The organism is Micromonospora sp. BQ32 (genome assembly GCF_059358895.1).
In genome coordinates this window covers 1-57,671 of the sequence record NZ_JCADBI010000007.1, presented here as the reverse complement: position 1 = coordinate 57,671, position 57,671 = coordinate 1, and the positions used below count along the sequence as shown (strand labels likewise).

Sequence of the window (57,671 nt, the reverse complement as noted above, 5' to 3'; positions counted from 1 at the left end):
GCAATGCTGACCATCCGTCGGGAGGAGCCGGACGACGCCGAGGCGGTCGCCCGGGTACACGTGCACGGCTGGCAGGCGGGTTACGCCGGCTTCATGCCGGAGGAGGTGCTCGGGCGGCTCAACGTGGTGGCCTGGGCACAGCGTCGTCGCGACGTCGGCACCGCCGATCCGGAGCACCCGTTCACCACCCTGCTCGGCGAGGTGGACGGTTCGGTCGTCGGCTTCACCACCTTCGGGCCGTACCGCCGCAACCAGGACCGGGACGACCTGGACCCGACGGTCGGCGAGGTGGTGGCGCTCTACGTGGAGCCGTCCCGCTGGGGTGACGGGACCGCCGCCGCGCTGCTGGACGCCGCCCGGAGCGGGCTCACCGAGCGGGGCTGGGCCGGGTACCGGGCGTGGGTGCTGGCGGACAACCGGCGGGCCCGCCGGTTCTGCGAGCGGGCCGGCCTGTCACCGGACGGTGAGCGGTCGACCTACCAGGTGCCGCTGGCCGGCGGGGGCCCGCCGGTCGGGCTGGTCGAGCTGCGGTACGCCGGACGCCTCGACCGCTGACCCGTCCGGGGTCAGCCACCGGCGGATCGGCAGGAAGGCCAGCAGCGCCAGACTGACCCACACGTAGGCGTTGCTGCCCAGGAAGCCGTCGACGCCGGTGAAGTCCTTCTCCCAGAACCAGACGGTCCGGCTGATCAGCAGCGCGTACCCGATGGTCGCGGCGACCAGCAGGACCCGCCGTCGGCGGCCGGCCGGCGCGGCCATCGCGTTGTCGACCAGCAGGATCAACGCGGGCAGCAGCCAGACCAGGTGGTGCACCCAGGTGACCGGGCTGACCAGGCACATCACCGCGCCGGTCAGCGCCAGGCCGGTCGCCTCGTCGCCGGCCGCCACGGCGGCCCGGGACCGCCAGGCCCAGAGCGCCAGGGTGCCGAGCACCAGCAGTAGCCACAGCAGGGTGCTCGGGTGCTCCGGGTCGAGCCGGGCGACCACCCCGCGCAGCGACTGGTTGGAGACGAAGGCCAGCTCGCCCACCCGCCCGGTGTTCCACAGCGCCTCGGTCCAGAACTCCCGGGACGCGTCCGGGAAGAGCGCCGCGGCCAGCAGCGACACCCCGGCGGCCGTGCCGCTGGCGGTGAGCGCCGCCCGCCACCGCCCGGTCACCAGCAGGTAGACGATGAACACGCCCGGGGTCAGTTTGATCGCCGTGGCGAGGCCGATGCCCACCCCGGTCCACCGGTTGCCGGCTGGCAGCAGCCGCAGCAGGTCCACCGCCACCAGGAAGAGCAGCAGCGTGTTGACCTGGCCGAAGTTGACCGTCTCCCGCATCGGCTCGAAGGCGGCGGCCAGGCAGAGCGCCACGGCGAGGGCGAACCACCGGGTCCAGCCGGCGCGGCGGGCGATCGGGTCGACCAGCCACCAGATCAGCACCGTGGTGGTGGCCACGCTGGCGAGCACGCTCACCACGATCGCGGCCGACCACGGCAGGTACGCCATCGGCAGCATGACCAGCGCGGCGAACGGCGGGTAGGTGAAGCCGTACTGGGTGCCCGGCTTGAGGTAGTCGTAGATCTCCCCGCCGTCGTGCACCCACCAGGTCAACGCGCCGTAGTAGACCTTCAGGTCGAAGAACCCGTGCCGGACGGCGGCGACGGCGAGGAACCCGGTGACCGCCGCGGCGAGCACCACCACCCCGACGACCTGCGCGGTCGTCCTGTTGGCACCCTGCGCCACCGTCGTCTCCCTCGCCCTGCGTAGGCTTCCGTCCCATGGCTCTCGGGTACGTCCGCCCGGCGCGTCCCGAGGACGCCGGCGAGATCGCACGCATCCAGCTCGCGACCTGGCGGGTCGCGTACCGCCGGATCCTGCCTCGGCATGTGCTCGACAACCTGGACGAGGCGTTCCTCGCCCGGCGGTGGAGCGCCGCGGTGCTGGAGCCGCCCTCGGGCGCGCACCGGGTGCTGGTCGCCGTCGAACAGGCCGAGCAATCGTATCTGGTGGGGTTCGCCGCCTCCGGCCCGGCCGACGCCGAGGCGTTGGCCCCGGGTGAGCCGGCCGACGCGCTCGGCCCGGACGTGGCGGCGGTGACCGACCTGCTGGTCGAGCCGCGCTGGGGCCGGCGCGGGCACGGCAGTCGGCTGCTCGCCGCCACTGTCGACCTGTGGCGGGAGGACGGGATGAGCCGGGCGGTGGCCTGGGCGTTCGACGCTGACGAGGCGACCCGCAAGTTCCTCACCAGCACCGGGTGGGAGCTCGACGGCGCGGCCCGGGCGCTTGACGTCGACGACATGCTGGTGCCCCAGGTGCGCCTGCACGTGGGCGTGCCGACCGAGAAGGTACCGGCCGAGTGACCTGGTGTGGCGGCCCCAGCCGGGCCGCCACACCGGGCCGGTCAGCCCTTGTCCGAGCCGTCGTTGGCGTCGCGGACGAAGTACCGCTGGAACACCACGAAGATGATCGCCACCGGGATGGTGGCCAGCAGCGCGGCGCCCAGCTTGAGCGGGTACTGGGTGCCCTTGCCGAGCGAGCCGCTGACCAGGTCGGCCAACCCGCGCGGCAGAGTGAACAGGTCCGGGTCCTGCACCGACACCAGGCTGTGCGGGAACTCGTTCCACGAGCCCTGGAACGACAGAATGGTGAGGGTGATCAGCGCCGGTTTCGCCATCGGCAGCACCACCGACCAGAAGGTGCGGAAGATGCTCGCCCCGTCGATCCGGGCGGCCTCCTCGACACTCACCGGGATCGACTCGAAGAACTGCTTCATGATGAACACGCCCGCCGCGTCGGCCAGCAGCGGCACCACCAGACCGGCGTAGCTGTTGTAGAGGCCGAGCTGGTTGAGCACCAGGAACTTCGGGATCAGCAGCACCACCCCGGGCACCGCCATCACCGCGATGACGGCGGCGAACAGCCCGCCGCGGCCCCGGAACCGCAGCCGGGCCAGCGCGTAGCCGGCGAGCGAGTCGAAGAAGACCCGACCGATGGTGACCAGCACCGTCACCAGCAGCGAGTTGCCCAGCCACAGGGGAAAGTTGGTGCCGGCGAAGATCCGTTCGAAGCCGGCCAGCGTGAGCGGGTCCGGGAACGGTGACAGCGGGTTCGCCGCCGCGTCGGGCTCGGTCTTGAGCGCGTTGCCGATCTGGATGACGAACGGGTAGAGGAACACCAGCCCGAAGAAGACCAGCGTGGCGTACCCCAGGAAGCGGGTGGCCAGGGCGCGGGCCGCGCGCTGGTGACGCCGCGCGGGCGGCGCCGCCGGGCGGTCGGTGAGCACGGCCATCTCAGGGCCTTTCCGGTACGCGCCGACGCCGCCAACCGCGACGCGGCCGGTCGGTGTCCCGCTCGGCCAGCGCCCGGCGCTGGATCAGGGTGAGCACGATGATGATCAGGAACAGCACGAACGAGATCGCCGCGCCGGAGCCGTAGTCGAAGTCCCGGAAGGCGGTCCGGTACGACAGGTACGCCGGGGTGAGCGTGGTCTTGGCCGGGTCGCCCTGGCTCATCACGTACACCTGGTCGAAGACCTGCCAGGAGCCGATCATGCCCAGGGTGAGCACCAGGAAGGTGGTGGGTCTGATCATCGGCACGGTGACGTACCGGAAGCGCTGCCATCGGGACGCGCCGTCGAGGGTGCTCGCCTCGTCCAGGGTGACCGGCACGTTCTGGAGCCCGGCCAGGAACATCAGCATGAAGGTGCCGGAGGTGGTCCAGACGACCAACGTGATGATCGAGATCATCGCCACGCTCGGGCCGGCCAACCAGTCCCACCAGGTCAGCCCGAACGGGCCGCCGTCGGCCAGTGCCGCCGGTGGCGAGTCGACGCCGACCGCGCCGAACAGCAGGTGCAGCACGCCCCGGGAGTCGGCGAACCACTCCGGGCCGTCGACCCCGACGAAGCCGAGCAGCGCGTTCACCGCGCCGGAGTTGGCGAAGAGGAAGAGGAACACCACGCTGATCGCTACCGAGCTGGTCACCGAGGGAAAGTAGAAGGCGCTGCGGAAGAAGCTCTTGCCCTTGAGCATCCGGTTGTTGACGACCAACGCCAGTCCGAGTGCGAGCACGGTCTGCGCCGGCACCACGATCGCCACGTAGTAGATGTTGTTGCGGAGGCTGGTCATGAAGTCGCGGCGGGCCAGCCCGTCCTCGGTGAACAACTGGGTGTAGTTGTGCCCGCCGACGAACGGGACGTCGCCAGTCGACTCGCTGACCAGCAACATCGGCCACCTGCTCGGCACCGGCCTGCTCGACCGCGACGAGGAGGCTCAGGTCGCGCACCTGCTCACCACCGACACGATGGCCACCGGGTTCGGGCTCCGCACGATGTCCAGCGATGACGCCGGCTTCAGCCCGCTGTCGTACCACTGTGGCTTGATCTGGACCCACGACACCGCGATCGTGCTCGGTGGGCTGGCCCGCGCCGGGCACCGCGAGGCCGCGCTCGGCCTGGCCGACGGGCTGCTCAGCGCGGCCGAGGCGTTCGACTACCGGATGCCGGAGCTGTACGGCGGCGACGACCGGGCACTGGTGAGCCGCCCGGTGCCGTACCCGGCGGCGTGCCGACCGCAGGCGTGGGCCGCGGCCGGCGCGGTGCTGCTGCTCCAGGCCGCCACGGGGCTCTACCCGGACGTACCGGGCGGCACGGTTCGTCTGGCACCCCTGGCGGGAGCAGAGCTCGGTGCAGTCGCGGTCGACGGTCTCCGCGTGGCCGACACCCCCGTGCACGTCACGGTCGACCGCACCGGCGAAGCCACCGTCACCGGTCTCCCCACCTCGCTGGCCCCAACCCCAACCCTGCCCACCCAACGCCACCCCACCACCCCGTCCCTCCCCCGCTAGACCAAGCCGGACGGTCCCGCGATCTTGCGGTTTCGGTTGTCGGGATGGGTGCGATGTCGCTCATGTCGCGGCAGAAAGTGCAAGATCGCGGGGCTCAGGGGGTTAGTTCGGCGATCAGCTCGTCGTCGTCGACCGCGCCGGTGGGGTGGAAACCCAGGGAGGTGTAGAGGGTCGCTGCCGGGGTGTTGTCGGGGTGGTACGAGAGGCGGACCGGGGGGTTGCCGTCGCGGGCCGCCAGCCAGGGGGCCAGCGTCCGCACGGTGGCCCGGCCGACGCCCTGGGCCTGCTCGGCGGCGTCGATGAGCATGCCGCCGATCCAGTGCGAGCCGTCGTCGTCCACACCCCACATGACGTGGCCGACGACACGCTCGTCGGCGTAGACCGCGAGCGAGTTCCACACCTCGGAGCGCATGCTGAGCAGCAGGTAACGGGCCCCCAGCGCGGCCACGAACCGGCGCTGGTCGTCGCGCGGGGCGACGTCGGCCACCGCCCGCCAGTTGTCGTCGTCGACCGGCCGCAACGTGACTCGCCGCCCGGCCCGGTCCGCATGTCCACCATCGATCATCGGGGCAGCCTAGGGGCGGCCGGACCCGCGCCGCGACCAGGTTTCGCCCCGGAAGGAGCCGGATCGGTCAGCCGAGCAGGGCGTCCAGGCCGACGGTGAGGCCGGGGCGGTTGCGCACCGCGCGGACGGCCAGCAGCACACCCGGCATGAACGACACCCGGTCGTACGAGTCGTGCCGAATGGTCAGCGTCTCGCCGGTGCCGCCGAAGAGCACCTCCTGATGGGCGACCAGGCCGGTGGCGCGCACCGCGTGGACGCGTACTCCGTCGATGTCGGCGCCGCGCGCACCCGGCACCTCGTCCTTGGTGGCGTCCGGGACCGGGCCGAGGCCGGCCTCGGCGCGGGCCAGGGCGATCTGCCGGGCGGTGTGGGTGGCGGTGCCGCTCGGGGCGTCCAGCTTGCGCGGGTGGTGCTGCTCGATGATCTCGACGGACTCGAAGTGTCGGGCGCCACGCGCGGCGAACTGCATCATCAGCACCGCGCCGATGCCGAAGTTCGGGGCGATGACCACGCCCACCCCGGGCTGGTCGGCGAGCCAGCCGCGCACCTGCTCCAGCCGCTGCTCGGTGAAGCCGGTCGTGCCGACCACCGCGCTGATGCCCTGCTCGATGCACCACCGGAGGTTGCCCATGACGACGTCCGGCGTGGTGAAGTCGACGACCACCTCGGCGGCGGAGACGGCGGAGCGGCTGTCGCCCTGGTCGATCGCCGCGGCGAGGGCGAGATCGTCGGCGGCGTCAACCGCCTTGCAGACCTCGATGCCCATCCGGCCGCGCGCACCAAACACGCCGACCCGCAGCTGCTGGGCCGGGGGCTTCTCCTGCTCGTCAGTCACGGGCACAACCTATCCCAATCAGGACGTGCCCCTTCGGCCGGATCCGCTGCGCTCCACCGGCCGGATGCCTCGACCAGGCCGGGCGGCAGACCTCAGACCGCGAAGTCGCCAGCGCCGAACGGACCCACCACGGCCAGCGACATCGGGCGGCTGAGCAGCTCGGCGGCGAGGACGTTCACGTCCTCCACGGTGACCTCGTCGACCCGGCGGAGCAGCTCGTCGACCGGCATCAGGTCGCCGTAGAGCAGCTCACCCTTGGCCAGCCGGCTCATCCGCGAACCGGTGTCCTCCAGGCCGAGCACGAAGGAGCCCTTGCTCATCCCCTTGCCCCGGGCCACCTCGGCCTCGGTCAACCCGTCGGCGGCCACCCGGGCCAGCTCCGCGCGGGTCAGGGCCAGCACCTCGTCCACCTTGCCGGGAGCACAGCCGGCATAGACGGCGAACAGGCCGCTGTCGGCGTACTGGCTGGCGTAGGAGTAGACCGAGTACGCGAGACCGCGCTGCTCGCGGATCTCCTGGAACAGGCGGCTGGACATGCCGCCGCCGAGCACGTTGTTGAGCACCCCGAGGGCGAACCGTCGATCGTCGAGCCGGTCGATGCCGGGGCAACCGAGGATGACGTGGGCCTGCTCGGTCTCCTTCGGCTCCACCAGGGTGGTCGCCGGCTTGGTGCGTACCGCCGGGGTCGCCGCGCGGTGCGGCGCCGGGCTGGCCGGGTCGCTGTCCAGCGGGGTGCCGCGCACGGCCTGACGGACCAGCTTGACCACCGCGGCGTGGTCGAGGTTGCCGGCGGCGGCGATGACGATCTGCGGCGCGGTGTAGCGACCCCGGTAGAAACTCTGGATCTGCCGGCGGGTCATCGGGGTGACGGTCTCCGCGGTGCCGGAGATCAGCCGACCCAGCGGGTGATCGCCGTAGACGGCCTGGACGAAGAGGTCGTGCACCTCGTCACCCGGCTCGTCGTCGTGCATGGCGATCTCCTCCAGGATCACGCCGCGCTCGGTCTCGACGTCGGCCGGCTCCAACAGCGAGTCGGCCACCAGGTCGCACATCACGTCGATCGCCAGCGGCAGGTCCTCGTCCAGCACGCGGGCGTAGTAGCAGGTGTATTCCTTCGTGGTGAAGGCGTTGGTCTCACCACCCACCGCCTCGATCTGCGAGGAGATCTCCAGCGCAGTGCGCTTGTGGGTGCCCTTGAAGAGCAGGTGTTCGAGGAAGTGCGCGGCACCGGCCTGCGGGCCGGTCTCGTCGCGCGAGCCGACCGCCACCCAGATGCCGAACGAGACGCTGCGCATCGCCGGGATCGCCTCGGTGAGGACACGCAGGCCGCTGGGCAGCACGGTACGTCGTACCGTGCCGCCCAGCGGGTCGTCGCTGAGCGTCCGGGTCACCGCGCGGGCGGTGCCGCCGGAGCGGCCCGCCCCGGTGTCCCGAGACGCAGCCACCCCCCGTCGATCCGGTGGAAACGGCGCGCTGATGGCCCGACTCACGTCTTGCTCCCGGTTCGACGAGGGGTGGGTGATGCGTTGTACGACGGTCAGCTGTGCCGGGTCCGACGGCGCGGACGCTCGCCGCCCTCGCCACCCTCGCCGCCGCCGCCGTTGCCGCCCTCGCCGCCGCGCTCCGGGCCACGCCCGCCACGGTCGCCGCCACGCTCACGGTCGCCGCGGTCACGCGGAGCCCGGTCGCCCCGGTCCCGACCAGCCGGCCGGTCGCCAGCGGCGGCCTCACCGGCGGCCGGAGCCTCGGTGCCCTCCGGGCGGACCTTGTCGAGGTAGATCTTGCCGCGGGCGTCGATGTCCGCGATCTCGACCTCGACCCGGTCACCGACGTTGAGGAAGTCCTCAACGCGCTCGACCCGCTTGCCGTCGCCCACCTTGGAGATGTGCAGCAGACCGTCACGGCCCGGCAGGAGCGAGATGAACGCGCCGAACGCGGCGGTCTTGACCACCGTGCCGAGGAACCGCTCGCCCTGCTTCGGCAGCGTCGGGTTGGCGATGCCGTTGATCCGGTCGACGGCCGCCTGGGCCGACGGGCCGTTGGTGGCGCCGACGTAGATCGTGCCGTCGTCCTCGATGGAGATCTCGGCGCCGGTCTCGTCCTGGATCGCGTTGATGGTCTGCCCCTTCGGGCCGATCACCATGCCGATCTTGTCGACCGGGATCTTGACGGTGGTGACCCGCGGCGCGTAGTCGGACATCTCGGCCGGAGCCTCGATCGCCGCCTTCATGACCCCGAGGATGACCTGCCGGGCCTCGTTCGCCTGCTGCAACGCGGCGGCCAGCACGTCCGACGGGATGCCGTTGAGCTTGGTGTCGAGCTGGAGCGCGGTGACGAACTCCGGGGTGCCGGCGACCTTGAAGTCCATGTCACCGAACGCGTCCTCGGCACCGAGGATGTCGGTCAGCGTCACGTACTGGGTCTTGCCGTCCACCTCGTCGGAGATGAGGCCCATCGCGATGCCGGCGACCGGCGCCTTCAGCGGGACACCCGCGGAGAGCAGGCCCAGCGTCGAGGCGCAGACCGAACCCATCGAGGTGGAGCCGTTGGAGCCGAGCGCCTCCGACACCTGCCGGATGGCGTACGGGAACTCCTCGCGCGACGGCAGCACCGGGATCAGCGCGCGCTCGGCGAGGGCGCCGTGGCCGATCTCGCGACGCTTCGGCGAGCCGACCCGGCCGGTCTCACCGGTCGAGTACGGCGGGAAGTTGTAGTTGTGCATGTAGCGCTTGCGGTTCTCGGGGGACAGCGTGTCCACCATCTGCTCCATGCGGAGCATGTTCAGCGTGGTGACACCCAGGATCTGGGTCTCGCCCCGCTCGAACAGCGCCGAACCGTGCACCCGGGGCAGCACGCCGACCTCGGCGGTCAGCGCCCGGATGTCGCGCGGGCCACGCCCGTCCATGCGGACCTGCTCGCGCAGCACGCGGTTGCGCACCTCGGACTTGGTCAGCGACCGGAAGGCGGCGCTGAGCTCCTTCTCCCGACCCTCGAACCGAGCGCCCAGTTCCTCGGCGACCCGGGCCTTGACCCGGTCCAGGGCCTCCTCGCGGTCGGCCTTGCCGGCGATGGTGATCGCCTCGGCCACGTCGGCGCGGGCCAGCTCGGAGACGGCGTCGTACACGTCGTCCTGGTAGTCCAGGAAGACCGGGAACTCGGTGACCGGCTTGGCGGCGACCTCGGCCAGCTCGCTCTGCGCGCGGCACAGCTCACGGATCGCCGGCTTGGCGGCCTCCAGGCCGCTGGCGACGACCTCCTCGGTCGGGGCGGTGGCACCGGCCGAGATGAGGGCGACGGCGTTCGGGGTGGCCTCGGCCTCGACCATCATGATCGCGACGTCGCCGTCTTCGAGCGTGCGGCCGGCCACGACCATGTCGAAGGTGGCGCGAGCCAGCTCCTCCAGGGTCGGGAAGGCGACCCACTGGCCGTCGATGTGAGCGACGCGGGTCGCCCCGATCGGGCCGGAGAACGGCAGGCCGGAGAGCTTGGTCGACATCGAGGCGGCGTTGATCGCCACGACGTCGTACGGGTGCTGCGGGTCGAGCGCGAGGATGGTCTCGACGACCTGGACCTCGTTGCGCAGGCCCTTGACGAAGGACGGGCGCAGCGGCCGGTCGATCAGCCGGCAGGTGAGGATCGCGTCCTCGCTGGGCCGACCCTCGCGGCGGAAGAACGAGCCGGGGATGCGGCCCGCGGCGTACATCCGCTCCTCGACGTCGACGGTCAGCGGGAAGAAGTCGAACTGCTCCTTCGGGTGCTTACCGGCGGTCGTGGCGGAGAGAACCACCGTCTCGCCCAGCTGGGCGATGACGGAACCGGCGGCCTGGCGAGCCAGCCGGCCGGTGGAGAAGGTGATCTCGCGGGTGCCGAAGGACCCGTTGTCGATCACGGCGGTGCGGGATTCGGTGCCGAGTTTGGTCTCGGTCATGTGCTGTCGTGCTCCTTCGCGTCGTGGGCCCACGACATCGGGGAGCTGCTCAGCCGGCCGGTCTTCGATCGAAGCGCCCGGGTGGCCGGCATGATGCCGGGTTCCCGGGGGCCACTACCGGAGACCGGTACGCTGACCGGCTCCCTCTCGGGTGGTCGCGCGGCCCGTGTTTCCTCAGGTGGGACGCGGTACGGGGGAGCGGCCGTCCGGCCACTCCCCCGTCACGTCACCGGCGCAGACCGAGCCGCTCGATGAGCGACCGGTAGCGGGCAATGTCCTTCTTCTGGACGTAGTTGAGCAACCGACGGCGCCGGCCGACCAGCAGCAGCAGCCCACGGCGGCTGTGGTGGTCGTGCTTGTGCACCTTCAGGTGCTCGGTCAGCTCGGCGATCCGCTTGGTGAGGACCGCGACCTGGACCTCCGGCGAACCGGTGTCGCCCTCGGCGGTCGCGTACTCCGCGCGGATGCTGGCCTTGGCTTCCTGATCGAGCGCCATGTTCTCCCTGTTTCGATGGGTTGATCAAGTGGGTGTCCGTCGTCCCGATGGACCGGGAACGGACCGGTACCTCGCACCCGCGGCGTCGAGCAGGCACGCGAGGCCCCACGCCGGTCACCCGACGTCCCGGCAAGACTACCAGCACTCGCCGGTAACACCCGGCGAAGGGCCTCGATGGCGACCCGTCACCCCACCACGATCAGGCCAGAGCGCGCCGGGTGCGCTCGACGTCCTGATTCATCTGGGCGATCAACGGCTCGATCGAGTCGTACCGGATCTGACCACGCAGGTGCGCCACGAAGTCCAGGGCCAGCCGCTCGCCGTACAGGTCGCCGGAGAAGTCCAGCGCGTACGCCTCCACCCGCCGCTCCCGGCCGGAGAAGGTCGGGTTGGTGCCCACGGAGACCGCCGCCAGCAGCGGCTCACGCTGGCCACGGCGGATCAGCCGGGCCGCGTACACCCCGTCGGCGGGCACCGCCGCGTACCGGTGGCAGAGCAGGTTGGCGGTGGGGAAGCCCAGCTCCCGGCCCCGCTGGTCGCCGCGGACCACGACGCCCTCCACCCGGTGTGGGCGGCCCAGCGCGGCGGCCGCCGCGCCCACGTCGCCCGCGTCGACGCAGGACCGGATGTACGTGGAGGAGAAGACGGTGCCGTCCTCGGCGACCAGCGGGCCGCCCTCCACGCCGAAGCCGAACGTCTGACCCAGCCGCTCCAGCAACGCCACGTCGCCGGCCGCCCGGTGCCCGAAGCGGAAGTTGCTGCCGACCACCACCAACGCCGCGTGCAGGTGCTCGACCAGGACGTCGTGCACGAACTGTTCGGCCGGCACCCGGGAGAACTCCGGGGTGAAGGGCACCACGCAGAGCACGTCCACGCCGAGCGCCTCGATCAGCTCGGCCTTACGCGCCGGCTCGGTGAGCACCGCCGGGTGCGAACCGGGGCGGACCACCTCGGCCGGGTGCGGGTCGAAGGTCACCACCACCGACTGCACGCCCAGCTCACGGGCCCGGGCCACGGCGTGCCCGATCGTCGCCTGGTGCCCCTTGTGCACGCCGTCGAAGACGCCGATGGTGACCACCGAGCGTCCCCACCCGCCGGGCGCCGCGTCGTAGCCCCGCCACCGCTGCATGCCGTTCCTCTCTGCTGTCCCGCCGGCCGGCGGGTCGACACCGCCGGCTGCGGGCCGGCGGACCTGCGCCCCGCTGTCAGGCCGGGGCGAGCACGATCTCCGCCCGAGCCCGCCCGTCCCGCTCGCTGACGATAGCGATCAGACCGCCGGCCGGCCCGAAGACGGCGTACGGCCCGGTGAGGCCGGCCGGGTCGAGTGGTCCGCCGTGGGCGAGCACCCGGGCCTCGTCGGGCGTGGCCTCCCGGCGCGCGAAGAACCGGTCGGCCGCCGCGTCCAGTGGCAGGTTCACCACGTCCGGGGCGCGCTGCTCCAACTCGTCGAGGGTCGCCGCCTCGGCGAGGGTGAAGCCACCCACCGCGGTGCGCCGCAACGCCGTGAGGTGCCCGCCGACGCCGAGCGCCAGGCCGGCGTCCCGGGCGATGGCCCGGATGTACGTGCCGGAGGAGCAGGTCACGTCCACATCCACGTCCACCACGTCCGGCTCGGTGCGGCGGATCGCCAGCACCTCCAACCGGGAGATGGTGACCCGCCGCGCCGGCAGCTCGACGCTCTCACCGTCGCGGACCCGCTTGTACGCCCGCTGCCCGTCGATCTTGATGGCGCTGACCGCGCTCGGCACCTGGTCGACCTCGCCGCTGAGCCCGGCCAGCGCCGACCGGATCGCGTCGTCGGTGACCTGACCGGCCGGCACGGTGGCGGTCACGTCACCCTCGGCGTCGTCGGTGACGGTGGTCTGGCCGAGCCGGATGGTGCCGGCGTAGCTCTTGCCCGCGCCGATCACGTAGGTCAGCAACCGGGTGGCCCGACCGACACCGATCACCAGCACGCCGGTCGCCATCGGGTCGAGGGTGCCGCCGTGCCCGACCCGCCGGGTCTTCGCCAGTCGGCGGATCCGCGCCACCACGTCGTGCGACGTCATGCCGCCGGGCTTGTCGACCACGATCAGACCATCGGTGCTCACGTCGGCCAAGCCTGCCAGATGGCCGGTACCCGAGAGTGCGTGGGCAGGCCCGTCGTGACCGCAGCCTCCACTCACGGGGTCTGAGCCGGCCTGTCGGGACGGGGCGTCCATTTCGACGGAAGGTCGAGTGGGGCAGCCGGCCGACCGTCATGGATGCGAAGATCATCCGCCCGATGCCGTCGCCAAGGGACCAGGACCGCCGATGACCTCCGACCGACCTCCCGGCCACGAGCACCGCGCTCGCGTCGACCTACCGCAGTGGATGCGGCAGCCGACGCCGAAGCGGCGGACCCCGGCGCGCTACGTCGACGACCTGATCGAGGGCCGGCCGGCGCTCCGGGCCGCCCGCCGGGCGCTGTGGCACTGGCGCGCCCGGACCAGATGGAGCGAGTCACATCCGCACATCGTCGCCGTGCTGTCGTTCGTCGTGGCAGCCGTCCTCGGGACCGCCCTGGTGACCGGCACCTACTACCTGCTCGCGCTGGCCACCAGCGGCGAATACTGACGGAGGAACCATGGAGAGCACCACACCGACGGACCCGGTCGACCCACCACCGCCGCCCGCCGCGGTGGCGCAGGTCAACCCGGTGCAGCTACCGGAGTGGCTGCGGTCACCGCAGACCGAGCACCAGCCCACCGGGTGGGACCGGGTCCGCTTCTTCTCGGCCCGGCACAACGGGGCGCTACTGCTCGGCTTCGGCCTGGTGCTGACCGTGCTGATGGTCGTCGGCGGGGTGGTGTTGGTCGGTCGAGTTGCCGATGGTGTCTCCGCATCCGCATCCGCCTCGGCAAGCCCCACGCCGAGCCCGACCCCGCCGGTGAGCAGGGTCGGCGAGCCACGGGACCTGTTCGCCGGGTCGCCGGCGGCCTCCTTCGCGCCGGGTGAGCAGGCTGTGCGCATGCCTGCGGCTAAGGCCACCGGGCCGTTCACCGCGGCCCAGGTGCGGGCCGCGCTGGAGTCGGTGCGCAAGGCGTTGATCAAGAGCCGGCTCGACACCTCGATGTTCATGGGTGATCCGGAGCCGTTCCTCGCGCTGCTCGCCCCGGATGCCCGCGAGCGGCTCCGGCCGGACTTCACCAGCAACAGCTTCCTGCGGTACGCGACCCGGATGGCATCGCCGTCGGAATGGGAGCCCGGCGCCCGAGCCGACGGCCGGGTCAGTTACCGGGCCACCACCGAGGAGAAGGGGATCCGACTGTTGGAGGTTTCCACGGAGTTCGTGTGGGCGTACCCGTTCGACGTTGACTCGCGGGCACCCGCCGGAGCGGCCGTGGTGGCGGTCCGCGACCGGGTGGTCTGGCAGGTGCCGCACCCGGACGACGTGCAGGCGTCCTCCAAGGGTCTGTGGCTCGGTTCGGCGGAGGCCATCACCTGGAACGCGGACTGCGCTCAACTGCGGGACGGCTGGGTCCGCGAGCAGTACTGGTTGGCTGCCCTGCACGGGAAGCGGATACCCGCGGGTGACCCGGGCACCATCTTCGACCTCGGCGCGCCCGCGCCGACCACCATGCGCTGCTGACCGGCCGGCCCCGCGACCGGTCAGCGGACCGCGCCGGTCACCGCCCACCTGCCGTCGCGCAGGCGCAGCAGCAGGGCGACCAGCCGGATCACCACGAACAGGGTGAGCCCGGCCCAGATGCCGCCCAGCCCGAGATCGAGCACGTACGCCAGCCAGATGGCCGGCAGGAAGCCGCCGAGCGCCGCCACGATGGTGAGGTTGCGCAGGTAACGCACGTCGCCAGCGCCGATCAGCACGCCGTCGAGGGCGAACACCACCCCAGCAAGCGGCAGCATGACGACGAACCACGGCCAGGCCACCATGGCCTGCTCGCGTACCCCCGCATCGGAGCTGAACCACGACGGCACGACGCCGGCGCCGGCGGCGACGAGCAGCGCGAAGCCCACGCCGCAGACGCCGCCGAGCAGCCCGATCCGACGGGCGAGCGCCCGCGCCCCCGCGTCGTCGCCGGCGCCGAGCGCGGCGCCGACCAGGGACTGCGCGGCGATGGCGAGGGCGTCGAGCACCAGCGCGGTGAAGAACCAGAGTTGCAGCGCGATCTGGTGGGCGCCGACGGCGGCGGCGCCGAAGCGGGCGGCGACGGCGGTCGCGGACAGGAAACTGGCCTGGAACGCCAGCCCACGGATCAGCAGGTCCCGGCTGAGCACCAGTTGCTGGCGAATCACGCGGGGTTGGGGTCGCAGCGACACCCGCTCACGGACCAGGGCGGCGGCGAAGAGCAGCCCGCAGAGCGTCTGCGCGACGACGTTCGCCACCGCCGAGCCGACCAGACCCAGCCCGCCGGGGTAGACCAGCAGCGGGCAGAGCAGCGCGGAGAGCAGGTTGGGGCCGAGCACGAAGAACAACGGGCGGCGAGTGTCCTGCACACCGCGCAGCCAGCCGTTGCCGGCGGCGGCGAGCAGCAGGCCGGGAGCGCCGAGGGCCGCGATCCGCAGCCACTGCGCGGCGGCGTCGGCCACCTCGCCACCACCACCAGCGAGGGTACGAGCGAGCGCGCCGCCGCCGACCTGCATGCCGATCGCGATCAGCAGACCGACACCGAACGCCAACCAGGACGACTGGACGCCCTCGGCGACCGCGGCTGCCCGGTCACCCGCGCCGAAGCGCCGGGCCGCGCGCCCGGTGGTGCCGTAGGCGACCACGGTGCCCACCCAGGCGGTGAGCGTCATCACCGTGCCACCGACGGCGAGCGCGGCGAGCGGCACCCGGCCGAGGTGACCGACCACGGCGGTGTCGACCAGCACGTAGAGCGGCTCGGCGGCGAGCACCACGAGGGCCGGCAGGGCGAGCGTGGCGATGCGCCGGGGCGAGGCGGACAGGTGGGCGGTGGCGGCGTGGTTCATCGCCGTCGATCCTGGCATGGCTGCGGTAAGGATCGCAATCCCGCCGACTGCTTACCTCATCGGCGGTTGGCGCGCGGGCTCGTCGCGGCTCCCCCGCGCAGCGCCTACCGCTGACCCGGGCAGATCACTGCCGGGTGTCCATCGACGTCTGCAGCGCGCGGCGGGCCTGCTCGCGGGCGTCGTCGGTGGTGGTCTCAGGCTTGGGCTTGTTCGGCATGGTGGCGCTCCTCTTCCAGGGCGCGAGCCGCCGACACGCGGCGACCCTCACGGGCGGTCGTGCTGAGCACCCCACGGCGGTCCGGGATTACCGGAGCAGCCGACTGGGCAGCGTGAGCCCGGGTCGATCCGACCCTGGAGGGAGGCGGCACGGGGTGTGGCACCACCGCCCATGACCTGCACCGCCAGGCGGTACCGGCCTTCTCCCAAGTTATCGTTCAGGTCCACATACTGCTTACGGTTCCCGCCATCTGGACAGCCAGCAACCCGGCTCAGCGGGCCAGGAAGTGCCAGCCCAGCCACCACCAGAACCCGAACAGACCGATCCGGCCCACCGGCACCGAGCCGACCTCGTAACGCATCACGTATGCGCAGACCTCGCCCAGGGTGGGGATCCGGGACCCCTCCCGCCGGGCCATCCACTCGACCACCGCGAAGAGGACCAACGCGGCGAGGAAGCCGCCGATCGCAAGCGCTCGCATCATCGCCGCACCAGCCCCCAGAAGGCGGCCAACCAGGCGAACCAGGCCGCCGAGCGGGTCAGGTGATCCTCCAGGAGAGGGTCGGCCAGCCGGGAGAAGGTGGGAAAGTCATCGCCGGCAGCCAGCACGAAGGTCACGCCCTCGAAGACCCCGAAGACCACCACCGGCACCGCCCACCAGGCCGCCCCCGTGCCCAGCCGGCGCGGTGCCGGCCGGCGGGGCACCCGGTTGCTCAGACCGAGCCAGATCAGCACCCCACCCGTGCCGAGGGTGAACAGATTCGCCTCGGTGGAGAAGGACGCGAACCGGCCACCGACGAGCGACAGGCAGACGAGGACGGGAACGGAGACGGCGGGCCGGTCCCAGGCGCGGGGGGCCTCCACGGTGAGGTCGTGCGGCTGCTCCATCCCGCAATTCTTCCCGGTCTCACGAAGCGCGGGAAGACCAACACTCCCCGGAGCTGACCCTGATCTTCCGGACCGGCCGATCGATGACGGTCGAAGGCCGGGGTCAGCCGATCAGCGCCGCGTCCAGCTGGCCGCGGATCGACTCGATTACCTGCTCGGCGGTGCCCCGACCGGTGAACCCGGCCGCGAACGTGTGCCCACCACCGCCCAGCGCGACCGCGACCCGACTGACGTCCACCGCGCCCTTGCTGCGCATCGACACCGCCCACTCGGCGGGCCTGGTCTGCTTCACCACACAGCTCACATCCGCCTCGGCGGTGCACCGCACCGAGTCGATCAGCGCCTCCAGCACGTACGGCCGCTGGTCGTGCCGGGCCAGATCGTCCAGCGTGGCGAAGGTCCAGACCAGTCCCCGCCCCCCGGCGGCGGCCGGCTCCAGCCGAGCGCGGCCGAGCACCTCACCGAAGAGGCGGACCGCGCCGAAGGGCCGGGTGTCGAAGACCCGCCGGGAGATGTCACCCGGTGAGATGCCGGTCGCCAGCAACCGGGCGGCCATCTGATGCACCGCCGGAGTGGTCGCCTCGAACCGGAACGAGCCGGTATCCGTGGTCAGCGCCACGTAGAGGCACTCGGCGATGGCTGGATCCACCACCACCCCGAGCCGGGCCAGCAACTGTTCGGCCACGACCGACGTGGCCGCCGCACCCGGGTCGACCAGGTTGACCGTGCCGAAACCGGGATTGGAGGCATGGTGGTCGAGCACCAGCGCCGCACCCGCCGACGACAACCGTCCGGCCAACTCGCCGAGGCGCGACTCGCTCGCCGCGTCGAAGCAGATCACCAGATCGGGTGCCGGATCGGCGGCGTCCGCCGGGACCAGCAGGTCCAGCCCGGGCAGCCCACGGAACGGCTCCGGCACCTCCGGCGGCCCGGGAAAGGTCGCCTGCACGTCGCGTACGCCGAACTGCCGCAGGCCCAGACCGAAGCCGAGCATGCTGCCCAGCGCGTCGCCGTCCGGGTTGATGTGGCAGATCAGCAGCACCCGGCCGGTCGGCGGGAGAGCCCGCACCAACGCCTCGGCCGCGGCCCAGGCCGCCTCGGTGGGGCCGAGCCCGGCCGCCCCGGCGAGCGGGGCGTTGGCGGTGCTGGTCACCGCGTTTCCCCACCCCGCGGGGTCTCCTTGACGTCAGCGGCCTCATCGGCCTCGTCCGTCTCGTCGGCCTCATCCGTCTCGTCGTCCACCCGGTACGGCTGGGCTTCGCCCGCGTACTTCGCCTGGGCGGCGAGCCGCTGCACCTCGGCGTCGGCGTTGCGGGCGGCGGCGAGCAGGTCGTCGATGTGCTTGACCTGGTCCTGCACGTCGTCGAGGACGAACGTGAGGGTCGGCGAGTGGCGCAGCCCGAGCGCCTTGCCGACCGTGCTGCGCAGCAGCCCCTTGGCGCTCTCCAGCGCCGCCGCGGTGTCCGCCTGGGCCACCGAGTCACCGAGCACCGTGTAGAAGACCGTCGCATCACGCAGGTCAGCGGTAATCCGGGCATCGGTGATGGTGATCATCCCGAGCCGCGGGTCCTTGATCTGGCTCCGCACCACCGACGCGACCAGCTCACGCACCCGTTCCGCGTGCCGGCGTACCTTGGCCGGATCAGACATCTCGCCACCTCCACGGCGTCCTGCTCCCGGTCGAACCGGCGGCCCGGAGGCCGCCGGCCGACCGGCCAACATCTCGAACACTACCTTCGCGGCCGCTCCGGTCGCCCGGCACGGCCGGCACCATGGTCAGTCGTCGTCGACGCCGTAGAGCCGGCGGCGGACCGACAGCAACTCGACCTCGGGGCGACCGGCCACCAGGCGCTCACAGGAGTCGAGCACCTCGCGGACGTGCGCCGTTTCGGCGGCCACCACGGCCACCGCCAGTTGCGCTCGACCATGCAGGTCGAGCGCACCCACCTCGGCGGCCGACACCTCGAAGCGGCGCAGCGCCGCCACGATCGGCCGTACATATGATCTCTTGGCTTTGAGCGACCGGGAGTCGCCCGGCAGCAGCAGGTCGAAGACCGCGGTTCCGGTGAACATCGTCCCGGACGATACCGCCAACCCGCCCCGCATGATCAAGGGGTTTACGCCGAGTGGCGTAAACCCCTTGATCAGCGTGTCACTGCCGGATCAGGCGCGAACCTTCTCCCGCATCTCGAAGGTCTCGATGACGTCGCCGACCTGGACGTTGTTGTAACCACCCAGGGTCAGACCACACTCGAAGCCCTCGCGGACCTCGGTGGCGTCGTCCTTGAACCGCTTGAGCGAGGTGATCGTGAGGTTGTCCGCCACGACCGCCCCGTCCCGAAGCAGGCGAGCCTTCGCGTTGCGTCGGATGACACCCGACCGGACGATGCAACCGGAGATGTTGCCGATCTTGGACGAGCGGAAGACATCGCGGATCTCCGCGCTGCCCAGCTCGGCCTCCTCGTACTCCGGCTTGAGCAGGCCCTTCAGCGCTGCCTCGATCTCCTCGATGGCCTGGTAGATGACGGTGTAGTACCGGATCTCCACGCCCTCGCGGTCGGCCATCTCACGGACCTTGTTCGAGGCCCGCACGTTGAAGCCGATGATCGTGACCGGCTCGGACGAGGCGCTCGCGAGCATGACGTTGCTCTCGGTGATCGCGCCGACGCCCCGGTCGAGGACCTTGAGCTGGACCTCCTCGGGGATGTCGAGGTTGAACAGCGCGTCCTCGAGAGCCTCCACCGAACCGGAGACATCGCCCTTGAGGATGAGGTTGAGCGAGGTCTTCTCGCCCTCCTTGAGCTGCTCCATGAGCGTCTCGAGGGTGGCCCGACCACGGGAGTTGGCGAAGGACGCCGCCCGCCGCCGTGCCTGCCGCTGCTCGGCGATCTGCCGCACCGTGCGGTCGTCCGCCGCGGCCAGGAACGTGTCTCCCGCACCGGGCGGCGCGGTCAGACCCAGCACCATGACCGGACGCGCCGGCCCAGCCTCGGTGAGCTGGTTGCCGTTCTCGTCGAGCATGGCCCGGACCCGGCCGTGCGCCCCACCGGCGACGATCGAGTCGCCCGCCCGCAGGGTGCCCTTCTGCACCAGCACCGTCGCCACCGCACCGCGACCCTTGTCCAGGTGTGCCTCGATGGCCACACCCTGCGCCGGCCCGTCGATCGGAGCGGTCAGCTCCAGCGACGCGTCGGCGGTCAGCAGGACGGCCTCGAGCAGCTCCTCGATGCCGACGCCCGGCTTGGCTGCCACGTTGACGAACATGGTCTCGCCGCCGTACTCCTCGGCGACCAGGCCGTACTCGGTCAGCTGCTGGCGAACCTTGTCCGGGTTGGCGTCCGGCTTGTCGACCTTGTTGACCGCGACCACGATCGGCACGTCGGCCGCCTTGGCGTGGTTCAACGCCTCGATCGTCTGCGGCATCACACCGTCGTCGGCCGCGACGACCAGGATCACGATGTCCGTGACCTGGGCACCACGAGCACGCATGGCGGTGAACGCCTCGTGACCCGGGGTGTCGATGAAGGTGACCGCCCGGTCCTCGCCCTCGTGCGGGACGTGGACCTGGTAGGCACCGATGTGCTGGGTGATGCCACCCGCCTCACCGGCCACGACGTTCGCCTTACGGATGGCGTCGAGCAGCTTGGTCTTACCGTGGTCGACGTGACCCATGACGGTCACCACCGGCGCACGGCTGACCAGACGCTCCTCGGCCACCTCCGCGTCGAGGTCGATGTTGAACTGCGCGAGCAGCTCGCGGTCCTCGTCCTCCGGGCTGACGATCTGGATGTCGAAGCCCAGGTGCTCACCCAGCAGGTGCAGGGTGTCGTCAGAACAGGACTGGGTCGCGGTCACCATCTCGCCCAGGTTGAACATCTCCTGGACCAGCGAACCCGGGTTGGCGTTGATCTTGTCCGCGAAGTCGGACAGCGAGGCGCCACGGGAGAGCCTGACGATCTGACCCTGACCCCGGGGAGCACCCGAGCTCATGGTCGGAGCCGACAGGTTGTCGAACTCCTGTCTGCGCTGCTTCTTGGACTTGCGACCGCGCGTCGGCCGACCACCCGGACGCCCGAAGGCACCCGCGGCGCCGCCGCCACGGCCACGACCGCCCGCACCCGGACGACCGCCGCCACCGGCCGGACCACCCGGACGGAAACCGCCACCGGGAGCACCCGCACCGCCGCCGGGACCGCCACGGTAGCCACCGCCACCGCCGGCACCCGCGCCGCCACCAGGGCCGCCTCGGTAACCGCCACCGCCACCGGCGCCACCGCCGGGACCGCCACGGAAGCCACCGCCACCGCCACCGGGACGACCAGCGCCACCGCCACCGGGGCGACCAGCGCCACCGGGACCGGGGCGACCGGCAGCCGGCCGCTGGCTCGGCATGGACGCCGGGCTGGGCCGCGGCGGCATGGAGTTCGGGCTCGGCCGCGGCGGCATGCCCGCCGGGCTGTTGGGCCGAGGGCCACCCGCACCGGCGGCCGGGGGCCGCTGCTGCTGGCCACCCTGGATGCCGAACGGGTTGTTACCGGCACCGCGCGCCGGCGGACGACCGCCCGGACGGGCGCCCGGACCGGGAGCCGGCGTGCTCGGACGAGCTGCCGGCGAACCGGGACGGGGCGGCATCGCCGCGGGACCCGGCCGAGGGCCGGGGCGGTTGCCGCCGTCTGCCGGAGGCTCCCGGCGAACGGGGTTGTCCCGCTGCTGCTGGCGGGCGGCCTGCGCGGCCTTGACCGCGGCCTCCTGCTCAGCCTTCAGCGCGGCGGCACGCGCCTCCGCGGCCGCCACCTCGATGTCGTGGGCACTCGCCGGCTTGGCGACCGGGGTCGCCGTCTGCGGCGCACCGGGAACCGGACCCTTGGGCTTCGGACCGGGTGCCGGCGCGGCCGGCCGCCGAGGCGGCATCGGCTTGGCCGAGACCCGGGGCGCGCCCGGGGCCGGGGATGGCGTCGGGGTCGGGTTTGAAGCCGGCGTCGACGCGGGCGCCGACGGGGCGGCCGGAGCCGGGGCTCCGGCGGACGCGACGAATGCGTTACGCAGCCGCCGGGCGACGGGCGCCTCGACGGTGCTGGACGCGGACTTCACGAACTCGCCCATTTCCTTCAGCTTGGCGAGAACGGTCTTACTCTCGACCCCGAGCTCTTTTGCAAGCTCGTGTACGCGGGCCTTGCCTGCCACTGCACTCCTCACTCCGAGGTCGTGCGGGCAGCACCCGCAGCGACCTCACTCGTGCACTTGAAGCCTGGTCATTTCAGGGACTTCATCGTGTGCTCATGTCGGTCGTCCTACCCTGCTAGCGACCCTCGCCCGGTCGGGCTGACCGGACGTAGTGGTTGGCGCATCGACGTGCTCCGCCAGCACACCGTGGTCAAGGACCTCGGTGCTGCGCAGCGCACGCCCAAAGGCGCGGCGCCGCACCGCCAGCGCGAAGCAGGCCGGATCCGGGTGCATGTTCGCTCCCCGACCCGGCAGCCTGCGGAGCGGATCAGGCCGGAGGCTGTGACCAGCCTCGTCCCTGACCGCCACGATCCGCAGCAATTCGCTGGCCGGCGCACGTTGCCGGCAACCCACACAGGTGCGCTCCGGCTGCGCGCGTCGTACCACTGGAGGAAGTCTACCCCTAGCTGCCCGAGATCGCGCCGCCCGGCTCCCGCACGTGATCAGTTACCCCGCGCGCTGCCGGTGCGGTCTGCTCCGCGTCGGACCGAATGTCGATCCGCCAACCGGTCAATCGGGCCGCGAGTCGGGCATTCTGCCCCTCCCGACCGATCGCGAGCGAGAGCTGGAAGTCGGGAACCGTCACCCGGGCGGCCCGACCGGCCAGGTCGACCACCTCGACCCGCAGCGCCTTGGCCGGCGACAACGCGTTGCCGACGAAGGTTGCCGGGTCGTCCGACCAGTCGATGATGTCGATCTTCTCACCGTGCAGCTCGCTCATCACGGCGCGGACCCGCTGACCCATCGGGCCGATGCAGGCGCCCTTGGCGTTCACCCCGGGGGTGGTGGAGCGGACGGCGATCTTCGTGCGATGGCCCGCCTCACGGGCGATCGCGCCGATCTCCACGGTGCCGTCGGCGATCTCCGGCACCTCCAGCGCGAACAGCTTCTTGACCAGAGCCGGGTGCGACCGGGACAGGGTGATCTGCGGCCCGCGCATGCCCTTGGCCACGTGCACCACGACACAGCGGACCCGCTCACCGTGCGCGTACCGCTCGCCGGGCACCTGCTCGGACTGCGGCAGCACGCCCTCCAGCTTGCCCAGGTCGACGCTGACGATGCCCTTCTCGGTACGCGTCTCGTGCGCCTGCACCACGCCGGTGACCAGGTCACCCTCGCGGCCCACGTACTCGCCGAAGTGCACCTCGTCGGTGGCCTCCCGCAACCGCTGGAGGATCACCTGCTTGGCGGTCATCGCGGCGATCCGGCCGAAGTCGTGCGGGGTGTCGTCCCACTCCCGCACCAGGCTGCCGTCGGCATCCATCTCCTGCGCGTACACCAGGGCGGCGCCCGACTTGCGGTCGATCTCCACCCGGGCGTGCGGTTCGGCGCCGTCGGTGTGCCGGTAGGCGGTCAGCAACGCGGTCTCGATCGCCGCGAGAATCGTGTCGAACGGGATCTCCCGCTCGCGCTCGAGTGCGCGCAGCGCCGCGAGGTCGATGTTCACCTCTCCTCGTCCTCCACATCATCTTCGTCGTCGATGTCGTCTGAATCGTCGATGTCGTCGGAATCGTCCGCGTCGTCGAACTCGTCGTCCGGCTCACCCAGCTCGGCGAGCCGGGTGAACTCGACCTGCACGCGGCCGGGGCCCAGCTGGGCGTACGCCCAGGCGGCACGGCCGTCGTCGGTCTCCAGGTGCACGCCCTCGTCGTCGGCCGCGACCACCCGGCCGGTCAGCTGACGGTCACCGGCGGGCTGCTCGCCACGCTGGCCGGGCAGCGCGGCCGCGCCCCGGACGGTGACCTTGACCAGTCGGCCCACGTTGCGCCGCCAGTGGCGGGGCAGGGTGAGCGGCCGGTCGACGCCGGGCGAGCTGACCTCGAGCTGGTACTCGCCGGCGACGATGTCGCCACCGGTCTCCTCCGCGGCGTCCAGCGCGGCCGAGACCGCGCGGGAGACGTCCGCGACGGCGTCCAGGTCAATCCCGCCGTCGGTGTCCACCATCACCCGCACCACGTGCCGGCGGCCGGCCCGGGAAACTGACAGGTCCTCCAGGTCGTAGCCGGCGTCGTTGACCACCGGCTCGATCACGGCCCGCAGTCGGGTCCGCCGCGCGGCGAGGTCACCGCCGCGGGGACCCGCGGCATCGCGGGGTCGACCCGTCGGCCTGGTGGCACGGCCACGCTGCGTCATCTCCGCACCCTCTCCCTGGTCGACGGGGACCGGTCGTCCCGCCATGCCGGCACGCCACCGGAGTGGACACGCCGGTGGTTGCGCAGAGCGTAACGCGCCTGCCCGGCGGCGGACCGGGCGGCGCACCGACGCCGGTGCCCCCCGGACCGGCGAGCATGGTGTTGACTTGGCCGGTGGGGATCGACAGAACGACACAGCGCGACCAAGCGTCCGGACATTCCCGGCGAAAGCTCCTGAGTGCCGGGGCGCTGCTGGTGCTCGGCGGTGCCGTGACACCGCTGACCGGCTGTGATCTTTTCGACCGCGACGACCAACCAGCCCCACCGCCCGACCCGCTGCGGCCAATGGTGGACGAGTCACTCGCACTGGCCGCCGCGTACCGGGCGAGCGCGACCGCGCATCCCTCACTCGCCGACCGGCTCAACCCGATCGCCGAGGCGCACACCACGCACGCCACCGAGCTGGCCCGGGTGATCGGCGTGACCCTGCCGTCGGCCGCCTCCGCCGCCCCGACCACCGCCCCGGCAGCCGATCCGAACGGGGCGCGCGCCGCCCTGCGGGCGCTGGAGAAGACCGCCCAGCAGTCCGCCACCGCCGCCTGCGCCGCGGCGCCCGCGGAGCGGGCGGCGCTGCTCGGGTCGCTCGTCGCCGCCCGGGCCACCCACCAGGAGGCACTGAAGTGAGGCAGCCGTCCGCCGGGGAGGCGCTCGCCGCCGCCCTGTCCGCCGAGTACGCGGCCATCTACGCCTACGGGCGGATCGGGGTCCGGCTCAGCGGAGGGGCGCGGGACGCGGCACGTCAGGCGGAGGCCGCGCATCGACGCCGCCGCGACGCGCTGGTGGTGCAGCTCACCACGGCCGGGGGCGTCGTCCCGCCGGACCGCGCCGGGTACGCCCTGCCGTTCCCGGTCACCGACCGGGCGAGCGCCCTGCGGCTCGCCGCCGAGGTGGAGGAGCGCACGGCAGCGCACTGGCGGGCCGCCCTGGCGTCCACCACCGGTGCCGACCGGGACCAGGCGCTGGCCGCCCTGGTTGAGTACGCCGTACGGGCCACCCGGTGGCGCAAGACCGCCGGGCTGACCCCGCTGACTGTCCCGTTTCCCGGTCGACCGACCTGAACCGGTCCACTCCGGTTGCGGTGCGCATACCAGGTATGCATACTCCGTTGCCATGTCCATCCGTCACGGGTTGCTCGCCCTGCTCGAACGCGGCCAGATGTACGGCTACCAGCTGCGCGCCGCGTTCGAGGAGTCGACCGGCTCGACCTGGCCGCTGAACATCGGGCAGGTCTACACCACGCTGTCCCGGCTGGAACGGGACGGTCTGGTGCGCCCGCTGCCGGAGAGCGAGGCCGGGCAGCGCCCGTACGAGATCACCGACGCCGGCCGGGCGGACCTGGCGCTGTGGTTCGCCACCCCGATCAGCCGTACCGACCGACCCCGCGACGAGCTGGCGATCAAGCTGGCGCTGGCGCTGACCACCCCCGGCGTCGACGTCAGGTCGGTGGTGCAGGCCCAACGCAGCGCGACGATGCGGGCCCTGCAGGAGTTGACCCGGTTGAAGTACGGCAGCAACCGGCCGGAGGACCTCCCCTGGCGGCTCGTGCTGGACTCGATGGTGTTCCAGGCCGAAGCCGAGGTGCGCTGGCTCGACCACTGCGAGACCAGTCTGGTCCGGCACCAGCCCAGCGGCCCGGCGCCTCCCCCTCCCCGACCCGGGGACGCCGACGCGCGGGACGCGGCTCGATGGACCGGCGAGGAGGCACGACGGTGAGCGGGTCGGACGACGCGGTGCTGGAGCTACGCGCCGTCCACCGCACCCACGGCGCCGGGCCGGCGGCGGTGCACGCGCTGCGCGGCGTCAGCCTGGTCGTCCGGCCTGGCGAGTTGGTCGCCGTGATGGGGCCGTCCGGCTCCGGTAAATCGACCCTGCTGGCTCTCGCCGGTGGGTTGGACCGCCCGACCGGCGGCGAGGTCCGGGTCGAGGGGCAACCGCTGGGGGCACTGGACCGCCGCGGGCTGGCCCAGCTGCGCCGCCGCCGGATCGGTTACATCTTCCAGCAGCTCAACCTGCTGGGCAGTCTGAGCGCACTGGAGAACGTGGCGCTGCCGTTGGAGCTCGACGGGACCAGCGGACGGCGGGCCCGCGCGCTGGCCATGGCCGCGCTCACCGAGGTGGGCCTGCCGGCGTTGGGTGACCGCTTCCCGGACCAGCTCTCCGGCGGGCAGCAGCAGCGGGTGGCGATCGCCCGCGCGCTGGTGGGCGAACGCCGGCTGGTGCTCGCCGACGAGCCCACCGGGGCGTTGGACTCCCAGACCGGTGAGGCGGTGCTGCACCTGCTGCGCCGCCGGATCGACGCGGGCGCCGCCGGAGTGCTGGTCACCCACGAGGCGCGGCACGCCGGCTGGGCCGACCGGGTGGTGTTCCTCCGCGACGGCGTCCTGGTCGACACCACGGCGCCGCTGGGCAGTGTCGAGCAGTTGCTGTCCGGCAGCGACCGGTGATCATCCGTCGTCCGACGCGGGCCCCCGGTCGGGCCGACGCCGCGACGACGCGACCGGTCGCGCCGCCGGCCCCGGTCGGTCGACGGCGGTTCGCCGAGCTGACCGGGTCCTGGCGGGCGGCGCTGCGAATCGCCCGGCGGGAGTCACGCCGGTCCCGGCGGCGGACCGCCCTGGTGCTCGCGATGATCGCCATGCCGGTCGCGGCGCTGGCCTTTCTGGCGGCGAGCTACGACATGGCCGAGCTGACCCCACAGGAGCGCGTCGAACGCCGGCTCGGCGTGGCCGACGCCGAGTTGCAGTGGATCTCCAGCGGACCGGTGAAACAGGACGGGTGGGGTGAGGGCTGGTACACGCAGGACGGCGCGCTCCCCGCACCGGTCACCGCGGCCCAGGTGACCGCACTGCTCGGGCCGGGCAGCCGGGTCACCGAGGTGCGTCCCGACGTTCCGCTGACACTGCGCGGCCCGCACCGCGACGAGGTCGTGAACGGTCGGGTGCTGGATCTCACCGATCCGCTGGCCCGCGGGCTGGTGCGGTTCCGGGCCGGCCGGGCGCCGCAGCAGCCCGGTGAGGTCGCGGTCAGTCCGGTGGCGCTGCGCCGCCTCGACCTGCGCCTCGGCCACGCCGTCGCCGCGGCCGACGGAAGCAGGGCGTACACCGTGGTGGGGGTTGTCGAGTTTCCCGACAACCTCGGACCGGTCGTGGCGCTGCACCCGGGGGCCGTGCCGTCGACCGGTCCGGAGCCGGACGGTGTCTGGCTGGCGGACGTGCCGGGCACCGTCGATGCGGCGCTGGTGTCCCGGCTCAACGACCGTGGGGTGGTGGTCACCGCGCGACACCGGATCGGCTCGGCGACCGGAGCGGACCAGACGTGGTTCGGGTCGATCATCGGGAGCAGGCCGGACGACCTGAGCACCGGCGTCCTGATCGCCGGCCTCGGGCTGCTGGAGGTCGTCCTGCTGGTCGGGCCGGCCTTCGCCGTCGGCGTCCGTCGCCGCCGCCGGGATCTGGCGCTGGTCGCGGTGGCGGGCGGGGACGCCGCACAGCTTCGCCGGGTCGTGCTGGCCGACGGTGTGGTGCTGGGGGTGCTGGGGGCCGCCGCCGGCCTGCTGGTCGGTGTCGGCGCGGCGTTCGCCGGTCGCCCGCTGATGGAGCAGTACGTGTTCAGCGCCCGCTTCGGCGGCTACCGCTGCTGGCCGAGCGCGCTGGTCCTACTCGCTGGCGTCGCGGTGCTGGCCGGGGTGCTCGCCGCGCTGGCACCGGCCTGGACCGCCGCCCGCCAGGACGTGAGCGCCGGGCTCGCGGGGCGTCGCACCCCGGCGCAGTCCCAGGGTCGGTGGTTGGCTCTCGGGCTGACGCTGGTGGCCGGCGGGGCGGGGCTGGCGGCGTTCGGTGCCACCCGGACCTCCCCGGCGGTGATCCTCACCGGGCTGATCCTCGGCGAGTTGGGCCTGGTCTGCTGCACACCCACGCTGCTCGGGGCGCTGGCTCGCCTTGGCCGGGTGTTGCCGCTGGCACCACGGATCGCGTTGCGCGATGCCAGCCGCAACCGGGCCGCAGCGGCACCGGCCATCTGCGCCGTGATGGCCGCCGTCGCCAGCAGTGTCGCCCTCGGCGGATACCTGGCCAGCGACGGCGCCCGCGACGCGCGCGCGTACCGGCCGGCGCTGCCGACCGGCCACGTAATGGTCAACCCGATCGGATCGGCGGGGCATCCCACGCTGGCTCAGATCACCGACGCCGCCCGGAATCAACTCGGGGCCGGCGCCGTCGCCCCGGTGCAGACACCGAGCTGCGGGACGGGACGCACCGGCTACTGCGACGTCGCACCAGTGCTCCCACCGACCCGGGCCTGCCCCTGGCAGCCCGGCGTTCAACTCCCCGCGGCGCAGCGCCAGCAGGCCCGCGCCGATCCCCGCTGCCGGATCCGCGAGATTGACTACCTGGGCGGCTACGTGGAGGCCGGAGTCGACGACGGGACCGCACTCCCCCTGCTCACCGGCGTGGACCCGGCGACGACCGCCGCCGCCACGGCCGTGCTGCGCGCCGGTGGCGTGGTGGTGACCGATCCGCGCTACCTGCACGACGGCCTGGTGACTGTCCGGGTCAGCAAGGTGGAGGCCGGCCCGGACCGGGAGACCACCGTCCAGGACCTTCCGGGGTACGCGCTGCCCCGGGCGACCGGCCAGTCCCGTCTGCTGCTGTCCGCGACCGCGGCCCGACAGCTCGACCTGAGCTGGTCCCCGACCGGCTGGGTGATCGGCACCACGACCTTGCCCGACGAGGAGCGACAGGCACGGTTCGCCGCCGCCCTGCGGCCCTTCGGGACGCTCTCGCTGAGCGTGGAGACCGGCGGCGCGCCGAGCGACGTCTCACCGCTGCTTCTGCTGCTCGCGGCGGCGGCCGGGCTGATCACGGTGGGGGCGGCCGGGGTCGCCACCGCGCTCGCCGCCGCCGAGGGGCGCGCCGAGTTGACCACCCTCGCGGCCGTCGGCGCGGCCCCAGCGGTACGCCGGCTGCTGGCGATCTGCCAGGCCGGCGTCATCGCCGGTCTCGGTTCGGTGCTCGGCATCGTGGCCGGCCTCGGCACCGCCGCGATCGTGCTGGTCTCGGTGAACCGGCAGTACGCCAGCGACTGGCCGGTGTCCGAGCCGTACCCCTTTCTGGTGCCGTGGCCCGCGCTCGGGGTTCTGGTGCTGGTGCCGGTGGTGGCGATGCTCGGGGCGGGCCTGTTCACCCGGGCCCGGCTGCCGATCGAACGGCGGCTGGACTGACTGATCCACCGGGTGGGCCGAAAGGGAACCGGGCGGGGGTGCCGCCGGGGTCGGGCAGCCGGCAGACTGATCGGCGTGTCAGTGCTGGGAAGAGTCACCCGTCGGCTCGGTCATCATCGTTGGTTCGGCGCGGCCGCACGTCTGTTGGTCCCCGCCGACCGGGTGGTCGGTCGCCTCACCCGGGGCCGGGTGGTCGCGCTCGGTCTGATCCCGTCCCTGGTGATCACCACGACCGGCCGCCGCTCCGGCAAGCCCCGCAGCAATCCCCTGGTCTACGTCCCCGACGGTGACGCGTACGTGGTGATCGGCTCGAACTGGGGGCAGACCCACCACCCCGGTTGGGCGATGAACCTGCTGGCCGATCCCACCGCCGAGGTGGACGTGAAGGGCCGGCGGGTCGCGGTGCGGGCCGAGCGGGCGACCGGCGCCGAACGGGAGCGGTTGTGGCAGTTGCTGGTCACCGAGTGGCCCGCGTACCGCACGTACGTGCAGCGGGCCGGCGGCCGGGAGATCCACATCTTCCGGCTGGCCCCGACCGGGCGCGGCGCGCCCGACGCTCCGCCGTCGGCTGGCTAGGCTGACGCTCGGTAGCCAAGGCGAGGTGGTTCCGTGAGCGCGAGGAGTGAGCCGGGGTTGCGAGCCCCGCAGCCGCAAACAAAGGCAGTCCCGTGAGCGCGAGGAGTGAGCCGGGGTTGCGAGCCCCGCAGCCGCGAACAAAGGCGGTCCCGTGAGCGCGAGGAGTGAGCCGGGGTTGCGAGCCCCGCAGCCGCGAACAGCGATGGCCCGGTGAGCGAGCGGGCCGGTGTCGACCGGGGTCTCGACGATCGACGGTGGACGGTCGCGGAGCGGGTCGCCGAGGCGCTCCGGCGGCGGTTCCCGGCCGATGTGCTCGCGATCGCGGTGCACGGGCCCCTGGCGCACGGTGACGACGACGGCGGTGGGGACCGCGAGGCGGGAATGCTGGTGGTCACCTATCGGCCCGGGACCGGGCCGCCGCCGGCGACCCGGCGGGTGGACGGGGTGCTGGTCGATCTGACCGTGGCCGCCGCCGAGGACTACCTGGCGCAGGCCCGGGTGCTCTCCCCGCTCTGGCCGCTGACCGCCGACCGGTACGTCACCACGCAGGCGTTGCACGATCCGACGGGCTGGTTGCGGACGTTGCGCGACGAGCATCTCGGCCGGCTGGCTCGGGCCCGGCCGGCGGAGTTCAGCACCGCGGCCCGGCAGGCGTGGTACCGGGGCAGCGCGGCGCACTCCCGGGCTGCCCGGCTCGCCGAGTGGTACGAGACCGATCAGGCTCTGCTGATGCTCGGTGAGGCCCGGCTGGCGGCGGCCACGGTGACGGGTCTGCTGAGCCGCACCTACTTCCGTGACCCGGGGGACGCGGTGCGGCGCACCGGGTTGGCCGGGGCCGACATGACCGAGGTGGGTGTGGTGCTGGCCCGGCAGGCCGAGGAGTTGGCGGCCCGTGGTCGTGCGGTCGACGGCACGGTCGACGAGCTGCTCAGCACCTGAGGCGCGTCACAGCCCGCCCGGTACGCCGATCAGCGAGCCGATCAGGTAGGTGGCGCCGGCCGCCGCGGCACCCAGCAGCAGCTGGCGCAGCCCGCTGGTCCACCAGGGACGCCTGGTGAAGCGGGCCACCACGGCACCGGCGGCGAACAGCCCGAGCCCGCCGACGGCGAGCGCCAGCCACAGTTCGGTGGCGCCGAGCAGGTACGGCAGCAGCGGGACCAGCGCGCCGACCGAGAAGAACAGGAACGACGAGATCGCGGCGGTCCACGGGCTGGGCTGGTCGTCGGGGTCGACGCCCAGTTCCTCGCGGACGTGCACCCGCAGGGCCTCCTCCGGGTCGCGCCGCACCGCCTCGGCGACCTGGGTGGCGAGGTCCCGGGGCAGGCCCCGGGCCACCCACGCGTCGGCCAACTCGCGGGCCTCCGCCTCGGGGTGCCGTTCCAGTTCCCGTCGTTCCTTGGCCACCTCGGCGGCGACCTGCTCGTTGGCGGAGCGCACGCTGGTGTACTCGCCGAGCCCCATCGAGATGGCACCGGCGACCAGGCCGGCGCTGCCGGTGAGCACGATGCTGCGCGGCGACACCCCGCCGCCGCCGACGCCTGCGATCAGGGCGATGTTGGTGACCAGGCCGTCCATCGCGCCGAAGACGGCCGGGCGTAGCCAGCCGCCGGAGACGTCCGCGTGGTGCGCCTCGCGCAGCGCCGCCGGGGTGTCGGTCACGGCAGGGTCAGGATCTCGTGGCCGTCGTCGGTCACCACGATGGTGTGCTCGAACTGCGCCGTCCACTTCCGGTCCTTGGTGACCACGGTCCACCCGTCGTCCCACATGTCGTACTGGTAGGTGCCGAGGGTGATCATCGGCTCGATGGTGAACGTCATGCCCGGCTCCATGATGTCCGTGGGGCGCGGGCTGTCGTAGTGCGGCACGTAGAGACCGCTGTGGAATGCCTCGCCGATGCCGTGGCCGGTGAAGTCGCGGACCACGCCGTAGCCGAACCGCTTGGCGTACGACTCGATGACGCGGCCCACCACGTTGATCTGGCGACCCGGGGCGACCGCGCGGATGCCCCGCATCATCGCCTCGTGGGTCCGCTCGACCAGCAGTCGGGCCTCTTCGCTGACCTCGCCGACGCAGAAGGTGGCGTCGGTGTCACCGTGCACCCCACCGATGTACGCGGTCACGTCGACGTTGATGATGTCGCCGTCCTGGAGGACCGTGGAGTCCGGGATGCCGTGGCAGATGACCTCGTTGAGGCTGGTGCAGCAGGACTTCGGGAAGCCCTTGTAGCCCAGCGTCGACGGGTACGCGCCGTGGTCGCAGAGGAACTCGTGCACCACCTTGTCGATCTCGTCGGTGGTCACGCCGGGCTTGCAGTGCTCGCCGGCGAGCTGGGTCGCCTGGGCGGCGAGCCGGCTGGCGATCCGCATCTTCTCGATGATCTCCGGCGTCTGCACGTGCGAGCCACGCCACTCCTGCGGGCGCTGCTTGCCCACGTACTCCGGTCGGGCGATCTGGGACGGCACCGGTCGCATCGGGGAGAGCGTGCCTGGTGTCAGCGGCGGACGGACGGTCATGCCCGCAAGCCTATCGCCGGGACCGTTGGTGACCCGCGCCACGGCCGCCCGGTGGAGGTTGTTGCCCTGCCAGGGCGGCTGTGCCATGGTGTCTGCGTGGATCAAGGGGGAGCACCGCCCATCTTCTCCGCCAGCGCGGAGATCGACGGTGACCACCTCCACGTGGTGGTGGCCGGCGAGGTCGACATGGCGACCGCGGACACGATGCTCCAGACGGCGCTGCGCGAGCCCGCCGGGAAGATCACCCTCGACCTGAGTGCGGTCACCTTCTTCGACTCGGCCGCCATCCACGCCCTGGTCCGGCTCGCCCAGCAGGTTCCGGGCCGGCTCACCGTGCGTCCGTCCCGGCAGGTCCGCCGGGTGCTGGAGATCGCCGGCCTCGGCGAGCAGGGCTGGCTCGACCCGGCCTAGGGCCGGCGTCATGGTTCCCGGTCGAGCCGGGCGGAGGCCAGGCCGTCGCCGGGCGCGCGGTCAGTCCTGCAACTGCCGGCGCAGCGTCACCTCGGTGCCCTCATCGGTACGCCGTACCGACAGCTCGCCCAGCGCTTTGATCAGGGCCAGCCCGCGGCCCCGGAAGCCGGAGCCGGTCGACTCCCGCCACTGCCCACTGTCGCGCACAGTGGCCGTCACCGTCCGACCCTCGATGGCCACCTCCACGCTGATCATGGCCTCGGCGGGGTGGACCGGGTGCTCGATGGCGTTGGCGGCGGCCTCGGAGACGGCGACGGTCAGGTCGAACAGGTCGGTCTCGCCGACGGAGTGCGCGACGAGGAAGTCCTCCAGCCGCTTTCGCAGCACGCTGAGCCGGGTCGGGTCCGCCGGTAGCCGCAGCGCGAAGCGGTTGAGCTCCGCCGCCTCCAGGGCGAGGACCGCCACGTCGTCGCGGCGCGGCCGTCCGGTGACCCGATCGACCACCGCGTCGATCAGGTCCACCACGTGCTCACTCGGGGTGGCCGCGTCGATGCGGAGCTGGGCCAGCGAGGCATCGACGCCGAGCTGGCGGTCCTCGACCAGCCCGTCGGTGTAGAACAGCAGTCGAGTGCCGGCCGCCAACTCACCCTCGACCGACTCGTACGTCGCGCCGGGGAGGGCGCCGACCGGTGGACCGAGCGCCCGGTCGTGCAGGAACGCCACATCGCCTCCGGTGATCAACAGTGGGGACGGGTGACCTGCGCTCGCGTACCGTAGCCGACGGGTGCGGGGGTTGAACAGCAGGCAGACCACGGTCGCGAAGGACCGGCCCTCGGTGGAGCCGACCAGCCGGTTGAGCCGGGTCAGCGACTCACCCGGATCGAAGCCCTCCAGCACGTACGCCCGCAGCGCGTTGCGCAGTTGCCCCATCGCCGCGGCGGCCCGGACGCCCTTGCCGACCACGTCGCCGATGACCAGCACCAGTTCGTCGCCGTTCAGCGCGATCGCGTCGTACCAGTCGCCGCCGACCTCGACGTCGGCACTGCCGGGCAGGTAGCGGCTGGCCACCACCGCGCCGGGCAGTTGGGGCAGCGACCGGGGCAGCAGGCTGTGCTGGAGGGTGGTGGCGATGCGGTGTTCGGCTTCGTAGAGCTGGGCGTTCTCCAGTCGCACCCCGACGAGCCGGGCCAGCTGGGTCAGCGCGGCGTCGTCGGCCTGCGCCTCGTCGCCATCCGCCCGCCAGACCTGCAGCTCACCGAGCTGCTTCCCGGTGGTGCCGGTCAGCTCGGCCACGAACGACGGGTCGGCGGCGGTGGTGCCACCGCCGTCCGCCTCGAAGCGCGCCTCGGCCGCGGTGACCACCACCCGAGCCGCCTCGGCGAGGCTCAACGCGTGCCGGGCGGCGACCTGGAGCACGTCGGCGGTGGACCGGGCGGTGTTCACCGCCACCGCCGCGTCGGCCAGCGCCCGGAGCCGGCGGATGATCTGCCCGCGCAGCTGACCCAGCTCCACATTGGCCCGCACCCGGGCGATCAGCTCCTGCGCGGAGAACGGCTTGGTGAGATAGTCGTCGGCGCCGACGGCGAGACCGGCGACGGCCTCGGCGGAGCCGGCGCGGGCAGAGAGCAGCACGATCGGCACATGCCGGGTACGCGGGTCCGAGCGCAGCGCGCTCACCAGCCCGAACCCGTCCAGCCGGGGCATCATCACGTCGGTGAGCACCAGGTCGAACCCGCCCTCGCGGGCCAGCGGCAGGGCATCGAGCCCGTCGTTCGCGGTGACCACGTCCCAGGTCGGGGAGAGCAGCCGGCTGACGTGCTCCTGCAGGTCGGCGTTGTCGTCGACGACCAGGATCCGACCAGCCGAGGTGCCCTTCGCCGGCTGACGGTCGAACTCGGGTGTCGGCGCGACACCGGCCCACAGCGCGGTCTCCGCCACGAAGAGCCGGGCCTGCTCAGGCTCACCCACGGGCAGCGGGTCGAACGCCACCACCCGGTCCGCCGGCAGGTGCGCCGAGCCGAACGGAATGGTCACCATGAAGGTGCTGCCCCCGTCGACCTGGCTGGTCAACCCGACCTGGCCGCCGTGCATCTCGACCAGCTCCCGGACCAGCGCGAGGCCGATGCCGGTGCCTTCGTGGGTGCGGGCCCGCGCCCCGGCCACCCGGTGGAACCGTTCGAAGACGTGCGGCAGCTCGTCCGGCACGATGCCGATGCCGGTGTCGGTCACCTCCAGCCGGGCCGCGCCTTCCATGGCCCTGATCCGCACCCGGATCTCGCCGTCGAAAGTGAACTTGACCGCGTTCGACACCAGGTTGAGGACGATCTTCTCCCACATGTCCCGGTCGACGAAGACCGGCGTCGGCAGCGGCGGACAGTCCACCACCAGTCGCAATCCGGCCCGGTCGGTGGCCGAGCGGAAGGTGCTGGCCAGCCGGGCGGTGTAACCGGCGAGGTCGGTCGGCTGGTAGCGGGCGGCGAGCCGCCCGGACTCCAGTCGGGAGAAGTCCAGCACGGTGTTGACCAGCTTGAGCAGGCGCAGCGCGTTGCGGTGCATCATGGTGAGCCGGTCGGTCTCGGTGGCGGGCAGCTCCGGGTCGGCCAGCATGTCCTCCAGCGGGCCGAGCACCAGGGTCAGTGGGGTGCGGAACTCGTGGCTGACGTTGGCGAAGAAGTTGGTCTTCGCCCGGTCCAGGGCGGCCAACTCGGCGGCCCGGGCCCTTTCCTGCTCGTACGCCCGCTGGGTGGCGACCGCCCTGGAGATCTGGGCGGCGACCAGGCCGAGGAAGTTGCGGTAGTCATCGCTGAGCGGCAGCTGACGGGCCACGCCGACGACCAGCGCGCCGACCGTCTGGTTGGTCGCCGTGAGCGGCAGCACGAGGGCCTGGTCGGCGGCGTCGACCGGCAACGCGTCGAGCAGACCGGGCACCTCGACCGTGGCGGGCGCGTCATCGGTGGTCAACCGGGCCAGCAGCCGCGACGTGACATCGACGGCGGGCGGGGTGGTGCCGGTGCAACCGGCCAGGGTGAGCTGGCCGCTGTCGTCGGCCAGATAGATCAGGGCGAACGGCACGTCCGCCCGGTGCCGGCCGAGCACCCCGGCGGCGGTCCGGCCCAGCTCCGCGGCGCTGCCGATGTCGCTCAGCTCGGCGCCGAGTTCGGCGAGCGCGCGCAGCCGGCGCTCACCGAGCACCCGTCCGGTGGTCTCGCTGACGATGCAGTAGACGCCACTGACCGAGCCGTCGTCACCGCGGATCGGGTCGTACGAGACGTTGAAGTAGGTCTGCTCGACAAAGCCGTAACGGTCCAGCAGAAAGGGATGGTCCTCGCCCCGGTAGGAGCGTCCGGTGCTCCGGACACTGTCGAGCAGCGGGCCGAGCACCGCCCAGGTCTCCGCCCAGTACGAGCGGGCCGGTTGGCCGATGACGTCCGGGTGTTTGCCACCGATGGTCGGCCGGTAGGCGTCGTTGTAGAAGGCCAACTGCTCGTCGCCCCAGAACATGACGATCGGCGCGCTGGAGGCGAGCATCATCCCGACCGCGTTGGTCAGCGCCGGCGGCCACTGGCCGGGCTCACCCAGCGGGCCGGAGGACCAGTCGAAGGAGGCCAGCCGCTCGCCCATCTCGCCGCCGGCCGCGAACGCGGCCGCCAGCATCGGCGGGGTCTCGCGGCCGGACAGGGCGGCATGCCCCATGTCCGCGCCCCCCTGGGCCGAGCTCATGCAGCCTCCCGCTCCGGCCGTACCCCTCGACCGTTGATCTTCACCCGCCGTGCTCCGACTTGTACCCCAGCGGACCAGCAACGTAACGCATTACGACAGATGGACGCTGGTTACGTACGCCTGAGCCGTCGGCCTCCGGACAGTGCGGGTGGACGGCGAGGTCGAACGGCGGTGCCCGGAACGCCCTGACGAGTCAGAAGACCGGCAGCCCGTCGATGCTCGCCGCGTTTTTGGTGGCCCGGTAGACCACCAGATCGTCGGCGCTGCGGCGAGAGTGTGAGGTGAGTAACAGATCGCGTTCGGCCCGGAAGTCCATCAGGGGCACCGCATATCCGCAGGAGTCACTGACCCGCTCCACCTCGACCGTGATGACGGCCCGGACGGCGTGCACGTCCGGCGGCGCGGGAAACTCGGCGAGCCGATCGGCGAAGGCGTCCTCGGTCACTGCGACGCTGCTGCCCCGCCCGTGCAACCGGACGATCTTCGGCGGGCCGTCGAAGGCACAGAACATCAGCGTGATCCGGCCGTTGTCCCGCAGATGGGCGATGGTCTCCGCCCCGCTGCCGTGATAGTCGAGGTAGGCCACCCGGTGCGGGCCAAGGATCACGAACGTGCCCCGCATGCCCTTCGGCGACACATTGACGTGCCCCTCGACACCGGACGGGGCGGTCGCCACGAAGAAGAGCGGCTGGGCCACGATGAAGTCACGCAGTCGACCGTCGATCTCCGGATAAACCTTGCCCATCCCCTGATCCTCCCACCGGTGCCACCGACCGGAGAGGGCGATCTCAGTCACACCCGCAGGCCAGCGGCCCGCACCAGCGCCGTGATCGGGCGAGGATCCGGCTCGTTCTCCGGATGCCACTGCACCCCGAGCACGAACGGCAGGGCCGGGTCCTCCACCGCCTCGACCACGCCGTCCCCCGCCCAACCGGTCACCGCGAGCCGGCCCGGATCGGCGACCGCCTGGTGGTGGTACGAGTTGACCTGGTCGACCCCCGCCGACACCGAGGCGGCCAGGCTCCCCGGAGCGAACCGCACCGGGTGGTCCCCATACACGCCGGGCGCCGGGCGGTGCGCCTCGTGACCCACCACGTCGGGCAGGTGCTGGTGCAGGGTGCCGCCGTACGCGACCGCGAGCAACTGCATCCCCCGACACACGCCCAGCACCGGCACCTCGGCGGCGAGCGCGGCGGCCAGCAGGGCCAGCTCGCCGGCGTCCCGGTCCGGCCGGTCCTCGGTCCGCGGGTCGGGCGGCTCGCCGTACCGCCCCGGGCCGACGTCCGCGCCACCGGCCAACAGCAGCCCGTCGAGGACAGCCACCACGTCCGCGTCCACGTCGTCCGGCGGCAGCACCACCGCCCGGCCACCCGCGGCCGTCACCGCCCGCGAATACGCCTCCGGCACCAGCACCGCCCGCACCCCCCGCCAGACGGCCCAGTCGGCGGGTTCGACGTACGCGCTGACCCCGATCAACGGCCGCCTCGGCGCCGGCATCGTTCGCGACTGCGGGGCTCGCAAACCCGGCTCACTCCTCGCGCTCATAGGGCTGGCACGATTCGCGACTGCCGGGCTCGCAAACCCGGCTCACTCCTCGCGCTCATAGGGGAGTGACGTAGGCGCCCGTGATGCCACCGTCGACCACGAACTGCGCGGCGGTCATGAACGAGGCGTCGTCGCTGGCCAGGAACGCCACCGCGGCGGCGATCTCCTCCGGCTGCCCGAAGCGACCCATCGGCACGTGCACCAGCCGACGGGCGGCCCGCTCCGGGTCGGCGGCGAAGAGCTCCAGCAGCAACGGGGTGGCCACCGGGCCGGGGCAGAGCGCGTTGACCCGGATGCCCTCGCGGGCGAACTGCACACCCAACTCCCGGGTCATCGCGAGCACCCCGCCCTTGCTCGCGGTGTACGCGATCTGCGACGTCGCGGCACCCATCAACGCCACGAACGAGGCCGTGTTGATGATCGACCCCTTGCCCTGCCGACGCATGTGCGGGATGGCGTACTTGCAGCACAGGTAGACGCTGGTGGTGTTGACCCGCAGCACCCGCTCCCACGCGTCCAGGCCGGTGTCCAGGATGGAGTCGTCGTCCGGTGGCGAGATGCCGGCGTTGTTGAACGCGATGTCCACCCGACCGTGCCGGTCGGCCACCCCGTCGAACAGGTCGCGTACCGCCGACTCGTCGGCCACGTCGGTGGCCACGAACTCGCCGCCGCACTCCTCGGCGGCCTTCGTGCCGGCCGCCGCGTCGATGTCCACGCAGACCACCCGGGCCCCCTCGGCGGCGAACCGCCGCACGGTGGCCAACCCGATGCCGCTGCCCGCTCCGGTGACCACGGCCACCCGGTCCTGCAACCGACCCTGCACAGGCGTCACTCCTCTGTCGAGATGAACACGTTCTTGACGTCGGTGAAGGAGTGCAGCGCGTCCGGGCCCAGCTCACGGCCGAGCCCGGACCGCTTCATCCCGCCGAACGGGGTCCAGTAGCGCACCGAGGAGTGCGAGTTGACGCTGAGGTTGCCCGAGTCGACGGCGCGGGCCAGGCGCAGGGCGCGACCCACGTCCCGGGTCCAGATGGAGCCGGAGAGGCCGTACTCGGTGTCGTTGGCGAGCCGCACCGCGTCCGCCTCGTCGTCGAACGGCAGCACCGAGACGACCGGGCCGAAGATCTCCTCTCGCCAGTGCCGGTCGGCCGGCGAGTCGGCCAGCAGCACCGTGGGCGCGAGCCAGAACCCGGGGCCGTCGGGGCAGGAGCCGGTGAAGGCGACCGTCGCCCCGGCGAGGTAACCGGCGACCCGGTCCCGTTGGGCGGCGGAGATCAGCGGGCCCATCTCGGCGGTGTCGCGGGACGGGTCCTCGACGCGCACCGCGCGTACCGCCGGTTCGAGCAGCTCCAGGAACCGGTCGTACACCGAACGTTGGACCAGGATCCGCGACCGTGCGCAGCAGTCCTGGCCGGCGTTGTCGAAGACCGCGCTCGGCGCGGTCGCGGCGGCGCGTTCCAGGTCGGCGTCGGCGAAGACGATGTTCGCGCTCTTGCCGCCCAACTCCAGGGTGAGTCGCTTCACCTGGGCGGCGCAGCCGGCCATGATCCGGGTGCCGATCTCGGTGGAGCCGGTGAAGCAGATCTTGCGGACCGCCGGGTGGCTGACGAACCGCTCCCCCACCACCGCGCCCTCTCCCGGGACGACGGTGAAGACACCGTCGGGCAGGCCCGCCTCGCGGGCCAGCTCGGCCAGGCGCAGCGCGGTGAGCGGGGTCAGTTCGGCGGGCTTGAGCACCACGGTGTTGCCGGCGGCGAGCGCCGGGGCGAACCCCCAGGCGGCGATCGGCATCGGGAAGTTCCAGGGCACGATCACGCCGACCACACCGAGTGGTTCGTGGAAGGTGACGTCCAACCCGCCGGGCACCGGGATCTGCCGCCCGGTCAGCCGCTCCGGCGCGCCGGCGTAGTAGTCGAGGACGTCGCGGACGTTGCCGGCCTCCCACCGGGCGTTGCCGATGGTGTGTCCGGAGTTGCGCACCTCCAGCAGGGCCAACTCGTCCAGGTGCGCGTCGACGACGGCGGCGAACCGCCGCAGCAACCGCGCCCGATCCCCCGCCCCCACCCGACGCCAGGTCTCGAATGCGGCAGCCGCCCGCGCGATGGCCGCGTCAACCTCGTCCACAGAGGCCGCCGCAACCTCCCGGAACCCCACCCCGCTAGCAGGATCCACCAGGACCGTCACGCCGCCACCCCCATCCTCACGTGGTCAGAGGCGTTCGAAGCCACGGGTCAGCTCCCAGTCGGTTACCGCGGCGTCGAAAGCGGCCAGCTCGACTCTCGCCTGGTTGGCGTAGTGGGCCACCACTTCGGGGCCGAACGCGTCCCGGGCCACCGTGGAGTTCTCCCAGAGGGCCAGGGCGTCGCGCAGGGTGCCGGGGACGCGCTCGGCCTCCGGGTCGTCGTACGCGTTCCCGGTGCACTCCTCGCCCAACTCCAGCTCACCGTCGATGCCGTGCAGCGCCCCGGCGACCAGCCCGGCGATCGCCAGGTACGGGTTGACGTCGGCGCCGGGCACCCGGTTCTCCACCCGCATGCCCTGACCGTGCCCGACCACCCGCAGCGCGCAGGTGCGGTTGTCGACACCCCAGCGCAGCGCGGTCGGGGCGAACGATCCCGGTTGGTAGCGCTTGTAGGAGTTGATGTTCGGGGCGAAGAGCAGGCTGAACTCGCGCATGGTGGCCAGCAGCCCGGCGAGCACCCGCTGCCCGGTCTGCGACAGGTGCGCCGGCCCGTCGCCGAGCATCGCCGACGCACCGGATGAATCCCGAAGCGAGAAGTGGATGTGGCAGGAGTTGCCCTCCCGCTCGTTCGGCTTGGCCATGAAGGTGATCGCCATCCCCTCCTGGGCGGCGATCTCCTTGGCACCGTTCTTGTAGATCACGTGGTGGTCGGCGCAGGCCACCGCCTCGTCGTACCGGAAGGCGATCTCGTGTTGCCCGAGGTTGCACTCGCCCTTGGCGCTCTCCGGGGTGAGCCCGGCGCCGGCCATCTCGGTGCGGATCCGGCGCAGCAGCGGCTCCACCCGGGCGGTGCCGAGCAGCGAGTAGTCGACGTTGTACTGGTTGGCCGGGGTCAGGTCGCGGTAGCCGCGCTGCCAGGCGTCCTCGTACGAGTCGCGGAACAGCACGAACTCCAGCTCGGTGCCGGCGTACGCGGTCAGCCCGTGCTCGGCCAGCCGGTCCAGCTGCCGGCGCAGGATCTGCCGGGGCGAGGCGACCACGTCACCCGAGCCGTCCAGCCAGGTCAGGTCGGCCAGCAGCAACGCGGAGCCGGGCTGCCAGGGCACCCGGCGCAAGGTGGCGAAGTCCGGCACCATCGCGAAGTCGCCGTAGCCGCGTTCCCAGCTCGACATCGCGTACCCGTCGACGGTGTTCATGTCGACGTCCACGGCGAGCAGGTAGTTGCAGCCCTCGCTGCCGTTGGCCACCACCTGGTCGAGGAAGTAGGGCGCGTGGAACCGCTTGCCCTGCAACCGGCCCTGCATGTCGACGAGGGCCAGCACCACCGTGTCGATCTCGCCATCGTTGATGGCGACCCGCAGCTGTTCCAGCGTGAGCGGAGCTTTCCTCATTCGCGGGCCTCCATCACCAAGGTCTACTGGCAAACCGGATCACCGTCAATGCCCCCGGCGGCACGTGCGGCAAACCCGACGGTCGGCCGGCGGGACGGCAGCGCCGCCCGTCCCGCCGGATGCCGATCAGACCGGGTCGTCGGCCCGCGCCGGGTCGGCCGCCACCGCCGGTTCCTCGACGGTACGAACCGGGCCGGTGAACCACGTGCGGGCCGAGGCGTACCACCAGACGGCGACCACCAGCAGCACTCCGCCGACGGCGAGCGGCGCGTAGTTCACCGCCGACCAGGTGAACCCGTCGTTGCCGGGCACCCCGGCGGGCACGATCGGCAGCACGAAGTAGACGGCGATGATCGCGATCTCGATGACCGCGATCCAGCCGAGCAGCTTGTACTTGCGGCCGAGCGTCCACGGCCCGGGGACGAACCGGTCGCCCATCCGCAGTCGGAGCGCGATCGGGATGAGGAACGACAGGTAGAGCCCGAGCACCGCGACGGAGACGACAGCGTAGAAGGCGATCGGGATACCGGCGGAGCTCTCGTAGAGCGCCGGCAGGGTCAGCACCAGGCCGGCGAGGGTGGCGCCGATGATCGCGTTGACCGGGGTGCCGTTGCGGTCGACCTTCGACCACAGCCGCCATCCCGGCACCGCCCGGTCCCGGCTGAACGCGTACGCCATGCGGCTCATCGAGGTCACGCAACTCATCCCGCAGAAGAACTGCCCGATGGTCGAGATGATGATAACGATCTTGAAGAAGACCGGGGTCAGCGCGGACTCGAAGATGGCGCCGGAGAAGCCGCCCGCGGCGTTGACCGCCTCGACGTCGGTGGCCGCGAAGAGGAACGCCAGCAGCAGGATCCAGCCGCCGACCGCCGAATAGAAGATCGACTGCCAGAGCCCGCGGGCCGCCGCCTGCGAGGCTCCCCGGGTCTCCTCGGAGACGTGCGCGCAGGCGTCGAAGCCGGTGATCGTGTACTGGGTCAGCAGGAAGCCCAGCGGCAGCACGTAGAACCAGAACGTCAGCCCGCCGATGTCCCCGTTACCGAAGCCGGAGTTGTTGAACCGCTCGGTGAACACGAACTGGAAGCTCTGGTGGTTGTCGGGCACGAAGACCAGGATGGCCACCACGACGGCCGCGCCGGCCACGTGCCACCAGACCGAGACGTTCTGGAGTACGTCGATGATCCGGTGCCCGAAGATGTTGATCAGCCCGTGCAGCACCAGGATGATCACGAAGAGGATGAACGCCTGACGCAGCGTCCCGGCCCAGCCGTCGAAGAGCGCCGACAGGGTGAGGTTGAGGAACGTCGCGCAGCCGTAGTCGACCGAGGCGGTGACCGCCACCAGACCGATCAGGTTCAACCAGCCGGTGAACCAGCCGTGCACCGGGCGGCCCATGGTGGCCGCCCACCAGTAGATCCCACCCGCGGTCGGGTACGCCGACACCAGCTCCGCCATGCAGAAGCCGATGATCAGAATGAACAGCGAGATCAGCGGCCAGCCCCAGGAGATGGCGACCGGCCCGCCGTTGTTCCACGCCTGACCGAAGGTGGTGAAGCAGCCGGCCAGGATCGAGATGATCGAGAAGGAGATGGCGAAGTTGGAGAAGCCACTCCACTTACGGCGCAGCTCCTGTTTGTAGCCGAGTTCAGCGAGCCGTCGGGCGTCCTCGTCCATTGGTTGCTCGGCGGTCGGCACGGGCGTCGCGGCCACTGCACACCTCCCTGAGGTGGTTCCGCGTGCAAGTGGGCAAAGTGTCGTACCGGCCGATCAAGGCGGTCAATACGTAGTCGGTGGGAATCTCACCGCCGTCGGGCTAATTGCGTTGCCGACCGACCGCCCCGGCCCGCATCCTGGACCAGTGACCAGGCCCGACAAGGGCCCACCCCGGGCGCTCGGACCGCCCGACCACGGTGGCGCGGGGCACGCCTCTCTCTCACGTACGGCACCCCGCCGTACCCGAAAAGTGCCCCGCGCCCCACACTCCCCTCGTGATCAAGAGGTTTGCGTCAGATTTCCGGCAGTGCCTGACCGAAAGCTCTTGATCAACGCGGGAAGGGCGTGGGTCAGGTGAGGAGGAGGCCGGCTACCCAGAGGGCCGCGACGAGCAGACCGGCCAGGAACTCCACCAGCATCGACAGGCCGGCGGCCTTCAGTGCCTGCACGGTGGACGGCCAGGCGAGCTGGTTGCTGCCCAGTCGCAGCCGCTCCGCCGCCCACACCCCGGCCACGAAACCGAGCACCAACCCGACGACCGGCACCACGAAGAACCCGATGATGCCCAGCACCCCACCGGCGAGCAGCGTGGACGTCGGCACACCGGTGCGCTTCAGGTTCCGGCCGGGCCACGCGTACTTGATCACGACACCGCCCGCGACGACCAGGGTGGCGGCGGCGAACACCGCCCAGCCACCCAGGCCGGCGCCGCCGAAGACGGCCCAGACCAGCACGCCACCCCAGCACAGTGGCAGCGCCGGCAGACCGGGCACCACCACGCCGGCCAACCCGGCCACAATGGCCAGCCCGGCTACCACGGTCACCACCGTCTGCGAGTCCGTCAGGTCCACGCCGCCACCTTCCGTCGCCACCAGCCGGACCGGACCGGCCCCCCGCTCACGCCGGCACTCCGCTCCGCCGCGTGCCGTCGCTTCGCGCCACGCCGCTGTGCCTGTTGGTTCGCCCGCTGCGCTCGCTCACGACGGCACTCCGCCGCCGCGCAGCCGGGCGGTGATCGCGTCGGCCGGGGCCGGCGCACCGAAGTATCGACCCTGCCCGGTGTCGCAGCGCAGCGCCCGCAGCCGTTCCGCCTGCACGGCGGTCTCGACCGCCTCGGCCGTGACCCACAACTCCAGGGCGTGCGCCAACCGGACCAACGCGTCGACGATCCTTTCGTCGCGGTGGTCGGCGGCCACGTCGGTACCGTCCGCGCGGATGCCCTCGACGAACGGCCCGGCGAGCTTCAGACAGTGGATCGGCAACCGGCGCAGGTACGCCAGGTTGGAGTACCCGGTGCCGAAGTCGTCCACGGCCAGCCGGACGCCGAGCGCGGCGAGCCGGTGCAGGCTGCGCAGGGGCTCACCGGCGCTGCCCATCACGGCGCTCTCGGTCAGCTCCAGTTGAAGCAGCTCCGCGGGCAGCCCGCTGGTCTGCAACGCGTTGGCGACCGTGTCCACGATGGCCGGTTCGTCGGCCTGCCGAGCCGCCAGGTTGACGCTGACCACCAACCTGGCGTCCGGGAACTCCCGCCACCACCGTTCGGCGTCCGCGCAGGCCTGCCGCAGTACCCACTCGCCGAGCCGGACGATCAAGCCGGTCTCCTCGGCCAGGCCGATGAACCGGTCCGGCCCGATCAGGCCCAGTTCCGGGTGCTCCCAACGGACCAGCGCCTCCACCGCGAGCATGGTGCCCTCCAGCAGCGACACGATCGGCTGGTAGTGCAGCACGAACTCGCCCCGGTCCAGTGCGGCGGGCAATCCGGCGACCAGCGCCGAGCGGGCGATGTCCCGGGCGCCGCGCTCCGGGTCGTAGACCGCCCACCGACCCCGGCCCGCCGCCTTGGCCCAGTAGAGCGTGGTGTCCGCGGCCTTCATCAGCTCCGACGCGGTGGTCTCCGCGGCAGGGCACTGCACGATGCCCACACTGGCCGAGACGGCCAACTGGTGCTCACCGACGTGGACCGGGGCCGCGACGGCGGCCAGCGCGGCCTCCGCGACGGCGATCGCGTCGTCAGCGTCGTCCCCTCCGTCGACGAGGATCACGAACTCGTCGCCCCCCATCCGGGCGACCAGGTGGCCGTGGTCGGCCACGCACGCGGCCAACCTCCGGCCGATCATCACCAGCAGCCGGTCACCGAGGTCGTGGCCGAGGCTGTCGTTGATCGCCTTGAAGCCGTCCAGGTCGAGGAAGCACACCCCGACCCGCTGCCCGACGCTCGCGGTGTCGAGCACCCGCCCCAACGTCTCGAAGAACAGCGTCCGGTTGGGCAGCCCGGTCAGCGGGTCGTGCAGCGCCTGGAAGCGCAGCCGCTGCTGAAGTTCGTACCGTTCGGTGATGTCCTCGATCATCGCGACGGTGAATCGGGGCCGGCCCTCGTGTCGGATCAGTGAGACGGCCAGGTCCGTCCAGACCACGCTGCCGTCCTTGCGGTGGTAGCGCTTCTCCACCCGGGCCGCGTCGTGCTTGCCCTCGATCAGCTCCTGGTAGAGCTCCCACATCCCGGCGGCGTCGTCGGCGTGGAACAGCGCCGCCACGTTGATCTCGCGCAACTCCTCGATCGAGTAGCCGAGCATGTCGGCGAACGCCTGGTTGACGTCGATGATCCGGCCGTCCACGCCGGCGATCCCGATCCCGATCGCGGCGCCGGTGAACACCGCCCGGAACCGCGCCTCGCTCTCACGCAGCGCCTGCTCGACCTCGTCGCGCGCCTGCCAGGCCGACCGGGCGATCCGCTCCTGCTGCCTGAAGGTGCGGTCGCGCAGCGCGCGGGCGAATCCGGCGGCCAGCCCGCCCTGCGTCGCCGCGATCCGCTCGGCGAGGTCCGCCGGGCGGTCACCGTCGCCCAGGACCCGCCGCCCGAAGGCCGCACCGAGCGCGTGCAGCGTCCACTCCAGGGCCTGCGGCTCGGTGAGGTGCGCCTCCACCAGGGCCCGCCCGACCTCCTCGGCCGGGCCGGTGCTGAACGGCTCCGCCCGTACCGCCTGGGCCAGCCGGATCGTGTGCGCCAGCAGCAGCCGCTCGGTCTCGGCCACGCTGAGCGGCACGAAACCGAGGCGGCGCACCGCGCGGGCCCAGTCGGCGGCGTACCCCCGGGGGTCGGCCCGGCCGGCGGCGACCCCGGCGGGGTCCGGGACGGCGGCCACGGGATCAGCCGGCGGGCTGGTCGTACCGGGCGACGCCCCCGAAGGCGCCGAACCGCTCCGGGTGCTCGTCCACGTCGGACGGTGAGTCGGGACGCCAGAGCGGCATGTGCACCACGCCCGGCTCCAGGACGGTCCAGTCGCCGAAGAAGCCGGTGACCTGCGCGCGGGACCGCAGGGTGATCTCGGTGGCGGTGCGGGCGGAGAGGCGCTGGGCGTCCAGCATCTCCTGCGGCTGGTCCTCGAAGGTGGAGTGCGAGACGACCAGGAAGCTGCCCGGCGCGGCGGCGTCCCGCAGGGTGGCCAGGATCGCCTCGGGCCGGTCGGCGTCCGGGATGAAGTGCACCACCCCGGCCAACAGGATGCCCATCGGTCGACTGAAGTCGATCAGGCCGAGCTGTCGGGTCTCGGCGAGGATCCGCTCCGGCTCACGCAGGTCGGCGTGGATGACCCCGGTCAGCTCGTTGCCGGCCAGCAGCTCCCGGCTGTGCGCGACGGCCACCGGGTCGATGTCGACGTACACCACCCGGGCCTTGGGGTTGACCCCCTGCGCCACCTCGTGCACGTTGCCGACGGTGGGAATTCCGGAGCCGATGTCGAGGAACTGGTCGATGCCGGCGTCGAGCAACACCCGGACGGCCCGGCGGAGGAACTCCCGGCCGGAGCGCATGGTGGCGGCGAGATTCGGGGTCATGCTGGCGATCTGCTCGGCCAACTGCCGGTCGATCTCGAAGTTGTGCGCCCCACCCAGAAAGTAGTCGTACACCCGGGCCGCGCTCGGCCTGGTCAGATCGATCTCGGTCGGCAGTCCGTCCGGCATCAGTGTGCTCCCCAGTTCATCGCCGCGGCGCGGGACGGCACCGGCGGATGGGCGTGCCGCAAGCACGCGCGAGCACCGGTCGACCCGCGGGTCGTGTGGTGTGGACCACTCTAGGCGGCTGACTCCAGCAACAGCGAGATGCCTTGACCAACGCCGATGCACATGGTGGCCAGTGCCCGACGGCCGCCGCGACGGCGCAGTTCCAGGGCGGCGGTCAGCGCGAGCCGTGCGCCACTGGCGCCGAGCGGGTGCCCCAGCGCGATGGCCCCACCGTTCGGGTTGACGTGGTCGGCGTCCACGGGCAGGCCTAGCTCGCGCAGCACCGCCACGGACTGCGCGGCGAACGCCTCGTTCAGCTCCACCACGTCCACCGCGCTCAGCTCGACGCCGACGCGGTCGAGCAGCTTGCGGGTGGCCGGCACCGGGCCGATCCCCATGATCCGGGGCGGCACACCGGCCGCCGCCGCGCCGACGATCCGGGCCAGCGGGGTCAGACCGTACCGGGCAACCGCCGCCTCGCTGGCGACCAGCAGCGCGACCGCGCCGTCGTTGACGCCCGAGGAGTTGCCGGCGGTCACCGTGCCGCCGTCGCGGAACGGGGTGGGCAGCGCGGCCAGCTTCGCAAGCGTGGTCTCCCGGGGGTGTTCGTCGACCTCGACCAGCCGGGTCTCCCGCCGACCGGCCGGCACGGACACCGCCACGATCTCCTCGGCGAACCGGCCGTCGGCCTGCGCCTTGGCCGCACGCTGCTGCGAGCGGTACGCGAAGGCGTCCTGCTCGGCCCGGCTGACGCCGTACTCGGCGGCCACGTTCTCGGCGGTCTCCGGCATCGAGTCGACCCCCCACCCGTCACGCATCAACGGGTTCACCAACCGCCAGCCCAGGGTGGTGTCGTACACCTCGGCCGAGCGGGAGTACGCCGACGTCGCCTTCGGCATGACGAACGGCGCCCGGCTCATGCTCTCCACCCCACCGGCGATCACCAGCTCCGCGTCCCCGGCGACGATGGACCGGGCGGCGGTGGCGAGCGCGTCCAGGCCGGAGCCGCAGAGCCGGTTGACGGTGCTGCCCGGCACCTCCTCGGGCAGGCCGGCCAGCAGCGCCGCCATCCGGGCCACGTTGCGGTTGTCCTCGCCGGCCTGGTTGGCGCAGCCGAGCACGACGTCGTCGACCCGGGCCCAGTCCACCGACGGGTGGCGGGCGACCAGCTCACGGATCACGTGCGCGGCCAGGTCGTCGGGGCGGACGCCGGCCAGCGCGCCCGCGTACCGGCCGATCGGGGTGCGGACACCGGCCACCAGGTATGCCACGGTCATCGCGAGTCCTTAGGGGGTGCAGACGGCGGGGGTGGGGCACGCCCACCGGGTCGCGAGGGCTGCCGGCCGCCAGGATATCCGCGCCGGCAGCGGATAGGTTGACGGCATGGCCCGGGCCCAGTTCAGCGCAGAGACCAGCGGCGGCGGCGCGTTCGTCCGTCAGCCGAACCGGTTCACCGGTCGGGTCACCGCCGACTCGACCTCGCCACCCGGTGGCGGCCCGGACGAGCAGGACCGCTGGCCGTTGGAGGCCGGCCGCTACCGGCTGATCTGGTGCCGCGCCTGCCCGTGGGCGCATCGGGCGAGGATCGTGCGGGGCCTGCTCGGGCTGGACGACGCGATCTCGCTGGGCACGGTCGACCCGATCCGGGACGAGCGGGGCTGGGCGTTCGCCCTCGACCCGGACGGCTTCGACCCGGTCCTCGGCGTGAGCTTCCTCTCCGAGGCGTACCTGGCCACCGACCCGGACTACACCGGCCGGGTGACCGTGCCGGCGCTGGTCGACACCCTGACCGGCCGGGTGGTCACCAACGACTATCCGCAGCTCACCCTCGACTTCTCCACGCAGTGGCGGCGGTTGCACCGACCCGACGCGCCGGATCTGTACCCGGTCGAGCTACGCCCCGAGCTGGACGCGCTGATGGCCGAGATCCACACCGACGTGAACAACGGCGTCTACCGGTGCGGGTTCGCCACCTCCCAGCAGGCGTACGACGAGGCGTTCCGGGCGCTCTTCGCCCGGCTGGACGCGCTCTCCGAGCGGCTGACCGGGCAGCGCTACCTGATGGGCGACGCGATCACCGAGGCGGACGTGCGGCTGTTCACGACCCTGGTCCGCTTCGACGCCGCGTACCACGGGCACTTCAAGTGCAACCGCAACAAGCTGACCGAGATGCCGGTGCTCTGGGCGTACGCCCGGGACCTGTTCCAGACGCCGGGTTTCGGCGAGACGGTGGACTTCGACCACATCAAGCGGCACTACTACGGCACGCACCGGGAGATCAATCCCAGTGGCATCGTGCCACTCGGGCCGGACGAGTCCGGCTGGCGCAGGCCGCACGGGCGTGGCTGAGCCGGGTCGCCCGGCCGCCCCGACCGTGCCGAGGGCCCGCGGCGACGTCGCCCGCCGGGTCGCCGGGTCCGCCGCGGCCGGCTGCACCCTGGCCGGCGCGGTGGCGGTGACGCTCGCTGTGGCCGCCGGTCCCGGTCCCGGGTTCACGGGGTACGTCAGTGAGGCGGGCATCGCCGGCAGCGCCCACGCCGGAACGTACCGGTTCGGGATCCTGGCCCTTGCCGGCGCGTTGCTGCTGATCGGCGCGGCGCTGCCCCCGGGGGTGTGGGCGGCGGCCCCGGTGCTGCTCGCCACCGGGGCCGTGTTCACCGCCGTGTCCGGGGCGGTGACCTGCTCCGGCGGCTGCCCGCTGCCGCCGTTCGAGCGCGCGACGACGGCGGACCTGGTGCACGGCGGCGCGAGCATCGCGGCGACCGCGGCGGTGGTCTTTTCCATGATCACGCTGGCCGTCTCCGGGCCGGCCGGCCCGACGGTGCGTCGGCTGGCCGGCGGGGCCGCCGCGCTGGCGCTGCCGCTCTGCGCCACGGTGGGGTTGGCGATGCTCGTCGTCGGCCGGGGCCCGGTGGTGGGGGTGCTGGAACGGCTGATCCTCGCCCTCGCGGTGCTCTGGGGCCTGAGCACCGCCACCGCCCTGGCCCTCCGTAAGCAGCCTCACGCCGTCCAGTCCTTCCGATGAGCGGGAATCGGCGTATCGTCGGCGAGCGATGACCAACGTCTGGGGCCTCACTGTCCGCCTGCATGTCGATCTCCGACTGCAGGCCAGTGGCATCTGTCCGGGCTAGCCGCGTTCCCACGCCTGCCCCGATCGGACCGGACAATTGGATATCTCCCCATGCCCTTCAGCCTGCGCAAAATTCCCTTCTCCGTGCAGATCCTGCTCGGCCTCGTGCTCGGCGTCGCGCTGGGCTTCCTGGCCCGCACCAACGACCTGAGCTGGCTGACCAACACCCTGCACACCGTCGGTAGCCTCTTCGTCCAACTGCTCAAGCTGGCCGTGCCGCCGCTGGTCTTCACCGCCATCGTGGTCAGCGTGGTCAGCCTGCGCGGCGTCGCCAACGCCGCCCGGCTCGCCCTCAAGACCCTGATGTGGTTCGGCATCACCGCGCTGATCGCGGTGAGCATCGGCATCGGCCTCGGCCTGCTCACCAACCCGGGCAAGGGCGTTACCCTCGACCTCGGTGGCGCCGCGGCGCCGAAGAAGACCGGCTCGTGGACCGACTTCCTCACCGGCATCGTGCCCACCAACCCGGTCGGCGCGTTCGTCGAGGGCAACGTCCTCCAGATCGTCTTCCTCGCCGTCGTCATCGGTGCCGCGGCCCTGCTGGTCGGCGAGGCCGCCGAACCGTTCGTGGCGCTGAACCGCTCCCTGCTGGAGATCGTCCAGAAGGCGCTCTGGTGGGTCATCCGGCTCGCCCCGATCGGCACCCTCGGCCTGATCGGCAACGCCGTCGCCTCGTACGGCTGGGACCTGCTGGCCCCCCTCGCGAAGTTCACCACCGCCGTCTACGTCGGCTGCGCCATCGTGCTGTTCGTGGTCTACCCACTGGTGCTGATCCTCGCCGGCCGCCTCAACCCGCTGCGCTTCTTCGCCGGCGCCTGGCCGGCCATCGAGCTGGCCTTCGTGTCCCGCTCCTCGGTCGGCACCATGCCGGTGACCCAGCGCTCCGTCGAGCGTCTCGGCGTGCCCCGCGAGTACGCCTCGTTCGCCGTGCCCTTCGGCGCCACCACGAAGATGGACGGCTGCGCCGCCATCTACCCGGCCCTCGCCGCGATCTTCGTGGCCCAGGTGTTCGGCGTGCACCTCGGCATCGGCGACTACCTGCTGATCGCCTTCGTGTCGGTGGTCGGCTCGGCGGCCACCGCCGGCCTGACCGGCGCGATCGTGATGCTCACCCTGACCCTCAGCACGCTGGGCCTGCCGCTGGCCGGCGCCGGCCTGTTGCTGGCCATCGACCCGATCCTGGACATGATCCGCACCGCCACCAACGTCGCGGGTCAGGCCCTGGTGCCGACCGTGGTCGCCGCCCGCGAGGGCACTCTCGACCGGGCCGCGTACGAGTCCGCCGGCCGGCGTGACCTGACCGAGCCGGAGCCGGTCGCCGACACCCGGCCCGAGCTCAGCCCCGTTCCTGCCTGATCGGTTCACCAGTACGGCGACGGGCCCCTCTCCCCGGGGGCCCGTCGCCGTGTCGGAGAGGATGACCGCATGAGTTCCCTGTTCACTCCCCTGGCCCTACGCGCGGTCACCCTGCCCAACCGGATCGCCATGGCACCAATGTGCCAGTACTCTGCCGGCCCCGACGGCCTGCCCACCGACTGGCACCTGATCCACCTCGGCAGTCGCGCGGTCGGCGGCGCCGGCCTGGTGCTGACCGAGGCGACCGCCGTACTCCCCGAGGGCCGGATCAGCCCGCAGGACACCGGCCTCTGGTCGGGTGCGCACGTCGACGCCTGGCGGCCGGTGACCGCTTTCGTCGCCGCCCACGGCGCGGTGCCGGCCGTGCAGCTCGCGCACGCCGGCTTCAAGGCATCCACCTACCGGCCGTGGGCGCCGGAGCGCGGTGGCGTTCCGGACGCCGAGGGCGGCTGGACGCCCGTCGCCCCCGGCTCGGAGCCGTTCACCGCCGACTACCGGACGCCGACCAGCCTCGACGAGGCCGGCATCGCCGGTGTGGTCGAGGCGTTCGCGGCCGGCGCCGAACGGGCGCTGGACGCCGGCTTCGCCGCCGTGGAGATCCACGCCGCCCACGGCTACTTGCTCAACGAGTTCCTCTCGCCGCTGACCAACCAGCGCACCGACTCCTACGGCGGCGACCGGACCGCCCGGATGCGACTCACCCTGGAGGTGGCTCGCGCGGTGCGCGCCGCGGTCGGCGAGGACGTGCCGGTGCTGACCCGGATCTCCGCCACCGACTGGGTCGAGGGCGGCTGGACGATCGAGGACAGCGTGGTGCTCGCCGGCGAGCTGGCCGGCCTCGGCGTCGACCTGGTCGACACGTCCTCCGGTGGGGTGAGCGTGGACCAGCGCATCCCACTCGGCGCCGGCTACCAGGTGCCGCTGGCCGCCCAGATCCGCCGCGAGGCCGGCGTGCCGACCGGCGCGGTGGGCCTGATCGTGGAGCCCGAGCACGCCGAGCAGATCGTCGCCAGCGGTGAGGCCGACCTGGTGCTGCTGGGCCGTGAGCTGCTGCGCGACCCGTACTGGCCGCGCCGGGCCGCCGCGAAGCTCGGCGTCGCGTACTCCGGGCCCGCCCAGTACGCCCGCGCCGCCTGATCCCGGGCCGGTCGGGTGGCCGCCGCGTGAGCGGCCGCCCGACCGTCGGTCAACCGGCCAGGTGCGACCAGTCGCCCTCCAGGTCCTGCCAGGTGCCCTGGGCGGCCACCGTGCCGCCGATCAGCACCACCACGTGGTCGGCCCGGACCAATGCGGCGCGCTTCGCGGTCGAGCCGACCACTGTCACCCCGTGGCCGCGCAACGCCTGCCACAACGCCAGCTCGGTGGTGACGTCCAGCGCCGACGACACGTCGTCGGCGACCAGCAGTTCGGTACGCGGGGCCAACGCCCGGGCCAACGCCAACCGCTGCAACTGCCCGCCGGAGAGCCGGGTGCCCTTGTGCCCGATGAGCAGGCCCAGCCCACCACCGGCGGCGGCCAGGTCATGGTCGAGCTGGGCGGTGCTGACCGCCCCGGCCGCGTCCACCTGGTGCCCGAGGGCGATGTTCTCGGCCACCGTGCCGGAGAGCACCCGGGGCAACTGGCCGACGTAGCCGACCTGGTTGGGGCGCAGGAACAACTCCGGCTCGGTGACCGGGTCACCGTTCCAGGCCAGCTCGCCGGTGTGGTGCACGATCCCGGCCAGCCCGCGCAGCAACGACGACTTGCCCGACCCCACCGGCCCGACGACCAGCACCAACTGCCCCCGCTGCACGGTCAGGTCCACGTCCCGGACGGCCACCGTCCCGTCCGAGTGCACCACCCCGAAGCCGCGCAGCTCCAGCCGGCGCAGCGGATGCCGCGGCGGCATGGTCGGCGCGGGCGCGGTCCCGGCGCTCAGGTCGACCTCCGGCACCCCCGCGGAGTACGCGCTCACCCCGGTCATCGCCGCGGTGCGCCGGGTCCAGACCCGCGCCGAGGGCAGCTGCGAGATCAACGACGCCGTCGTCCAGGCGAACCAGCGGGCCGCGCCCAGGGTGGAGACGGCCACCAGCACCGCCCCGGCGGAGAGCGAACCGTTCAGGTAGAGCGCCCAGGCGCCGATCGGCAACAGTCCGCTGGCCATCGACGGCGTGGAGCGCGCCCACACCTGCACCGAGATCTCCCGCCGCTGCCGGTCGCTGCGCAGCACGTCCAGGCCCGCCAGGTGACGAAGCACCGCCGTGGTCGCACCGGCGAGCTTCACCGTCCGCGCCGCGGAGAGCGCGGAGACCAGCGCCGTGGCGAAGGCGGCTCGCGCCGCCACCGTCGCCCGGGCCGCACGCTCCAACTTCGGCCCGAACATCGTCGCGGCCAGCCCGGAGACCACCATCGTGCCGAGGAAGAACAGCCCCGGTACGACGCTGCCGGTGACCGCCGTCATGGCGACCACGAGCACCAGCGCGACGGTCTGGTCCAGCACGTTGTCAGCGAGCTGGACCACCCGCTCGGTGTCCCCACCCTGCGCCACCACCTCGGCGGGGGTGTGCGAGCTGACCCGGCGCGGACCGGTCTGCCCGTGCACCAGCCGCAGGCCGATCCGCAGCATCTGCCGCACCCACCACTGCGGGAACCAGACGTGGGTGTAGAACGGCAGCGGCAGGGTGATCAGCAGCCCGGCGACGATCCCCACCGCCGGCAGGTACGGGTTGCCCGTCCCGTCGACCAGGTCCGCCCAGAGCCAGGGCAGCACCGGGCCGTCCAACCCGAGCAGGCTGAGCCCGAGGAACAGCACGATCGCGGCCGCCCCGTACCGGGGATCGTTGGTGCAGAGCCGGAAGATCTCCCGCAGCGTCCGGGCCGGCGGCACCGGCGGCAGTGGCGGCGGGTCGGCCCGGGTCGGCCCGGCCGCGCCCTGCGTACTGTCGACCGGTGTCGCCCGCGTGGCCTGCTCATTCGGCTCGGCCCGCGTCGGTGCCGGCTCGCTCGGCCAGGCAGCGCCCTGCTCGATCGACGCGACCGGCTCGCCCCGCGCCAGTGCCGGCTCGCTCGGCCAGGCTTCGGCCGGGCCGGGGCCGACCAGCAGGTCGGTGCCGACGCCGGCGCGACCGGCCGGCGTCACCGTGGCGTAGGCGGCGGCGTGGCTGGTCGCCAAGAGTTCGGCGAAACGCGTCGACGTCTCCAGCGGACCGGCCTCGACCACCGCACCGTCGGCCAGGACGACCACCTCGTCACAGCGGCGCACCGAGGAGAGTCGGTGCGCGATGACGATGCCGATCCGGTCGCGCAGCAGTCGTTCGGTGGCCCGCTGCACCCGCGCCTCGGTGACCGGGTCCAGCCGCGCGGTGGCCTCGTCGAGAATCACCACGTGCGGTTCCCGGACCAGGATCCGGGCGAACGCCACCAACTGCTCCTGACCGGCGGAGAGCACGTGCCCGCCCTCCCCCAGCCGGGTCGCCAACCCGTCCGGCAGCTCGGCGATCCAACCGGCCAGGCCCAGCTCGTCGAGCGCCCGAGCCGCCGCGTCGAGCAGCTCCGGGTCGAAGAGCGCGACGTTCTCGGCGAGCGTGCCCGCCAGGATCTCGGTACGCTGCGGCACCAACGCCACCCAGCGGCGCAACTGCTCGACGTCGAGGTCGCACAGGTCGGTACCGCCGAGGAAGACCGTGCCCGGCGGCACGTCGACCGCCCGGGTGAGCACCTTCGCCAGCGTCGACTTACCCGAACCGGTCCGTCCGATCAGCGCGTACGAGCGACCGCGCGCGAAGGTGAGGCTGAGCCCGCGCAGCGCGGCCCCCCGGTCACTCTCCTCGTACCCGAATGTCAGGTCCCGAATGCGCAGGTCACCCTCGCTCGGGCTGGCCCCGCCGACCGGCTCCTGCCGGGCCTTGTAGAGCAACTGCACCCGCGCCCACGCGCCGAGCGCCTCCTGGATCTCCGGCACCATCCGGCTGACGTGTTCCGCGGTCGCCCCGAAGGCCAGGGCGAGCAACCAGATGGCGGTGAGCCGGGCGGCGTCGATCCGGTCGGTGGCCAACGCCCAGGCCCCGCCGAGCACCACCACCCCGATGCCAGCCCGGATCGTCGCGGTGGCCACCGTCGCCACCCGGGCGGACAACACCCAGACCACCCGGCCCCGGGACAGCACCGCAGCGGCCCGCCGGGCGTACAACCGCAGCACGTACGGTCGAGCCAGACTGGTGCGGACGTCGTCCTGGCCGTGCACCGCCTCCTCCATCACGGCGGCCAGGTCGGACCACGCCTCCTCCTCGGCCATCCGGGCCGGACCGATCCGCGCCGTGGGCCGGCGCAGTCCGACCGCGAGCACCACCGTGAGCAGCAGCATCGCGATCCCCGCCGGCCACCAGACGAACAGCGCCACGACCATCGACAACAGCCCCACGCAGAGGCCCTGGGCGAGCCGGGTGCCCTGGTTACGAATTGCCGACGCCACCTGGTAGACGTCCCCGTCGATCCGGTCCAGCAACTCGCCCACCGGGGTGGTCTCCAAGGTGGGCAGGTCCTGCCCGAGAGCGACCCGACAGAGCCGGCGACGCACGTCGGCGGACCAGTCGGCGGTGAGACCCGCCATCAGCAGACTCACCGCGAGGTCACTGAGGACCACGGCGACCAGAGCCGCGGCCAGCACGGCGAAGAAGCCAGCCGAACGATGCACCAGCACCGCGCCGGCCAGCGCCGACGCGCCCGCCTGCCCCGCGGCGCCCAGCACGATCAGGACGGCCACGACCGTCATACGACGGGTCGAGGTGCCCCACAGATCACGGAGCAGGCGCATGGAAAGTCCTCCGGGACGTGGGTGGCGGAGACCTCAGCCTGCCGGCACCAACCCGTCAACTCAACCGATTTTCCGGCCCTGAGCAGGGCGTCCGTCAGTGCGGCCAGCGGCGGCAGCGGTCAACCGGCTCAGATTTCGCCCCGCCGTCGGCCAACGGCGACAACCCCTCCCACATCCCACACCTGCCGCACCACACATCGCCTAGGCGATACGGCCGCTCGACGGCAAAACCCGACCACCCGCCCAACCACATGCCCGGCACCACGCCCAACCGCACGTACGGCACGCGGGCGCCACGCCCGGCAGGACGCTCGACGGGACTTTTGTCCGATTAAGCGGGATCTCGCCACGTCGTGCCGCGATCAGAGTCTTGATCGACTCGCGTTTCAGGAAGTCGGGATGTCCGGGAGTCCGGGATGCCCCGACTTCCGTGAACCCGAGTGGATCATCCCGAGCGAGGGGCGATTCATCGCCCTGGGAACGGCGTTTGGTGTGCGGTTGTCCGGTGGCGGGTGGTGACCGGGCGCACCGGTGGGCTGGAATCCTGGCCGGGCCGGGGTCGTTACACACCCTGACGATCGCAGCACCACCGACCGGCCGACCCGCAACCGCAACCGGGGTCGCGCAGGTTGGAATGCCAGCCTCCGCCCGGTCGTTACAGTCCGAACGAACGACCGACCAGGCGCCGCCTTTACGGGGTGCCGACAGGTGGGCCCGCCCCGGAATGACCCAAGGCCCCCGGTCGTTGCAGTCCCGACGACCGACCGCAGGGGCCGCCTCGACGAGGGTGCCGATGGAATGATCCGGGCCCTCCGGCCGTTACACGTGGAACCCGGCGCCACGAGCCCCCTGCTCGTAGGCCGCCGACTCCGACGCCGAGTCACCGTAGGCGTCATCCCCCGAAGACTTTCCCCTTGTTTTGTGCAGCGCCGGACGAGGTGCTCACACCCCGCCGTCTTCCCCCTTGCGGTTGGGGTGTCCTACCCCCGAAGGAG

At 72.4% G+C, this 57,671-nt stretch carries 51 protein-coding genes; 17 read left to right on the top strand and 34 right to left on the bottom strand.

Features of this window, described 5'->3' with window-relative positions; genetic code table 11:
- Positions 1-3: 3 nt before the first annotated feature.
- Entirely contained in the window at positions 4-555 is a 552-nt protein-coding gene (locus AC5L30_RS15685) for a GNAT family N-acetyltransferase (RefSeq protein WP_494868027.1), read from the top strand.
- Here AC5L30_RS15685 and AC5L30_RS15680 read toward each other — a convergent pair.
- On the bottom strand, positions 454-1,728 hold the full coding sequence (locus AC5L30_RS15680; RefSeq protein ID WP_494868025.1) for a glycosyltransferase 87 family protein: 1,275 nt from the start codon (positions 1,726-1,728) through the stop codon (positions 454-456). The genes AC5L30_RS15685 and AC5L30_RS15680 overlap by 102 nt on opposite strands.
- 35 nt (positions 1,729-1,763) lie before the next feature.
- On the opposite strand from AC5L30_RS15680, the gene AC5L30_RS15675 reads away from it, so the two are divergent.
- Entirely contained in the window at positions 1,764-2,345 is a 582-nt protein-coding gene (locus AC5L30_RS15675) for a GNAT family N-acetyltransferase (protein ID WP_494868023.1), read from the top strand.
- Positions 2,346-2,386: 41 nt separating this feature from the next.
- Here the strand turns inward: AC5L30_RS15675 and AC5L30_RS15670 are convergent, their stop codons facing one another.
- Positions 2,387-3,274, bottom strand: coding sequence for a carbohydrate ABC transporter permease (locus tag AC5L30_RS15670; protein WP_494868022.1), 888 nt, complete (start codon positions 3,272-3,274; stop codon positions 2,387-2,389).
- 1 nt (position 3,275) lies between these two features.
- Entirely contained in the window at positions 3,276-4,211 is a 936-nt protein-coding gene (locus tag AC5L30_RS15665) for a carbohydrate ABC transporter permease (RefSeq protein ID WP_494868021.1), read from the bottom strand.
- On the opposite strand from AC5L30_RS15665, the gene AC5L30_RS15660 reads away from it, so the two are divergent.
- Positions 4,159-4,830, top strand: coding sequence for an amylo-alpha-1,6-glucosidase (locus AC5L30_RS15660; RefSeq protein ID WP_494868020.1), 672 nt, complete (start codon positions 4,159-4,161; stop codon positions 4,828-4,830). The genes AC5L30_RS15665 and AC5L30_RS15660 overlap by 53 nt on opposite strands.
- 94 nt (positions 4,831-4,924) lie before the next feature.
- Here AC5L30_RS15660 and AC5L30_RS15655 read toward each other — a convergent pair whose 3' ends face one another.
- From AC5L30_RS15655 to truB, 7 genes are all read right to left on the bottom strand, one after another.
- Complete coding sequence (locus AC5L30_RS15655; RefSeq protein WP_494868018.1) at positions 4,925-5,395, bottom strand: GNAT family N-acetyltransferase; 471 nt, start codon at positions 5,393-5,395, stop codon at positions 4,925-4,927.
- Positions 5,396-5,462: 67 nt separating this feature from the next.
- A complete protein-coding gene (dapB, locus tag AC5L30_RS15650) occupies positions 5,463-6,230 on the bottom strand; it encodes a 4-hydroxy-tetrahydrodipicolinate reductase (protein ID WP_494868017.1) in 768 nt (255 codons plus the stop codon).
- A 92-nt stretch (positions 6,231-6,322) separates the two neighbouring features.
- Positions 6,323-7,720, bottom strand: coding sequence for a M16 family metallopeptidase (locus tag AC5L30_RS15645; RefSeq protein ID WP_494868015.1), 1,398 nt, complete (start codon positions 7,718-7,720; stop codon positions 6,323-6,325).
- Between the two features lie 47 nt (positions 7,721-7,767).
- The gene (locus tag AC5L30_RS15640; RefSeq protein ID WP_357183024.1) at positions 7,768-10,158 is read right to left on the bottom strand and encodes a polyribonucleotide nucleotidyltransferase; all 2,391 of its coding nucleotides are present in this window, start codon (positions 10,156-10,158) and stop codon (positions 7,768-7,770) included.
- Positions 10,159-10,384: 226 nt separating this feature from the next.
- Positions 10,385-10,654 carry a 30S ribosomal protein S15 gene (gene rpsO / locus AC5L30_RS15635; protein WP_030337594.1) on the bottom strand — a complete coding sequence of 90 codons (270 nt, stop codon included), beginning with the start codon at positions 10,652-10,654 and terminating at the stop codon, positions 10,385-10,387.
- Positions 10,655-10,853: 199 nt separating this feature from the next.
- On the bottom strand, positions 10,854-11,783 hold the full coding sequence (locus AC5L30_RS15630) for a bifunctional riboflavin kinase/FAD synthetase (RefSeq protein WP_494868013.1): 930 nt from the start codon (positions 11,781-11,783) through the stop codon (positions 10,854-10,856).
- Between the two features lie 76 nt (positions 11,784-11,859).
- Entirely contained in the window at positions 11,860-12,744 is an 885-nt protein-coding gene (gene truB, locus AC5L30_RS15625) for a tRNA pseudouridine(55) synthase TruB (RefSeq protein WP_210815812.1), read from the bottom strand.
- A 202-nt stretch (positions 12,745-12,946) separates the two neighbouring features.
- Here truB and AC5L30_RS15620 point away from each other — a divergent pair, with 202 nt between their 5' ends.
- Both AC5L30_RS15620 and AC5L30_RS15615 read left to right on the top strand, forming a co-directional pair.
- On the top strand, positions 12,947-13,249 hold the full coding sequence (locus tag AC5L30_RS15620; RefSeq protein ID WP_494868011.1) for a hypothetical protein: 303 nt from the start codon (positions 12,947-12,949) through the stop codon (positions 13,247-13,249).
- Between the two features lie 10 nt (positions 13,250-13,259).
- The gene (locus AC5L30_RS15615; protein ID WP_494868009.1) at positions 13,260-14,264 is read left to right on the top strand and encodes a hypothetical protein; all 1,005 of its coding nucleotides are present in this window, start codon (positions 13,260-13,262) and stop codon (positions 14,262-14,264) included.
- A gap of 20 nt (positions 14,265-14,284) precedes the next feature.
- On the opposite strand, the gene AC5L30_RS15610 is transcribed toward AC5L30_RS15615, so the two are convergent.
- From AC5L30_RS15610 to rimP, 10 genes are all read right to left on the bottom strand, one after another.
- Complete coding sequence (locus AC5L30_RS15610) at positions 14,285-15,607, bottom strand: MATE family efflux transporter (protein ID WP_494868007.1); 1,323 nt, start codon at positions 15,605-15,607, stop codon at positions 14,285-14,287.
- Between the two features lie 488 nt (positions 15,608-16,095).
- Positions 16,096-16,305, bottom strand: coding sequence for a DUF6186 family protein (locus AC5L30_RS15605; RefSeq protein WP_181539437.1), 210 nt, complete (start codon positions 16,303-16,305; stop codon positions 16,096-16,098).
- The gene (locus AC5L30_RS15600) at positions 16,305-16,712 is read right to left on the bottom strand and encodes a hypothetical protein (protein WP_354973924.1); all 408 of its coding nucleotides are present in this window, start codon (positions 16,710-16,712) and stop codon (positions 16,305-16,307) included. Before AC5L30_RS15600 ends, AC5L30_RS15605 begins: the two co-directional genes overlap by 1 nt.
- A 103-nt stretch (positions 16,713-16,815) precedes the next feature.
- Positions 16,816-17,865 (bottom strand): DHH family phosphoesterase, encoded by a 1,050-nt coding sequence (locus tag AC5L30_RS15595; protein WP_494868005.1) that lies wholly within the window; start codon positions 17,863-17,865, stop codon positions 16,816-16,818.
- Positions 17,862-18,362 (bottom strand): 30S ribosome-binding factor RbfA, encoded by a 501-nt coding sequence (gene rbfA / locus AC5L30_RS15590; protein ID WP_355581514.1) that lies wholly within the window; start codon positions 18,360-18,362, stop codon positions 17,862-17,864. Before rbfA ends, AC5L30_RS15595 begins: the two co-directional genes overlap by 4 nt.
- Before the next feature lie 126 nt (positions 18,363-18,488).
- Entirely contained in the window at positions 18,489-18,785 is a 297-nt protein-coding gene (locus AC5L30_RS15585) for a DUF503 domain-containing protein (protein WP_030489481.1), read from the bottom strand.
- A gap of 90 nt (positions 18,786-18,875) precedes the next feature.
- The gene (infB, locus tag AC5L30_RS15580; RefSeq protein ID WP_494868002.1) at positions 18,876-21,896 is read right to left on the bottom strand and encodes a translation initiation factor IF-2; all 3,021 of its coding nucleotides are present in this window, start codon (positions 21,894-21,896) and stop codon (positions 18,876-18,878) included.
- 93 nt (positions 21,897-21,989) lie between these two features.
- Positions 21,990-22,322 carry a YlxR family protein gene (locus AC5L30_RS15575; protein ID WP_081884157.1) on the bottom strand — a complete coding sequence of 111 codons (333 nt, stop codon included), beginning with the start codon at positions 22,320-22,322 and terminating at the stop codon, positions 21,990-21,992.
- Between the two features lie 16 nt (positions 22,323-22,338).
- Positions 22,339-23,382 carry a transcription termination factor NusA gene (gene nusA, locus AC5L30_RS15570; protein ID WP_355430982.1) on the bottom strand — a complete coding sequence of 348 codons (1,044 nt, stop codon included), beginning with the start codon at positions 23,380-23,382 and terminating at the stop codon, positions 22,339-22,341.
- Positions 23,379-24,068, bottom strand: coding sequence for a ribosome maturation factor RimP (rimP, locus tag AC5L30_RS15565; protein WP_358088831.1), 690 nt, complete (start codon positions 24,066-24,068; stop codon positions 23,379-23,381). The genes nusA and rimP overlap by 4 nt, the downstream gene beginning before the upstream one ends.
- Before the next feature lie 155 nt (positions 24,069-24,223).
- Between rimP and AC5L30_RS15560 the strand changes: the two genes are divergently transcribed.
- The 7 genes from AC5L30_RS15560 to AC5L30_RS15530 all read left to right on the top strand — a co-directional run bounded on the left by AC5L30_RS15560 (position 24,224) and on the right by AC5L30_RS15530 (position 30,860).
- Complete coding sequence (locus AC5L30_RS15560; protein ID WP_494868000.1) at positions 24,224-24,751, top strand: hypothetical protein; 528 nt, start codon at positions 24,224-24,226, stop codon at positions 24,749-24,751.
- On the top strand, positions 24,748-25,185 hold the full coding sequence (locus AC5L30_RS15555) for a ferritin-like domain-containing protein (RefSeq protein ID WP_494867998.1): 438 nt from the start codon (positions 24,748-24,750) through the stop codon (positions 25,183-25,185). Before AC5L30_RS15560 ends, AC5L30_RS15555 begins: the two co-directional genes overlap by 4 nt.
- Before the next feature lie 52 nt (positions 25,186-25,237).
- Entirely contained in the window at positions 25,238-25,840 is a 603-nt protein-coding gene (locus tag AC5L30_RS15550) for a PadR family transcriptional regulator (protein ID WP_494867997.1), read from the top strand.
- Positions 25,837-26,571, top strand: a complete 735-nt coding sequence (locus AC5L30_RS15545; protein ID WP_225855205.1) for an ABC transporter ATP-binding protein — start codon at positions 25,837-25,839, stop codon at positions 26,569-26,571. Before AC5L30_RS15550 ends, AC5L30_RS15545 begins: the two co-directional genes overlap by 4 nt.
- Positions 26,568-29,345, top strand: coding sequence for an FtsX-like permease family protein (locus AC5L30_RS15540; RefSeq protein ID WP_494867996.1), 2,778 nt, complete (start codon positions 26,568-26,570; stop codon positions 29,343-29,345). Before AC5L30_RS15545 ends, AC5L30_RS15540 begins: the two co-directional genes overlap by 4 nt.
- Positions 29,346-29,420: 75 nt before the next feature.
- A complete protein-coding gene (locus AC5L30_RS15535; protein ID WP_494867994.1) occupies positions 29,421-29,921 on the top strand; it encodes a nitroreductase/quinone reductase family protein in 501 nt (166 codons plus the stop codon).
- Between the two features lie 210 nt (positions 29,922-30,131).
- Complete coding sequence (locus tag AC5L30_RS15530) at positions 30,132-30,860, top strand: nucleotidyltransferase domain-containing protein (protein WP_494867993.1); 729 nt, start codon at positions 30,132-30,134, stop codon at positions 30,858-30,860.
- A 6-nt stretch (positions 30,861-30,866) separates the two neighbouring features.
- Here the strand turns inward: AC5L30_RS15530 and AC5L30_RS15525 are convergent, their stop codons facing one another.
- Both AC5L30_RS15525 and map read right to left on the bottom strand, forming a co-directional pair.
- Positions 30,867-31,580, bottom strand: a complete 714-nt coding sequence (locus AC5L30_RS15525; protein ID WP_494867992.1) for a VIT1/CCC1 transporter family protein — start codon at positions 31,578-31,580, stop codon at positions 30,867-30,869.
- Positions 31,577-32,434, bottom strand: coding sequence for a type I methionyl aminopeptidase (map, locus tag AC5L30_RS15520; RefSeq protein WP_494867991.1), 858 nt, complete (start codon positions 32,432-32,434; stop codon positions 31,577-31,579). The genes AC5L30_RS15525 and map overlap by 4 nt, the downstream gene beginning before the upstream one ends.
- A 96-nt stretch (positions 32,435-32,530) precedes the next feature.
- On the opposite strand from map, the gene AC5L30_RS15515 reads away from it, so the two are divergent.
- On the top strand, positions 32,531-32,845 hold the full coding sequence (locus AC5L30_RS15515; RefSeq protein WP_494867990.1) for an STAS domain-containing protein: 315 nt from the start codon (positions 32,531-32,533) through the stop codon (positions 32,843-32,845).
- 60 nt (positions 32,846-32,905) lie between these two features.
- Here AC5L30_RS15515 and AC5L30_RS15510 read toward each other — a convergent pair whose 3' ends face one another.
- From AC5L30_RS15510 to pcaF, 11 genes are all read right to left on the bottom strand, one after another.
- A complete protein-coding gene (locus AC5L30_RS15510; RefSeq protein ID WP_494867989.1) occupies positions 32,906-36,565 on the bottom strand; it encodes a SpoIIE family protein phosphatase in 3,660 nt (1,219 codons plus the stop codon).
- 193 nt (positions 36,566-36,758) lie between these two features.
- Positions 36,759-37,310: a pyridoxamine 5'-phosphate oxidase family protein gene (locus AC5L30_RS15505; protein WP_238659325.1), complete on the bottom strand. Its 552-nt coding sequence runs from the start codon at positions 37,308-37,310 to the stop codon at positions 36,759-36,761.
- A gap of 47 nt (positions 37,311-37,357) precedes the next feature.
- Positions 37,358-38,062, bottom strand: a complete 705-nt coding sequence (locus tag AC5L30_RS15500) for a gamma-glutamyl-gamma-aminobutyrate hydrolase family protein (protein WP_494867988.1) — start codon at positions 38,060-38,062, stop codon at positions 37,358-37,360.
- Positions 38,063-38,165: 103 nt separating this feature from the next.
- On the bottom strand, positions 38,166-38,933 hold the full coding sequence (locus tag AC5L30_RS15495) for a 3-oxoacyl-ACP reductase (RefSeq protein ID WP_030489498.1): 768 nt from the start codon (positions 38,931-38,933) through the stop codon (positions 38,166-38,168).
- Between the two features lie 5 nt (positions 38,934-38,938).
- On the bottom strand, positions 38,939-40,285 hold the full coding sequence (locus tag AC5L30_RS15490) for an aldehyde dehydrogenase family protein (RefSeq protein WP_494868279.1): 1,347 nt from the start codon (positions 40,283-40,285) through the stop codon (positions 38,939-38,941).
- Positions 40,286-40,318: 33 nt separating this feature from the next.
- Positions 40,319-41,683, bottom strand: coding sequence for a glutamine synthetase family protein (locus AC5L30_RS15485; RefSeq protein WP_494867986.1), 1,365 nt, complete (start codon positions 41,681-41,683; stop codon positions 40,319-40,321).
- A 126-nt stretch (positions 41,684-41,809) separates the two neighbouring features.
- Positions 41,810-43,396, bottom strand: coding sequence for an amino acid permease (locus AC5L30_RS15480; RefSeq protein ID WP_494867985.1), 1,587 nt, complete (start codon positions 43,394-43,396; stop codon positions 41,810-41,812).
- A 353-nt stretch (positions 43,397-43,749) separates the two neighbouring features.
- Positions 43,750-44,250, bottom strand: a complete 501-nt coding sequence (locus AC5L30_RS15475; RefSeq protein WP_494867983.1) for a DUF456 domain-containing protein — start codon at positions 44,248-44,250, stop codon at positions 43,750-43,752.
- A gap of 126 nt (positions 44,251-44,376) precedes the next feature.
- Positions 44,377-46,542: a putative bifunctional diguanylate cyclase/phosphodiesterase gene (locus tag AC5L30_RS15470; protein ID WP_494867982.1), complete on the bottom strand. Its 2,166-nt coding sequence runs from the start codon at positions 46,540-46,542 to the stop codon at positions 44,377-44,379.
- 4 nt (positions 46,543-46,546) lie between these two features.
- Positions 46,547-47,359 carry an SAM-dependent methyltransferase gene (locus AC5L30_RS15465; RefSeq protein ID WP_494867980.1) on the bottom strand — a complete coding sequence of 271 codons (813 nt, stop codon included), beginning with the start codon at positions 47,357-47,359 and terminating at the stop codon, positions 46,547-46,549.
- Positions 47,360-47,469: 110 nt separating this feature from the next.
- Positions 47,470-48,675 (bottom strand): 3-oxoadipyl-CoA thiolase, encoded by a 1,206-nt coding sequence (gene pcaF, locus AC5L30_RS15460; protein ID WP_494867979.1) that lies wholly within the window; start codon positions 48,673-48,675, stop codon positions 47,470-47,472.
- Between the two features lie 106 nt (positions 48,676-48,781).
- Between pcaF and AC5L30_RS15455 the strand changes: the two genes are divergently transcribed.
- The 4 genes from AC5L30_RS15455 to AC5L30_RS15440 all read left to right on the top strand — a co-directional run bounded on the left by AC5L30_RS15455 (position 48,782) and on the right by AC5L30_RS15440 (position 53,021).
- Complete coding sequence (locus tag AC5L30_RS15455) at positions 48,782-49,747, top strand: glutathione S-transferase family protein (protein ID WP_494867977.1); 966 nt, start codon at positions 48,782-48,784, stop codon at positions 49,745-49,747.
- Entirely contained in the window at positions 49,740-50,423 is a 684-nt protein-coding gene (locus AC5L30_RS15450; RefSeq protein ID WP_494867975.1) for a DUF998 domain-containing protein, read from the top strand. The genes AC5L30_RS15455 and AC5L30_RS15450 overlap by 8 nt, the downstream gene beginning before the upstream one ends.
- 168 nt (positions 50,424-50,591) lie before the next feature.
- Complete coding sequence (locus tag AC5L30_RS15445; RefSeq protein ID WP_494868278.1) at positions 50,592-51,884, top strand: dicarboxylate/amino acid:cation symporter; 1,293 nt, start codon at positions 50,592-50,594, stop codon at positions 51,882-51,884.
- 69 nt (positions 51,885-51,953) lie between these two features.
- Complete coding sequence (locus AC5L30_RS15440) at positions 51,954-53,021, top strand: NADH:flavin oxidoreductase/NADH oxidase (RefSeq protein WP_494867974.1); 1,068 nt, start codon at positions 51,954-51,956, stop codon at positions 53,019-53,021.
- Positions 53,022-53,070: 49 nt separating this feature from the next.
- Here the strand turns inward: AC5L30_RS15440 and AC5L30_RS15435 are convergent, their stop codons facing one another.
- Entirely contained in the window at positions 53,071-56,676 is a 3,606-nt protein-coding gene (locus tag AC5L30_RS15435; RefSeq protein ID WP_494867972.1) for an ATP-binding cassette domain-containing protein, read from the bottom strand.
- Positions 56,677-57,671: the final 995 nt, after the last annotated feature.

What these genes read in the sequence shown, in the direction of transcription:
- AC5L30_RS15685 (WP_494868027.1), top strand. Translation starts at nt 4, where the DNA reads ATGCTGACCATCCGTCGGGAGGAGCCGGACGACGCCGAGGCGGTCGCC.
- AC5L30_RS15675 (WP_494868023.1), top strand. Translation starts at nt 1,764, where the DNA reads ATGGCTCTCGGGTACGTCCGCCCGGCGCGTCCCGAGGACGCCGGCGAG.
- AC5L30_RS15670 (WP_494868022.1), bottom strand. Translation starts at nt 3,274, where the DNA reads ATGGCCGTGCTCACCGACCGCCCGGCGGCGCCGCCCGCGCGGCGTCAC.
- AC5L30_RS15665 (WP_494868021.1), bottom strand. Translation starts at nt 4,211, where the DNA reads ATGTTGCTGGTCAGCGAGTCGACTGGCGACGTCCCGTTCGTCGGCGGG.
- AC5L30_RS15655 (WP_494868018.1), bottom strand. Translation starts at nt 5,395, where the DNA reads ATGATCGATGGTGGACATGCGGACCGGGCCGGGCGGCGAGTCACGTTG.
- AC5L30_RS15640 (WP_357183024.1), bottom strand. Translation starts at nt 10,158, where the DNA reads ATGACCGAGACCAAACTCGGCACCGAATCCCGCACCGCCGTGATCGAC.
- rpsO (WP_030337594.1), bottom strand. Translation starts at nt 10,654, where the DNA reads ATGGCGCTCGATCAGGAAGCCAAGGCCAGCATCCGCGCGGAGTACGCG.
- AC5L30_RS15630 (WP_494868013.1), bottom strand. Translation starts at nt 11,783, where the DNA reads ATGCAGCGGTGGCGGGGCTACGACGCGGCGCCCGGCGGGTGGGGACGC.
- AC5L30_RS15620 (WP_494868011.1), top strand. Translation starts at nt 12,947, where the DNA reads ATGACCTCCGACCGACCTCCCGGCCACGAGCACCGCGCTCGCGTCGAC.
- AC5L30_RS15615 (WP_494868009.1), top strand. Translation starts at nt 13,260, where the DNA reads ATGGAGAGCACCACACCGACGGACCCGGTCGACCCACCACCGCCGCCC.
- AC5L30_RS15610 (WP_494868007.1), bottom strand. Translation starts at nt 15,607, where the DNA reads ATGAACCACGCCGCCACCGCCCACCTGTCCGCCTCGCCCCGGCGCATC.
- AC5L30_RS15605 (WP_181539437.1), bottom strand. Translation starts at nt 16,305, where the DNA reads ATGCGAGCGCTTGCGATCGGCGGCTTCCTCGCCGCGTTGGTCCTCTTC.
- AC5L30_RS15600 (WP_354973924.1), bottom strand. Translation starts at nt 16,712, where the DNA reads ATGGAGCAGCCGCACGACCTCACCGTGGAGGCCCCCCGCGCCTGGGAC.
- rbfA (WP_355581514.1), bottom strand. Translation starts at nt 18,362, where the DNA reads ATGTCTGATCCGGCCAAGGTACGCCGGCACGCGGAACGGGTGCGTGAG.
- AC5L30_RS15585 (WP_030489481.1), bottom strand. Translation starts at nt 18,785, where the DNA reads ATGTTCACCGGAACCGCGGTCTTCGACCTGCTGCTGCCGGGCGACTCC.
- rimP (WP_358088831.1), bottom strand. Translation starts at nt 24,068, where the DNA reads ATGACGCAGCGTGGCCGTGCCACCAGGCCGACGGGTCGACCCCGCGAT.
- AC5L30_RS15560 (WP_494868000.1), top strand. Translation starts at nt 24,224, where the DNA reads ATGGTGTTGACTTGGCCGGTGGGGATCGACAGAACGACACAGCGCGAC.
- AC5L30_RS15550 (WP_494867997.1), top strand. Translation starts at nt 25,238, where the DNA reads ATGTCCATCCGTCACGGGTTGCTCGCCCTGCTCGAACGCGGCCAGATG.
- map (WP_494867991.1), bottom strand. Translation starts at nt 32,434, where the DNA reads ATGACCGTCCGTCCGCCGCTGACACCAGGCACGCTCTCCCCGATGCGA.
- AC5L30_RS15510 (WP_494867989.1), bottom strand. Translation starts at nt 36,565, where the DNA reads ATGAGCTCGGCCCAGGGGGGCGCGGACATGGGGCATGCCGCCCTGTCC.
- AC5L30_RS15505 (WP_238659325.1), bottom strand. Translation starts at nt 37,310, where the DNA reads ATGGGCAAGGTTTATCCGGAGATCGACGGTCGACTGCGTGACTTCATC.
- AC5L30_RS15500 (WP_494867988.1), bottom strand. Translation starts at nt 38,062, where the DNA reads ATGCCGGCGCCGAGGCGGCCGTTGATCGGGGTCAGCGCGTACGTCGAA.
- AC5L30_RS15485 (WP_494867986.1), bottom strand. Translation starts at nt 41,683, where the DNA reads ATGAGGAAAGCTCCGCTCACGCTGGAACAGCTGCGGGTCGCCATCAAC.
- AC5L30_RS15465 (WP_494867980.1), bottom strand. Translation starts at nt 47,359, where the DNA reads ATGCCGGACGGACTGCCGACCGAGATCGATCTGACCAGGCCGAGCGCG.
- pcaF (WP_494867979.1), bottom strand. Translation starts at nt 48,675, where the DNA reads ATGACCGTGGCATACCTGGTGGCCGGTGTCCGCACCCCGATCGGCCGG.
- AC5L30_RS15455 (WP_494867977.1), top strand. Translation starts at nt 48,782, where the DNA reads ATGGCCCGGGCCCAGTTCAGCGCAGAGACCAGCGGCGGCGGCGCGTTC.
- AC5L30_RS15440 (WP_494867974.1), top strand. Translation starts at nt 51,954, where the DNA reads ATGAGTTCCCTGTTCACTCCCCTGGCCCTACGCGCGGTCACCCTGCCC.
- AC5L30_RS15435 (WP_494867972.1), bottom strand. Translation starts at nt 56,676, where the DNA reads ATGCGCCTGCTCCGTGATCTGTGGGGCACCTCGACCCGTCGTATGACG.